Here is a 53,864-nt window from a genome sequence, read left to right as displayed (position 1 = left end):
GAGGTCGACGGGTCCATCGCCGAAGCCGCGGCGCAGGCGGGGCTCGAACGTCGCCCCGGCGTCGCCGTTCCGGTCGCAGACCTCGCGGACGGCCTGGCCCACTCGACGCTGTTCGTCGCGCCCTTCTCGGGCGAGGCGGACGCCGCGCGGGCCGCCCTGGCCGACCTCGACGTCGACCCGGGCGACTACCCGACGGCCGACGACCGCCGACGCCCCGCGTCGCTGGTCGCGCTCGCCGTCACCGAGGACGCACCGCCGCGGGCCGCTGACGCGGTCGAGCGCGCGCTCCGTCCCGCGGTCGGCGGCCCCTTCGAGACGGTCGGCGGCTACGCCGACGTACTCGACGCGGCCGCGCGCGAACGGCCCGGAACCGCCGTCGCCCTCGCGCTCGGCCACGACGCCGTCCGCGAGGACGCGCTCGACGCCTGGCGGACGCACGCCCGGCGCGCCCACGGGGCGGTCACAGACGCGACGACGGGCCGGTACGACGGCCTGTTCGTCGCCCGCGGCGACGCGATGCCGACCGGGACCGTCGCTCGACTGTTCGCCGACTTCCGCGCGCCGGAACCGGTGACGCTCGTCGTCACCGACGGCGAGGCCGCAGTCCGCGCCACCGACGGCCGGGACGTGGCCGCGCCGACGCGAGCGGCCGCCGAGTCCGTCGGCGGCGACGCCGTCGGGACCGACGATCGGGCGCGCGCCCGGTTCGACGTGTCGACGGCGGACTTCATCGAAGCGTTCCGGGAGGCACTATGAGACGGGCCGAGATCCGCACCACGCACGACTCGCCCGAGCGCGTCGCGAACGCGCTCCGCCCGGACAACACCGACGAGATGACCACCCGCGTCGAAGACGACGCGGTGGTCACGACCGTCGAGCGCGACACGACCGGCGGCCTCCAGGCGACCGTCGACGACTACGTCGTCAACCTCAGAGTCGCAGCACAGCTAGCCAACAACGACACACGATCCAACCATGAGTGAACGAAGCGTATCCAAACGCGCACAGCAGAAGCGGTGGTACACCGTGCAGGCTCCCGAACAGTTCGACCGGGAGGCGCTCGGCAAGACACCCGCAGACGAACCGGACAAGGTGCTCGGACGCACCATCGAAACCACGCTCGGCGAACTGACCGACGACGCCAGCGAGAACAACACCAAGCTGACCTTCAAGATCAACGAGGTCGCCTCGGACTCCGCGTACACGGAGTTCGTCCGCCACGAGCTGACGCGGGACTACCTGCGCTCGCTCGTCCGCCGCGGCTCCTCGAAGGTCGAGGCCTTCGTCACCGTGCTGACCACGGACGACTACCGCGTCCAGGTCCAGCCCGTCGCCGTCACGACGAAGAAGGCCGACGCCTCCCAGGAGAAGGCCATCCGCCGGACGATGATCGACCTCGTCGAGGAGACGGCCGAAGACCGCACCTTCGAGGAACTCGTCGACAGCGTCGTCGAGGGCCGACTCTCCTCGGCCATCTACGGCGAGGCGAAGGACATCTACCCCCTGCGCCGCGTCGAGATCCAGAAGACGACCCTCGAGGCCCGCCCCGAGGAAGTCGCCGCCGAAGAGGAGACCGCCGTCGACGTGGACGAAGAAGACGTCGACGTCGAGAGCTAACGCCGTCGACGGTCGCTTCGCCGTCGGACCGTTCGATTCGCATTTTTCCGTCGTCGCGAACCAGCCCCGCGTAGCCACGCCGTCGGCCACGACGTGACGGGGAGCCTCCTCGAGTGACAACAGCCGGGCGGCTCCGACCGATACTGACGGAGTTGCGTCGCTGAGCCCCCCGACGACGTACCGGGGCCGCTCACTCGCTCGCGGTCGGCGTCGCCGCGTCTTCGGTCACGACGACGGTCCCGACCATCCCGCCCCGCTCGTGGGGAATACAGAAGTAGGGGTACGTCCCGAGCACCTCGAACGTGTGGGTGTACTCCTGGCCCTCGAACAGCGTGCCCTCCGTGGCGTTACCCCAGGCGTCGCGGGCCGCCTGCTCGCTGTCGAAATCGCCGCTCGCGAAGAACTCGGCCTCGTCGGGGATCTGCTCGCCGTAGGCGGTGACCGTGTGACCCTGCTTGCTGGTGTTGAGCCACCTGACGGTCGTTCCCGGTCGGACCTCGATACGGGTGGGGCGAAACGCCTTGGCCGACATCCCCACGTCGTAGTCGCCGCCCGCTGTCCCGTTTCCGATACAGCCCGCCAGCCCGATGCCGGCGGCCGGTCCGACGGCGCGGAGGAAGTCCCGTCGCTCCATAGTCGGACTCGGAACCGGACGGGCAAAGGCCGCTCGGTTCTCGACGGCGGCCCGTCGCCGGCCTCACTCGAAGGTCAGCCCGTCGCGGAGGTCTCGCGCGTCCGCGAGCAGGGCGTCCGGGTCGTCGCCGGTCAGCGTCACGTGGCCCATCTTCCGGAGGTCGTACACCTCGCGCTTGCCGTACCAGTGGAGGTGCGCGCGCGGCGTTTCCAGGATTCCCTCCTCGCCGCTGAGTGCCGCGGGCTGGCGCTCGGCCACGTCGCCGAGGATGTTCGTCGAGACGGTTGGGAACCGCTGGTCGGTCGTGCCGAGCGGGAGGCCGGCGACGGCGCGGAGGTGCTGTTCGAACTGGGAGGTGTGACAGCCCTCGATGGTCCAGTGCCCGGAGTTGTGCGGCCGCGGAGCGATCTCGTTGAGCAGGATCTCGCCGTCGGTCGTCTCGAACAGTTCGATGCCGAAGACGCCGCGGCCGTCCATCGCGTCGAGCACGTCGTGGGCCACGTCTCTGGCGCGCTCGCGCACGTCGTCCGACGCGCGGGCGGGCGCGACCGACTCTCGGAGGATCTCGGCCTCGTGGATCGTCTCCGTGACCGGGAAGGCGTCGCGCTCTCCGTCGCCGCGACAGCCCATCACGGCGAGCTCGCGTTCGAAGTCGACCATCTCCTCGACCATGGCCGGGCCGGCGATGTCGTCGACAGCGTCCTCGACGGCGTCGGGCCCCTCGACGGGGACGTTCCCGCGGCCGTCGTAGCCGCCGGTCCGGGCCTTGAGCATCGCCGGGTAGCCGAGGTCCTCGCAGGCCTCGCGGAGGTCCGCGGCGCTGTCGACGGCGCGGAACTCGGGGACCGGGACGCCGGCGTCGGCGAGGCGGCGCTTCTGGACGAGCTTGTCCTGAATCGTCCGGAGCGTCTCGGGCGCGGGGTGGACCGGCGTGCCGGTCTCCTCGGCGACGCGTTCGAGCACGTCCGGGTCGGCCAGTTCGATCTCGAAGGTGAGGTAGTCAGAGCGCTCGGCGAGGTCGCGGAACGTCTCTTCGTCCTCGAAGCCGCCGACGAGCTGGTCGCGGACGACCGGCGCGGCCGGGCAGTCCGGCGTCGGGTCGGCGACGAGCAGTTCGAGGCCGAGCGGCGCGGCCGCTTCGCCGAGCATCCGTCCGAGCTGGCCGCCGCCGACGACGCCGACGGTGGGGCCGGGCGAAGTGAGCGTCATACCGCGCGCTTTCACAGCGTCGGGGTTAAGCGTTCGTTTCTCGGGCGTGGGACTCGTGGACCCAAACGGTGATCTCGTTGGAGTCGTACTTCGTGCGCATCAGGTGCGTCCGCGGCTCGTAGCCGGCGGCGCGGAGCCGCTCGGCGGGGACCGTCCCGTCGATTGGCTGGGTGATGACCATCGGCGGCGTCGTGCCCTCGGCGCGCTCGGCGAGTGCGCGCTCGCTGTTCTCGCAGGCGACGCTCACGTCGTCGGCCGCGAAGTACCACGGCAGCGGCAGCGTGTTGTACCAGTTCAGGCAGGTCGGCCTGGTGACCCACCACGACTCGTTCCAGTTGTCGCGGTTCTCCTTGACGTAGGCGTCGTCGCCGTCGTACGCGTCACCGGACTCGCCGTAGTAGACGACCAGGTCGGGCCCGCCGTCGTGGGCCGTCGCGATGCGGTCCATCGCGTTGAGGTCCTCGCGCAGCGACTCCTGTGGCTGGGCGAACTGCACGAGGGAGTTGCCTTCGAGGTGCTCGTTCGAGTACACCCGCGTCGCGGCGGTGTTGACGACGAGCGCGGAGACCAGCAGCAGGATGACGGCCGCGATGGCGACGCCGGTCACGTCGTCGGCCGACAGCGCCTCGCCGCCCCAGCGGAAGACGGCGGCCAGCCCCACGGCGGCCGGGATCGACAGCGGGACGACGACGTGGACGGCCAGCCACGGCGCGCCGATGTCCGTGCCGATCGGGTAGCCGAGGATGGAGACGAAGCCGCCGTAGGCGACGAACGGGACGAGGTGGCGCGCCTCGACGGCCCCGAGGCGGTCGAGGGCGTAGCCGAAGACGGAGAACGCGAGCAGCGGCATCGACGTGAACGCGAGGGCCTTCAGCAGCACCTCGTAGTGGCCGTCGACGCTCTCGTAGAATCCTTCGAGGGACTCGATGAGGCCGGTCTCCGTCGTCGTCGCCTTCTCGGAAGCCGGCGAGAACCACTCGCTGAACTGGTCGACGACGCGCTCCCAGGTCACCTGAACGAGTTCGGGGAACAGCGTCGGGTTCGTCACGCCCGACCAGAAGTTCACGTCGCCCGCCGTCGCCGGTGTCGGCGGGTGCTCGATGCCTGCGACGCCCGCGCCGCGGGGCGCGTAGAAGAACAGCGAGACGAAGGCGAACACTACCACCGCGAGGACGACGTGGCCGGCGTAGGCGGCGAGGACCGTCCCGGCGCTGTCGTGGCGGTCGCGAAACGATCCGACGACGCCCTTCAGCATGGCGACATCGCCGCGAACGCGGCCGGTGACACGACTCCAGACCGCGCCGGCGCTCGGGACGGTTCGGAGGAACCCGAGCGCGTCGCGGTAGCCGTTGGGGAGGACGAACAGCTTGGCCAGCAGCAGGCCGCTTGCCCCGAGCCACGTCAGTATGTAGACGATAGCGTTCTCCTTCGCCGCGAATCCGAAAGCCACGAAGGTCGCCACGGCGTAGAGGTAGCGCGCCTTCCGGGTGTCGCGGAACCGGACGAGAAAGCCGAACGCCGTGAACATGAACGCCGCGACCAGCACGTCGCTGCGCATGAACCGCGAGAAGTACAGCAAGGCGGGATTGACCGCCAGGAAGACCGCGGTGAGAACCGTCTCCTCGTCCCGGAGGTGCTCGCGAAACAGCAGGGCCGTCAGCGGAAGGAGCCCGCCGATGACCGCGACGGGGAACCGCATCCAGAAGTCGGTGGGCGCGACGACCGCGAACAGCCACGAGTCGACGTGCTGGATGAACGGGCCGTGGATGATGTACCGGTAGGCGAACGAGCCGGAGTCGCGGAGATTGAGCGCCCAGTAGGCGACCCGTCCCTCGTCGAAGTGGGCCACGCGGTGGCCGAGCGCGACGAGTCGGCACAGGAGGCCAAGCAGCGTCACGCCGACGACGAGCTTCGTCGCGGCGTGCGGGTCGTCGTCGACCCAGGACCGAGTTCGGTCGCGGAGACGGCGGAGGGCGGAGAGCGAAGACGACGCAGCCATGTCTGTGGGAAGCACAGGGGGCATTAGAATCCTTCTGGTTTACAGAAGTGTCGCGAGCGCGGGGCGCGTCGACGCTGTCGGCCGCGAGTGCCGGGGTAGGGCGCTGAGGACGGAACGGTAGTACTTTATTGACCCCTGCCTCGGTGTGACGTATGGTGCAGCTCGGGCTGGTCATCGCCCAGTACGACAAACACGGGGAGGTCATCGGCGAGATGGAGCGCGGGGCGCGCGAGGCGGCCGCGGACCGCGAGGCGGACATCGTGGACACGGTGTCCGTCCCGGGCTCGTACGACACGCCGCTCGCGGCCGACCGCCTCGCGCGCCGGTCGGACGTCGACGCCGTCGCGGTCCTCGGAGCCATCGTCAGCGGCGACACCGACCACGACGCGGTCATCGGTCACGCCGCCGCCCAGGGGCTGACCGACGTGTCCCTCGACCGCGACACCCCCGTCACGCTGGGCATCATCGGCCCGGGCATGAGCCAGGACGAGGCCGAGGCCCGGACCGACAAGGGTGCTTCGGCCGTCACGAGCGCCATCGAACTCGCCACGGAACTCGAACAATGACTATGGACTTCGCATCCCGCGTCGAACGTGTAGAACCGAGCGCCACGCTCGCGATCAGCAACAAGGCCGCAGAGCTCGAAGCCGAGGGCAAGGACGTCGTCGACCTGAGCGTCGGCGAGCCCGACTTCGACACGCCTGAGAACATCAAGGACGCCGCCAAGGCCGCGCTCGACGCCGGCCACACCGGCTACACCCCCTCGAACGGCATCCCCGAACTCAAGGACGCGCTCGTCGACAAGCTCCACGACGACGGCCTCACTCAGTACGGCGCGGACAACCTCATCGTCACGCCGGGCGGCAAGCAGGCCCTCTACGAGATCTTCCAGACGATCATCGACGGCGATGACGAGGTCGCCCTGCTGGACCCCGCGTGGGTCTCCTACGAGGCGATGGCGAAGCTCGCCGGCGGGACGCTGACCCGCGTCGACACGGCGGCCCACGACTTCCAGCTGGAGGGCGCGCTCGACGACCTCGCCGAGGCCGTCTCCGACGACACCGCGCTCCTCGTCGTCAACTCGCCGGGCAACCCCCACGGCGCGGTGTACTCCCGAGAGGCGATGGAGGGCGTCCGCGACCTCGCCGTCGAGCACGACATCACGGTCATCTCCGACGAGATTTACAAGGAAATTACCTACGACGGCGCGGAGGCCGTCTCGCTCGGCACGCTCGACGGCATGACCGACCGGACGGTCACGCTCAACGGCTTCTCGAAGGCCTACGCGATGACCGGCTGGCGACTCGGCTACTTCGCCGGCCCCGAGGATCTCGTCTCGCAGGCGGGGAAGGTCCACTCCCACTCCGTCTCCTGTGCGGTGAACTTCGTCCAGCACGCCGGCGTCGAGGCGCTCACGAACACCGACGACGCCGTCGAGGAGATGCGCCAGGCCTTCGCCGAGCGCCGCGAGTTCCTCATCGACCTGCTGGAGGAGCGCGGCGTCCGCGTCCCCGAACCGCAGGGCGCGTTCTACATGATGCCGGAAGTCGCCCCCGACGTCGACGACACCGAGTGGTGCGACAGGGCGATCTCCGACGCGCAGGTCGCGACCGTCCCCGGCAGCGCGTTCGGGACGCCGGGCTACGCCCGCTTCTCCTACGCCAACAGCAAGGACCGCCTCGAGGAGGCCGTCGACCGCCTCGCCGCGGAAGACCTGCTCTGAGCCGGCCGTTCCACGAACTGTTTTCACCCCGCCGCCGGAACCGCCGGTATGGTTACTCGGCGTACACTTCTCGCGCTCGCCGCCGGAACCACGCTGGTCGCCGGCTGTCGCTCGCCCGGCGGGGGTTCCGGCGGTTCGCTCTCCGTCGAAACGTCGGGTGCGACCGTCGTGCCGGGCGAGACGGCGACCATCGACGTACAGGCGTCCCTCGTCGGCGTCCTCACCTGGCGGCTGGGCGACGTGCCCGAGAGCTGGCAGATCACCTACGAGAACTTCGAGCCACAGCCGACCGCCGTCCGAGAGTCGTATCCGCCGCAACTGGTCTGGGATCCGGCGGTCGACTCGGTGCGCGGCCAGTTATCGGTCGCCGTCCCGCCGACGGCAGCGCCCGGAACGTACGCGCTCCCCGTCGAAGCGGGCTCCGAAACCACAGACGAGCGGGTCGTCTCGGAGGCGATCATCACCGTCGAGAGCGCGGGAACGCCGACGACGGACCCGTCGGGCTGAGGAGTCGACCCCTCAGTCTCGCTCGTCGAGCACCTTGTCGATGATCCGTCCGGTCGACAGCAGCCGCTCTGCCGCCTCGGCTTCGAGCGGGCTCGCGCGACGAATCTCGCAGTCGAGGCCGCGGGCGGCGAGCGCCGCTTTCAGTTGCTCGTCGTCGTGGTGCTGGTCGTAGCCGAGCGCGATGACGTCCGGTTGAATGCGTTCGATGGGCACGAAGATGTCCTCCGGATGGCCCAGGTGCGCCTCGTCGACGGGCTTGAGCGCGGCGACCATCTCGCGGCGCTGCTCGTCGGGGACCACTGGCTGAGCCTTGTGCGTGACGTTGACCGAGCGGGCGACGATGACGTGGAGTTCGTCGCCCATGTCGGCGGCGTCACGCAGGTAGTGGACGTGGCCCGGGTGGAGAATGTCGAACGTGCCCTGCGCGACGACGCGGGTCACCGGTCGAACTCCTCCTCGCGGAGTTCGGCGTCGATGTCGGACTGGTCGAAGTCGAAGAACGCCTCCTCGGGCGGGTCCACGTCGAGTACCGGCAGTTCGACCTCGTTGCCGTCGTTGTCGAAGGCCTGCCAGTCGTCGCGGCCGTACGGATAGCCCACGATGATGTGCACGTCGCCGCGCCCGAACGTTGCGAGGTCGGCGTCGCTCGGCTTGAGGACGCCGTTCGGGTGCGAGTGGATCGACCCCGCGGCTCGCATGTCGTTCGGCACCATGCTCGTCTTGACGGTCGCGCTCACCGGGTTCGACTGCGTCCCCGGGATGACGAGCACGTCGGTCAGGACCGTCCCGTCCTCGTCGAGCCCGAGCTTGCTGGCGTCATCGCCCCGGAGGAGCCCCATGTACTCGTTGGGATGGGACTCCTCGGAGGCCGCGAGCGCGAACTCGAGGGCCGACTCCGCGATCCCGAGAATCCCGCCCGTTCGGAACAACCCCATACTCACAGTCGGGTCGGCCGCTTTTTACGCGTTGTGTTCGGACCTCCCTCGATTCCGAAGAGTACAAACCGGGGAGCACCGAAGAAACGGCAAATGTCTTCGCCAACTGGCACCGACGACGGTGCCGCGGTCCCCGACGGCGGGACCGTCGTCTACGATCTCGCGGATGAATGTACGGTAGATGATCTCGAAGAGGGCGCACTGTACCACGCAACCGTCAACGGCGTCGTCGAGTACGGCGTGTTCGTCGACCTCTCGGACGCCGTCTCCGGGCTCGTCCACGACTCGAACCTGATCGGCCCCTACGACGTGGGCGACGAGCTCATCGTCGAACTGGGCGAGATCCGCCCCGACGGCGATCTCAGCTTCGAAGAGGTCCGCGTCGACGGCTACGAGGAACAGCACGTCGTCCACGGCGACGCGACGACCGTCGACGACCTCGACGGCGCGACCGGTTCGACCGTCGTCCTCGAAGGCCAGGTCGTCCAGATCAAACAGACCGGCGGCCCGACGGTGTTCCAGGTCCGCGACGAGACCGGCATCGTCCCCTGTGCCGCCTTCGAGGAGGCGGGCGTCCGCGCGTACCCAGACGTAGAGATCGACGACATCGTCCGCGTCTCGGGCCGGGCCGAGGAGCGCGACGACGGCCTCCAGATCGAGGCCGACTCGCTTTCCGTCCTCTCCGGCGACGCGGCCGCCGACGTGGCGGCCGACCTCGACGCGGCGCTCGAAGCGGCCGCCGAGCCGGCCGACGTGGAACCGCTCGTCGAGTGGCCCGCCTTCGAGAAGCTGTGGGACGACCTCCGAGAGGTCGCGACCGAACTCCGCAAGACGGTGCTCTCGGGCCGCCCGATCCGGATGCGTCACCACGCCGACGGCGACGGTCTCTGTGCGAGCGTCCCGCTGCAGGTCGCCCTGGAGTCGTTCATTGCCTCGCAGTACGAGGACGACAGCGCGCCCCAGCACCTCCTCAAGCGCCTCCCGAGCAAGGCCCCCTACTACGAGATGGAGGACGTGACGCGGGACCTCAACTTCGCGCTGGAGGACCGCACTCGCCACGGCCAGAAGCTCCCCATGCTGCTGATGCTCGACAACGGCTCGACCGAGGAGGACACGCCCGCCTACCGGAACCTCCGGCACTACGACATCCCGGTCGTCGTCGTCGACCACCACCACCCGGACCCCGAGGCCGTCGAGCCGCTCATCGAGCAGCACGTCAACCCCTACCTCCACGACGAGGACTACCGCATCACCACGGGCATGCTCTGTGTCGAACTCGCCCGGATGATCGACCCCGACCTCACGGACGACCTCACGCACGTCCCCGCCGTCGCCGGCCTCTCGGACCGCTCCGAGGCCGAGGCGATGCGGGACTACGTCGACCTGGCGAGCGAGCAGGGCTACGACGAGAGCGACCTGCGCGACATCGGCGAGGCGCTCGACTACGCCACCCACTGGCTGCGCTACAGCTCCGGCGAACAGCTCATCACCGACGTGCTGAACGTCGACTGCGACGACCGGGAGCGCCACGAGGAAGTCGTCGACTTCCTCGCCGAGCGCGCCGAGCGCGACGTGGGCGACCAGCTCGACGCCGCGATGAGCCACGTGGACCACGAGCGACTCGACAACGGCGCGCACCTCTACACCATCGACGTGGAGAATCACGCCCACCGCTTTACCTACCCCGCGCCCGGCAAGACCACCGGTGAGATCCACGACCGGAAGGTCGCCGAGACGGGCGACCCCGTCATCACCATCGGCTACGGCCCCGACTTCGCCGTCCTGCGCTCGGACGGCGTCCGGCTCGACATCCCGCGGATGGTCACCGAACTCACCGAGGAGGTCGACGGCGGCGGCGTCTCCGGCGGCGGTCACCTCGTCGTCGGCTCCATCAAGTTCGTGAAGGGCATGCGCGAGACGGTCATCGACGCGCTCGTCGAGAAGATGGCGGAGGCCGAAATCGACGAGGAGCTCGGCAGTTCGACGGCGCTCCCCGAGGAAGTGTAGGCCTGCAGCCGTCCGTTCTCATGGTTCGAACCGCACCCGCCGAGCGGCGAGCCCGGCGACGACGAGCACGCCGGCGACGGCGGCGGCGAGACCGATCGGGAAGCCGACGCCGCCCCCGCCGGCCCAGTCGGCGTCGAACACCTCGTCGAAGTACGCGGCCGCATCCGGGCCGTGGAGGACGAGGAGGACCTCGCGGTTCGTCGTCGCCGCTTGCTCGTTCCAGTTGAGGCTCCCGACGACGACGCGCTCGCCGTCGACGACGGCCCCCTTCGCGTGGACCTTCTCGTACCGTCCCTCCGGGTCGGCCAGTTTGGCAGAGAGCGGCGCGTCCCGACGGTCCGCCCAGTCCCGAAACCGCTCGACGGTGCGGCGGTTTTCCTCGCGGACGTACCACGCGTCGCTCAGGAGCAGGCGGACCTCCACGCCGCGCGAGGCCGCCCGCCGGAGCGCGCGGAGCAGGGGACTGTCCCAGTCGCCGACGGTGGGCTGGATCACGTCGACGGAGTCGTTCGCCCGGTCCAGGGTCGCGACGAGTTCGCCCTGCGCGTTGTCCGGCGTGACCAGCAGGTCCGTCCGGCGGACGGACACCGACTCAGCGCTGAATTCGGTCGGATACGAACCGGTGGCCTGCTCGCCGCGTTCGAACCGCCGACCCCGCCGATAGCGCTCCCACGCCACGCTATCGCGCCACTCCGCGTCCGCGCGGAAGGTCGCCGCGAGGCCCTCGACGATTCGCGGCTGTTCGGTGACGACGCCCCAGCCGCGACTGCTGTTGCCGCCGGTCCCCGCGGGCTTCCAGTTCTCGGTCAGGACCACCGCCCGGCCGTCCGCGACGGCGTACTTCGCGTGGTGGTAGCTGTACCGGGCCCGCGGTCCCGAAACGAGACGGACCGGGACGCCCGCGTCGGTCAGTCGGTCGAGCGCCCGGGCCTCCGCGGCGGTTCGCGTGCCGACGGGTTCGCCTTCGAGCAGGACGCGGACGGTCGCTCCGCGCTGCTTCGCGTCGATCAGCGCGTCCGCCACGCGCGCGGAGGAGAGCGTGTAGCCAGCCAGCAGGACGCGCTCGTCGGCGTTCCGTATCGGCTCGAGCGGCGCGCCTGTTGCATCGGGAAGCACGAAGGTTCGGACCTCGCCACCGGGCGCGCTCACGACGGGCCGGTCCGTCGCGCCGAGCGGCCGCCAGCGGACGGCCGAGCCGTTCACGACGCCGAGTTCGCCCTCGCTGGCGTCCGAGTACCGAACGGCGTCGACGGTTCGCTCACCGCGCAGCAGTCGAATCCGCTCGCCGCCGTTTGCCAGCGCGAGGTGCCCGTCCACGCCGACGACCCGGCTGTCCGTGAGCCGTCGCGTGTGGTTCGGCGCGGTCGAGACGACGACGCGGCCGGTGGCGGTCGCGTTCGGGAGCGACACCGTTCCGTCGCCGTCGGAGAGCCGATATTCGTCAAGCGCCGTGTCGGACGGGATCGAGAGGACGACGAACTCGCCGCGGTCGCCGCCGGCGACCGGATCGGGATACACTGCGGCTATCGCGGGCGCTTCGGGTACGGCAGTCGCGGCCGGAGCGTCAGCCGCCGGGAGCGGCGTCGACGCAGTCGCGGCGACCGGGGAGCACGCGACGAGTGCGAGCAGACAGCAGACGAGCGGGGCGGGCGGTCGCATCGGGGCGTCTGGCCGCCCGCCGGTACAAAAAGGTTCGCGCGATCAGACGCCGGAGGCCTTCTCGGCCTCGGCCTGGACGAGGTAGGCGCGGTCGTCGGCGTACCTGGCGGCCTCGTCGAGGGCGTCCTCGGTGCCGATCTGGCGGAGCGCCCACGCCGCGGAGGCCCGGACGGAGTCGCTGTCGTCGGCTTCGAGCACGTCCGCGAGCGGCTCGACGGCGCGGGTGTCGCCGAGCAGACCGAGCGAGCGAGCCGCAGAGGACCGGATCTCGGCCTCGTCGGCGTCGAGGCGATTCGCGACCGGCTGGACGGACTCCTCGCTCCCGATGGCCCCGAGCGCGCGCAGGGTGACCTTCTGGAGCGCCGGGTCGCCGTCGCCGTCGATGTAGTCGTGGAGCGTCTCGGCCGCGCGCTCGTCGCCGATCTTGCCGAGCACCGAAATAGGCCCCTTCTCCCGTTTCTGGGCGCGCTGGTGCATGGCGTCGAAGGCCGCCTCCGCGTCGCTCCCGAGGTGGTACAGCAGGTCGACCATGTACTCCTCGAAGAACTCCGAGCCCATGTTCTCGTAGGCGTAGAGGACCTCTTCGAGGTCGCCCTCCTCGGCGTGGAGCTTCGCGGCGTTCCACTCCGGCGGGAAGTCCTTGCGGTTCTCGTTGTTCAGCACGTCGTAGAATCCCCGGGAGTCCAGTTTCTCCTGGACGGTGAGGTCGTCCCAGACCTCGGCCTCCTCGAGGCCCGTCTCCAGCGCCTCGGCGGCCTCCAGCAGGCCTTCGATGGTCTCCGTGTCCTCGTCGGGGTCGAGGTCCGCGGCCTCGACGGCGTCGGCGACCGTTCCGAGCGCGTCGGCGGCGGCGACGAAGTCACCGCCCGTGTCGGCGTCGTGGTCGACGTACTCCGCGGACGCGTCGAGGAAGTCCTCGACGGCGTCCTGGGCTTCCTGCTCGCCGTCCTCGGTCCACTCGCTTTCGGTGACGGTGGTCTGGGCCTCGGTGACGATGTCGACGACGTCCTCGGCGTAGGGGCCGCGCTGGGATTCGAGGTCGTCGCGGAGATCCGAGAGCCGCGACTCCAGTTCCTCGCGGGGGTCCTCGGCGTCCTCGTCGTCCTCGTCGGGTTCGGGCAGGTCGGCGGCCTCGAGGTCGCTCTCGACCTCGTCGAGCGTCGCTTCGACCTCGTCGAGGTCCGCTTCCGTCTCGGCGGCGTCCAGGGCCTCGCTGGCCTCGTCGAGCCGCGATTCGAGTGCCTCGCTACTGACGTCCTCGCCGGCGTCCTCGGCAGGGGCGTCCTCGTCGGTCTCGTCGTCCCCGTTGCTCATGTACGCAGATGTGTCGGTCCGGGCTAAGAGCGTTTTCCTTTCCGTATGACGGTCCGAACGCGTGAGGGGCGGCCGATCCAACTGGCAAGAGATTTCAGGGGGCACTGCCACGGTCCCTGTAGTTGGCATATGGGTTCCGACAGCGCGGACGATTTCGAGGAGGTTGAGAAGGGCTTCACGCCGGAGGGGCCGGACGCCGCGGGCGAGGCGTCGGCCGCCGGGTTCGTGGAGTACGGCATCGAGGACAGACCGCCGAGGGGCGAGTCGATACTGCTCGGCGTCCAGCACTACCTGACGATGATCGGCGCGTCGGTCGCGATTCCCCTCGGTCTCGCGGGCGCGATGGGGATGTTCGAGGCCGCACCGGGCCAGGTCGGTCGTCTCATCGGCACGTTCTTCGTCGTCTCGGGCATCGCGACGCTTGCCCAGACGACCATCGGGAACCGCTATCCCATCGTCCAGGGCGGGACGTTCTCGATGCTCGCACCGGGACTGGCTATCATCGGCGTGCTGGCCCAGCAGGGCGCGGACTGGCAGACCATGCTCGTCGAACTGCAGGGCGCGGTCATCGTCGCCGGCGTCGTCGAGATGCTCATCGGCTACTCCGGCCTGATGGGGAAACTGAAGCGCTACATGGGGCCGGTCGTCATCGCGCCCGTCATCGCGCTCATCGGCCTCGCGCTGTTCAACGTCCCGCAGATAGCGAACCCGAACTTCGGCGCGCCCGGGACCGGCCAGAACTGGTGGCTCCTCGGTCTCACGATGCTCGCCATCGTCGTCTTCTCGCAGTACCTCGACAGGCGCCACCGGGCGTTCAAACTGTTCCCCGTGCTCCTCGGCATCGCCGTCGCGTGGGGCGTCGCCGCCGTCCTCTCGGTGACCGGCGTGTTCGCCGAGGGATCGGTGAGCTACGTCGCGCTCGGGAGCGTCACCAGCGCACCCCTGCTCCAGCCCGTCTACCCCTTCCAGTGGGGCCTGCCGCAGTTCACCCCGGGCTTCGTCGTCGGCATGATGGCGGGGATGCTGGCCTCCGTCGTCGAGAGCTTCGGCGACTACCACTCCGTCGCTCGCATCGCCGGCAAGGGCGCACCGAGCGCGAAGCGCATCGACCACGGCATCGGGATGGAGGGCGTCGGCAACGTCTTCGCCGGCGTCATGGGCACCGGGAACGGGTGCACGTCTTACACCGAGAACGTCGGGGCCATCGCCATCACCGGCGTCGCCTCCCGCTACGTCGTCCAGATCGGCGCGGCGGTGATGATTCTCGTCGGCTACTTCGGCCCGATGGGCGAACTGTTCGCGACGATCCCCGCCCCCATCATCGGCGGTCTCTACATGGTGATGTTCGGACAGATCGCCGCGGTCGGGCTCTCGCAGTTGAAGTACGTCGACCTCGACGCGAACCGCAACGTCTTCATCGTCGGGTTCGCCCTCTTCGCCGGCCTCGCCGTCCCCGAGTACATGAGCCAGGTCGGACAGGGCCTCGACGCGTCGGGCGCGACGGCGCTCCAGCAGGGCCTCGCCGGCGTGCCGGTCCTCGGCGCGGTGCTCGGGACCGACGTTGTCGCGACGACGCTGTTCGTCGTCGGCGGCACCGGCATGGTCGTCGGCGGCGTCGTCGCGTTCGTCCTCGACAACACCATTCCCGGCACCCGCGAGGAGCGCGGCCTCAGCGCGTGGGCGGAACTCACCGAGGACGACGAAGCGTTCGTGTCGGCGGTCGACCGACTGCGCGGCCGCGGCGGCGACCGCCCCCGCGTCCCGGGTGACGACTGAGACGAGATGCCCGAGGAGAGCGAGGCGGTGTACGTCGGTTCCCTCCGGCGCGGCGGCCGCATCACCGTCACGACCGACCGCGTACTGGTCGACAGGCCCGCGGCGGAATCCGTCACCGTCCCCCTGACGGGCGTCGTCGACGTGACGCTACAGGACGTCGACTGGTTCCTCGCGGTGATGAGCCTCGGTCTCGTCGGGTTCGGCCTCGCCTCTGTCGGGCGAAATCTCCTCCTGGCAGGACTGTTCGTGGTCGCCGGCCTCGTCAGCACGGCCCTCACCTACCGCAAGCGCGGGTCCCTCAGAATCAGCGTCTCGGGCGAGACGCGCCCGCTCAGGCTGTTTCCCGCCGATCCGGAGGCGTGTTACGACGCGCTCGAATCGGTCCTGGCCGAGGACTGACGAGCGGAAATCGCCTACACTTACGCCCCCGCCGGTCTGACGCCCTCGTATGACGCCCGACAGCGTCCAGTCGCTCATCGACCAGTTGCGCGAGGAAGCCGAGATGGATCGCCCGAACGACCTGACGCCGGACGTGGGCATCGTCATGGGGTCGGACTCGGACCTGGCGACGATGGCCGGCGGGAAGGGCAAGCGGCCGGGGGCCTACGCCGCGCTCGCCGACGAACTCGGCTTCGAGGAACAGACCGACTACGCCGACGCGCCGGACGCCCGGTTCACCTTCGAAACGTTCGTCTGCTCGGCCCACCGGACGCCCGAACTGATGTACGCCTACGCCGAGACCGCCGCCGACCGGGGCGTCGACGTGATCATCGCCGGCGCGGGTGGGAAGTCAGCCGACCTGCCGAACATGACCGCGAGCATCGCCTATCCGCTGCCGGTCATCGGCGTCCCCGTCCAGGAGAAGTCCGTGGACTCGGTCATCGGGATGCCACAGGGCGCGCCCATCACCGCCGTCGACGCAGGCAAGTCGTTCAACGCCGCGCTCTCGGCCGCCCAGATCCTCGCCCGCCAGCACGACGAACTGCGCGACCGGCTGGTCTCGTACCACGAGGCGCTCCAGACCGAGGTCGGCGAGGTGTCGCGCGACCTCCACGAACTCGGGACGCCCGGTTTCAAGGACGCGTACTGGGAGCGAGAAGAGTAGCCCGCTGGCCGGGCTGGACTGCGTGGCGGCGGCTCGCTCAGTACTCGGGGTTCTCCTCGCGGACGCCCTCGCGCTTGTTGACGAGGCGGGCCAGTGTGAACAGCGCGTCCGAGAGCCGATTGAGGTAGACGATGGCCGCCTCGTTGACGCCGGCCTCCTCGGCCGCGAAGGAGACGCAGCGGCGCTCTGCGCGGCGACAGACGGCCCGCGCGTGGTGGAGCTTCGCCCCGGGCTCGGAGCCCGACGGGAGGATGAACGACTCCAGGGGGTCCAGTTCGGCGTCGGCGTCGTCGATGAACGCCTCCAGCGAATCGACGTGGGACTCGTCGATCTGCGGGTCGTCCTCCTCCGGGCTCGGGTTGGCGAAGTCGGCCTGGACGATGTGGAGGTGGTTCTGTATCTCGCGCAGTTTCTCGTCGATGTCGTCGTACCCGGTCGGTCTGACGACGCCCACCAGCGCGTTCACCTCGTCGACGGTCCCGTAGGCTTCGATGCGGCGGCTGTCTTTCGACACCCGCTCCATGGTCCGGAGGTCGGTCTGGCCCTGGTCGCCGCGACCGGTGTAGATTGTCATAGACGGAAGTGGCACTGCCAGCGTCTTATAGGCGTGGGCGAATGATTGGGGGGCGCGTGATGCAGCGGCCAGCGCTCCCGAGACAGGGCCGGGCCGCGCGGGCAACCGGCCGCAGTCTCGCCGGTCCGTCCCGCGGCGTGAACCAGACTTATCTCGCTCCCGGACGGCTGTCGAAGGGAATGGCCCTCCGACGGTGGCGACTGGTGGCTTCGGCCCTGCTGGCGTGCGCGCTCCTGGCGGGGTTTCTCTGGCTGGTCGACCTGCCTCGGCTCGGGGCGGCTCTCCGCGGAACCGACCTCTCGGTGTTCGCCCTCGGCGTCGTCGTGACGGCGTTCGGAGCGGTGGCGTGGAGCGAGTCCCAGCGGCACCTCCTCGCGGCGTCCGGCGCGACCCTGTCGCCGTGGCGGAACTTCGTCGTGTTCTCCCTGGGGCTGCTCACGAAGCAGATCCTGCCGATGGGACACGCCCTCGGGACCGCCGTCGTCGCCTACGGCGTGGGGACGGAACTGGACCGCCCCTACGTCGAGAACCTCGCGCCGGTGACGGTCACCGAACTGCAGTCGCTGCTCGCCTCGCTCTGTCTGGCCGGAGTCGGGTTCGGCTACGTCGTCGTCACCCTTCCCTGGACGCCGGGGCTCCGGTCGCTCGGGTCCGTCCTCGCCGTCGTCGGCGGCGGGACGCTGCTACTGGCCGTCACCCTCTGGTACCGCCGACGTGTCGTCGGGCGGACGCTGCTGGCGGTCGCCGCGCTCGTCCAGGCGACCGTTGGGCGGGTGTCCCCGACGGTGTACCGGGCGGCCCGACCCGAGGCGCTCGCCGCCGAGGTCGAGAAGTTCTACGCGACGGTCGGTGCGGTGGCTGGCGACCGCCAGCGGGTCCTGCTCGGGTTCGCGTGGGCGCTCGTCGGCTGGGTCGCGTTCAGCGTTCCTCTGGTGACGAGCGCGGCGGCGCTCGGGACGACCGTCCCCGTCGCCGTCGCGCTCTTCGTCGTTCCGATGGCCGGCTTCGCGTCGCTCGCACCTGTCCCGGGCGGACTCGGTGGCGTCGAACTCGTCATGACGGGACTGGTGATCGCCGTGAGCGGCCTCGATCCGACGCTCGCGGCGGGCGTCACGCTCCTCTATCGGCTCTGTACCTACTGGCTCGTCGTGCTCTGCTGTGGCGGTATCGTCGCCGCGTTCGGCACGACCCCGCGAGCGGCGCTGCGGGCGGTCGCCCGACGCGGCTGAGGTCCACCACTCGCCGGTCGGTTCACCGCCCGTCGCCACTCAGAGCCGCCGCCGAACTTCGGACAGGGCGGCCGGCGTGAGGTCCAGCGCGGCGAAGACCGCGTCGCGCTGGTCGGAATCTCCGTGGCCCGCGAGGAAGCCGTTGAGCCGCGCGGCGACCGTCGAATCCACGAACGCGTCGCCGTAGACGCCTTCGAGCTCGTCTGCGACGACCGGCGTCGACCGGAGCTCGTACTTCTGGTGGTAGTCCTCGGCCAGGTAGAAGCGGTCCAGCGACTCGACGGCCGTCTCGACCGCTTTCCCCGTCCTCGATTCGAGGGCCTCACGCGAGTCTTCGGCGACCTCGCGCTGGGGCTCGTCGTGGGTCAGGACGACGCCGCGGTACTGGCGTTTGTGCGGGGCAGAAAAGGGGGCGTGGTTCGCCCAGAACACGTCCAGCAGGTCCGAATACGAGAGTCTGTCGGGGTCGTACTCGATCTGGACGACCTCGGTATGGTCGCCCAGCGAGTAGTAACTGGGATCGGCGTCGGTCCCGCCGGCGTAGCCGACGCGCGTCCGGACGACGCCGTCCATCGCCCCGAATCGGGCGTCCGGCCCCCAGAAACAGCCCATCCCGAACGTCGCCGTCTCGGTGCGCTCGGGCGGCGGGGCGTCGGCGTCCAGGGCGAAGGCCGTCGGATTGCCGGGTTCGTACGCTGGCGCGGTCATAGCCCGGCTTCGGGCCGGAGCCGTTTGCCTGCTTCGGCGGCGCGAGCGGAACCGGGAAATTCAATTGCCCCCGAGCGAAACGTCAGGGCATGAGCCTGGAACTCGAACACTACTGCCCCGAATGCGAAGAGTACCGCGACTTCTGGAAGGTCGCCAGCACGACGATGCACTTGGGCACGAAGGTCAAGTGGCACTGCCCGGAGTGCGACTACGGGTTCGTCCGCATCGACGGTGAGGTCGACACCGGACAGACGGCGTAGCTCTCCGTACCGATATAGAGAGCTCTTAGCAGCTGTTTTACATGCGCCCGGTGTGGCTCCGGACACATCGATGAGCCTCGATCCGGACGCGGCCGACGCGACAGATTCGGCACCCGACCACCCGGAAACGCCCCCGACGCTGTCGATGACCGTCGTCGAGTATTCCGGCGAACCAGACCGGTGTACCGTCTCGCCGGAGGGGCTGTCGGGGCTCGCCCGGCTCTCGACGTGGATCACCGTCGACCGGTCGGTCGTCGTCGACCTGTCCTCGATGCGCTGACCGAGAGTTTTTACCGCGGTGTCTCGCACCTAGTTGTAATGAGCATCGAGGTGTTACTGGTGGACGAAGACGCGGACGTGCTGGAGATCGTCGGCACATTTCTCGGGCAGGAAGACGGGTTCGAGGTCACGAGCGAGACGGACCCGGAGGCGGCGCTCGAACGGGTCTTCGAGGAGGAGTTCGACGCCGTCGTGAGCGACTACAAGATGCCGCGCCTGGACGGTGTCGAGCTCTGTAGCGCCATTCGAGAGCGCGGACAGTCGATCCCGTTTCTGCTGTTTACCGCTCGCGAGCGCGAGGACGTGGCGGACGTGGCCGCCGAGAACGGTGTCACGGCCGTCGTCCAGAAGGGGACCGGCACGGAGCAGTACAGCGTCCTCGCCGACCGCATCCGCGACGAAGTCTAGACGTCCGTCCGTGGCACTTCGAGCGTGACGACCGTGCCGTCGTCGTCGCCGCCGTCGAACGACACGGTGCCGCCGTACGTCTCCGTTACCCAGATGACGAGCCACAGCCCAAGCCCGCTGCCGTGACGGAGTTGCGTGATCGGTTCGTCGCCCGTCACTACGTCGAGCTCCTGTCGCGGAATCCCCGGCCCGTCGTCGGCGACGGTGATGCGAACGGTCCGGTCGGACGCCTCGACGCCGACGCGAACGGTCGGATCGGTCCCGCCGTGTTCGATGCTGTTTTCGACGAGTTCGGAAAGCACACGGTGCAGTCTCCCGTCCGCCGCCGGGACCGACGTCGACGGGAGCGCCGTCTCGATGCGCGCGCCGAACTCCTCGCGGCAGGCGTCGACGACCCGCCGCGCGGTCGTCGGCACGTCCACCGGGTCCGCCCCGAACCGGTCGCGGCGGACCGACCGCTCGATCTCGCGGGCGCGCTGGCTCAGCGCCGCCACCTCTTCGGCTTTCCCCTGCAAGCGGTCGAGAATCGCCAGCAGCTCGTCGTCATCGATGCGCTCGTCAAGCGCGTCTGCCATGCCGAGGACGACCGTGAGGTCGTTGCGAAGATTGTGCCGGAGCACGCGGTTGAGGACCTTCAGCCGGCGCTCGCGCTCGCGTTGCTCCGTGATGTCGGTGTAGATACCGAACCCGCGGACTCGGTCGTCGTCCCGGCTGTAGGGGACCCCCCTGAAGAGGAAGTCCCGGAAGCCCGTCTCGGTCATGAGCCGCACCTCGGCCTGGAGCGGGTCTCCGTCGGTCGAGCACTCGTCGAACCGCGGGAGATCGTCGCGCGAACCGGTGTCTGGCGGCCGGAGGAGATCCGAGAGCCGCCGGTCGACGGCCGCGTCGGGATCGTGGCCGAACACGTCCGCGAACGCCGGATTGACCGACCTGACGAACTGCGCGTCGCCGACGGTCTCGGTCTCGACGACCGCGTCGGGGAGCGTGTCGAACAGGTACGAGAACCGGTCGCGCTCGTCCGCCAGTTCCGCGCGGGCCCGCTTGAGGTCCGTCAGATCTCGAACGACGCCGACGGTCCCCTGGAACTGCCCGTCGTCGAGCAGTGACACTTCGATCTCCGCGGGCCGCTCGGATCCGTCGGCCGTCTCCAGCGTCGTCTCGAGTTCGATGAGGCCCGGGTCGTCGCTGCCGCGGAGCTCCCGGATCTGGCGCTCGAACGCGTCGACGGCCGACTCGTCCAGGACCTCACGCGGATGGGCGCCGACGAGCGACGCTCGCTCGAAGCCCAGGTACTCCGCGAGGGGTTCGGTGACCAGCTGGAAGCGGCCGTCGGCGTCGAGGACGTACACCATGTCGCGGACGTTCTCGACGACGGACTCGTACCGGAGCAGACGCGTCTCGCGCTCGACACGGTCGAACGCGGCCGCGGCGTTCGACGCCAAGATCTCCGCGACGGACACGTCGGCGTCGTCGAACGTCCCGTCGGTCGACCCCACGCTCAGAACGCCGTGGTCACCGAGCGGGACGTACATGGCCGCCGAGATGTCGTCATCGTCGAACGTCTCCACCCGGTCGAAGTCGTCGACGATGGTCGACTCGCCGCGCTGGAACGTCTCGCCGGGAAAGCCCTCGTCGGCGCCGTACACCGGCCGCGTCGGCAGCCCGTCGGACCCGGCGACCGGCCGGAGCGTGTCGGTGCCCTCGTCGTAGAGCCTGACCAGACAGAGGTCGAACCCGAGGTCCGACTGGGCCGCCTCCCTGACCGTCTCCGCGACCGCCTCGGGCGTTCGGGCCTGCATCAGCGAACGCGTCGTATCGAGCAGGGCCGACAGCGCCTCGTCGCGTTCCTTCCGGGCCGTGATGTCGCGGATGACTCCCGCCGTCCCGGCGAACCGCTCCTCGTCGCCGTACAGGAGCGTCATGTGGTCCTCGGCGGGGAGCGACTCGCCGGAGGCCGCCTGCACTTCGAGTTCGAATGTCGCCTCGTCGTCGCGATCCTCGAAAATCATCTCGCGGACGATTCGCTCCGCCCGCTCGACGACCGCGTCGTTCTTGATGAAGCTCGTGTGCGAGCCGAGCAGTTCCGCTTCGGCGTAGCCCGTGAGGTCGGTCATGGCCTGATTGACGAACTCGAAGTACCCCTCGGAGTCGAGCGCGTAGACGCCGTCGTCGACCGCCTCGATGATGTCCTCGTAGCGTTCGAGTTCGCGCTCGCGCTGTCGCCGCTCTAGCTCGCGGCTCACCCACTCGACGAGCAGTTCGAGAAACGCCTCTTCGGTGTCGGAAAACGGTTCCTGGTTCGGAGTCTCCTCGGCGAAACAGAGCGTCCCGTACGGCTCCCCGTCGACCGTGATACGGCCGCCGAGGTAACAGGCGATGCCGCTCTGGCGATACGTGTCTTCCCACCCCTCCGCGACGGCGTCGACGATGGCGTAGCTGTCGCCGGTCTCCATCACCGCCCGGCAGTAGGTCGCTTCGAGCGGCGTTTCAAGGCCCTGTTTCAGGCCCGGCCGATCACCGACCGCCGTCACGATCTCGTGTGTCCCGTCCTCGATTCGGCTCAGGTAGCCGAACGAGAGGTCGAACCGACGGAGGCCGATTTCGAGGGCCCGTTCGACGGTCTCACGCTCGCTGACGCCCGCCTCGGTCGCCAGCAGTGTCAGGTCCTGGAGGACCTCGTTGTTGGCTCGAAGCGTCCGCTCCCGAGCGGTTCGGTCGGCGGCGATTCCCCCGACGACCTCCACGAGCCGGTCGAACGGGTCGGCCTCGCTCCGGGGGACGTACTCGGTCACGTCGTGTCGGGTGGCCCGGGCGGCGACGACGCCGTCCGGCTCCGCCGTACAGAGCACGACCGGAAGGTCCGGTCGCCGCTCGCGTATCGACGCCAGCGCATCGATCCCCGTCTCGGTCCCCGGTCTGTGCTCACACACGACGCCGTCGTAAGTCTCCGAGGTCAGCTCCGACAGCGCGTCCGCGGCCGTGGTGACCGACGTAACCGAGGCCGAATCGTGCTCGGGCCCGCGACCCGCATCACCGGGGTCGGGACCCACGTACAGCAGCCGAAGCGTATCGGTCATGAAATCCGGATACCTCTCCCTACTCGGTGGCCTGATATATACACTCGGGCGAGAGTATCAGATGTCGAAATCGGCCGACTACGCGTCGTCGAGGGCCTGCCAGGAGAGCCGAGGGTTCCTGGCGGCGCTGACCTGGTCGATGCGCCTGGCCGCGGGCCGAGACGGCGCCGCGGCGAGCGTCTCGTCGTCCTCGGCGGCCACGGCGTCGAACGCGGCCGCGAGCTGGTCGAGCGACCGCTTCGTCTCGCCCTCGGTCGGCTCGGTCATCAGCGCCTCGTCGACGATTTCGGGCCACTTCGTCGTCGGCGGGTGGACGCCGTAGTCGAGCATCCGCTTCGCTGCGTCGGCCGCGTCCTGCTCGCCCGCGCTCGCGACGAACTCGTGGTGGAACGGGCCGAAGGGCACGTCGTAGTCGATCTGCTCGGCGAGGTAGTTCGCGTTCAGCACGGCCTTGGCGCTGGCGTCTCGCAGGCCGGCGTCGCCGAGTCGGGCGATGTAGGCGAACGCCTTGACCAGCACCGGCCAGTTGCCGTAGAAGCCGTGGACCTTGCCGATCGACGCCTCTGGCTCGTAGTACTCGTAGTTCCCATCGCGCTCCCTGACGTGGGGATTCGGCAGGAACCGCGCCAGCCCCTCGCGGACGCCGACCGGCCCGGCTCCTGGCCCACCCCCGCCGTGGGGCGTGGCGAACGTCTTGTGGACGTTGTAGTGCATCACGTCGAAGCCCATGTCGCCGGGACGAGCGCGCCCCAGCAGCGCGTTGAGGTTCGCGCCGTCGTAGTACAGCAGTCCGCCCGCGTCGTGGACGAGGTCCGCGATCTCCTCGATGTCGCGTTCGAACAGCCCGAGCGTGTTGGGGTTCGTGAGCATCAGCGCGGCGGTGTCGTCGCCGACCGCGGCGGCGAGCGCCTCGGTGTCGACGCGGCCGTCGTCGTCGCTCGGCAGCTCGACCACCTCGTAGCCGGCCATCGCCGCCGTCGCGAAGTTCGTCCCGTGGGCGGAGTCCGGAATGACGACCTCCCGGCGCTCCTCGTCGTTGGCCTCGTGGTAGGCCTTCGCGATTTCGATGCCGGTGAACTCGCCGGCCGCGCCCGCCGGCGGCTGGAGGGTGACGGCGTCCATTCCGCCGATGCGACCGAGGTAGTCCTGCAGGCGGTGACACAGCGCTAGCGTCCCCTGGACCGTCGCGTCTGGGCGGTCCGGGTGGATCGCGGCGTCGGGTCGAGCGGCCACGTCCTCCGTGAACGAGGGGTTGTACTTCATCGTACAGGAGCCGAGCGGGAACGGCCCGCTCTCGACGCCGTAGTTCATCTGCGAGAGGCGCGTGTAGTGACGCGCCAGTTCCGGCTCGGCCGGGTCCGGGAGCGTGAGCGAATCCCGCGTCAAGTCGTCGGGTAACGCCGCGTCCTCGATCTCGACCGTCTCGTTCGCCTTCTCCGAGAGCAGCGGCTCATAGCGGTCGTCGCCGTCGTCGGTCCAGCGGGCCTGGTCGTATTTCACGCGAGACACCTCCGTGTCGAGCGTGAAGCTCGTGGGACGCGGTTTGTCCCACGGTGGTTCGCCGAACGCAGTGAGGCGGGCGTCACTTCGCCACCTCCGACAGCGCCGCGACGAGGCCGTCCTCGGCCTCGGCGGTAGTCTCCGTGGCGCAGACCTGGATCAGGTGCTCGCCGACCTCGCTGACGGCGTACCCCTCGTCGAGGAGGTCGCCCGCGACGGCGCTCGCCGGCTGGTCGGTGCGGGCGACGAACTCCCGGAAGTGGTGGCGGTCGTGGACCGGGGCCTGCAGGCCGACGACCTCGTCGAGGCGGGCGGCGAGGTCGCGGGGCCGCGTCACGCACTCGTTCGCGAGGTCGACCAGCCCGTCGGGGCCGAGCCACGCGGCGTGCATCGCGGTCCGGAGCGCGACCCACGCCTGGTTCGTGCAGATGTTCGAGGTGGCCCGTTCCTTGCGGATGTGCTGTTCGCGGGTCTGGAGCGTCAGCGTGTACGCGCGGCGGTCTGCGGCGTCCTCGCTGGCTCCGACGAGCCGGCCGGGGACCTGGCGTAGGTACTCCTCGCGCGTGACGAACATCCCGAGACCGAACCCGTAGGCCGTGCCGGTGCCGAGCGAGCCGGCGTCGCCGACGACCACGTCCGCGCCCACGTCGACCGGTCGCTCCAGCAGGGACAGCGCCACCGGGTCGGAGCCGAGACAGAACAGCGCGTCGTGGTCGTCGGCGAGGTCGCCGATCGCCCCGAGGTTCTCCTCGACGACGCCCCGGACCGTCGGCGTCTCGGCGTAGACCATCGCCGTCTCGCTGTCGATGGCGTCCGCGAGTGCGTCGACGTCGACGGCCCCGTCGTCCATCGGATAGGACTCGACCGACAGTCCCGGACCGTCAGCGTAGTTCGCGAGCACGGCGCGCTTCCCCTCGCGGAGGTGGCCGGGCACCAGAATCCGGTCGCCTGAGACCGAACGCACGCGCTGAGAGAGCGTCGCGGCCTCGCCGAGCGCCGTCGCGTCGTCGTACATCGAGCAGTTGGCGACGCCGAGTCCCGTGAGTTCGACCAGCATCGACTGGTACTCGAACAGCGCCTGCAGGAAGCCCTGTGCGACCTCCGGCTGGTACTGCGTGTACGAGGTCAGGAACTCCGAGCGGCCGGCGAGGTCGTCGACCACGCTCGGAACGTAGTGGTCGTAGTGGCCTCGACCGAGGAACTCGGTGAGGTCCGCGTTCCGTCGGAGCAGGCGCGCCACCTCGCGCTTCGTCTCTCGCTCGCTCCGGGCGTCGATGCCGAACTCGCCGTCGAAGGCGACGCTCTCGGGCACGTCGAACAGCGATTCGAGGTCGGCAGCGCCCACCGCGTCGAGCATCGCCGTCGTCTCCGCGGCCGTCTGCGGCGCGTACGGACTGCCGCGCTCTGTCTCACGCTCGCTCATGGGAAGTCCACTCACCAGGGCCAAAAGACATGCTACCCGCTCGTAGCGGCCGTGCCTACATTAGGCTACTCCTTCCTCCTATGCAACACGAGGCGACCTCACTCGATCTGGTCGCGGTAGTCAGCCGGCGAGAGCAGGTCGTCGAGTTCGCTCTCGTCCGTGAGGTCGATTTCGAGCATCCAGCCGTCGCCGTAGGGGTCCTCGTTCAGCAGTTCCGGTTCGTCCCGGAGCCGGTCGTTGACCGCCGTGACCGTCCCGGAGACGGGGGCGTACACGTCCGAGACGGCCTTGATCGATTCGACGACGCCGAAGTCCTCGCCGGCGGTCAGCTCGGCCCCCTCGTCGGGCAGTTCGACGAACACCACGTCGCCGAGTTCGTCCTGCGCGAAGTCCGAGATGCCGATTTCGGCGGTCGCGTCCGTCGCGCGGACCCACTCGTGGGTGTCCAGGTATCGCAGGTCGTCGGGAACGTCGAAGCTCATCTGTCGAGGAATGGCGTGCTCCTGGTACGTGCTTTCTTCGGTTCCCCGCGAACCACGACGCGGACGGCCGTGTCCGGTTCGGCGTGGGCCACCGAGACGTAGCCGAGCGCGATCGGCTCCCCCAGCGTCGGGCTCATCGTCCCGCTGGTGACGCGACCGATCGGCTCGCCGTCCGGCGTCGTCACCTCGTAGCCGTGTCGCGGGACGCCCCGGTCGATCAGTTCGATGCCGACGAGCTTCTCGTCCGGCCCCTCCGCTTCGACGGCCTCCAGCGCGTCGCGGCCGACGAACTCCGTGTCGAGCTTGACGGTCCAGCCGATGCCTGCCTCGTAGGGCGTCCGGGGGTCCTCGGTCGGGTGGAAGTCCTGCCCGGAGAGCAGGAAGCCCATCTCCAAGCGGAGGGTGTCGCGCGCGCCGAGGCCGCAGGACTGGCACTCGAGCGCGCCCCAGACCGTCTCGGCCGAGGACCACGGACAGAGCACCTCGAAGCCGCGCTCTCCGGTGTATCCGGTCCGCGCGACGAGCGACTCGATGCCGGCGACCGTCCCCGAAACCACCTCGAACCGGGTGAGGTCGCCGAGGGCCACGTCCGTCTCGGCCGCCAGCAGATCGGGAGCCTCGGGACCCTGTACGGCGATCATGGCGTACTCCTCGGTCCGGTTCGTCACCGCGGCGTCGAGGCCGCGGTCGTCGCGCTCGGTGAGCCACCGCTCCGTCATCTCCCCGTCGTGGCCCGCGTTGGGGACGAACAGGTAGTCGTCGTCAACGCCGTCGGGGAGCCGGTAGACGACGGTGTCGTCGAGCATGACCCCGTCCGCGTCGGTGATCGCCGCGTACTGCGCCTCGCCGGGGTCGAGCGCGGACACATCGTTCGTCGTCAGCCGCTGTGTCAGCGCCGCGGCATCCGGGCCGGAGACCGTGACCTGGCCCATGTGCGAGACGTCGAACTTCCCGACCGCCTCGCGGACGGCCTCGTGTTCGGCCCTGATCGAGTCGAACTCGACGGGCATCTCCCACCCACCGAAATCGGTGAGCGAGGCGTCCGTTCGCGCGTGCGACCCCGAGAGCGGCGAAGACCGCAGTGTCATACCGAATAGCACACGCCGAGCGGTCTTACCGTTTGGCCTCGATGGAATCCATAAACCATATGCGGCGATAGCAAATCGCCCTGCGCAGAGAGTGGCCCGTTTCGATCAACGCCGCCCAGAAGCGCCAGAGACGGCTTATCGGGTCGCGTCCGGCCCGATTTCGCCGCGGAACCGCTCGAAGAAGTCCACCACGTACTCCCAGCGCGACGCGCCGAGCCGCTGCGCGGGCTCGGTGTGGAGCGCGGTCAGCCGCTCGCTCGCCCACTCCCGGAGGAGCGACGCGTCCCGCTGGTCTGCGGTCGCCTTCCGGACAGCCGTCGCGTCGTCGATGACGGCGTATCTCCCGCCCGATCGCTCTGACCGTTCACCGACGATGGCGGCGAGACGGACGATACCGACCGCTCCGATGGCGTCCAGTTTGTCGGCGTCGAAGAGCAGTTTCGCCTCGATGCGTTCGGGGTCGGGCGAACTCGACCGAATGCTGTGCGTTCGGAGGCAGTGCTGGACTGCGGTGAGTCGCTCCGTCGTGACGTTTTCCGTTCCGAGCAGTTCCCCGACCTCCCGGGCCGCCCACCGACCGTGGTCGTCGATCTCGCCGGTCCGTTCGAGCGGCCGGCCGATGTCGTGGAGCCACGCCGCGGCGGCGAGGAGCTCCTCGTCGATCGGGCTATCCACGTCGGCGGCCAGTCGGAGCGCCAGGTCGCGGACCCGGTTCGCGTGGAACTCGTCGTGGGCGGGAAGGGCGTCCTCGTAGTAGGGCAGTGCGAGCGCTCGCGCGCGGGAACTGAATTCAGGGGACACAAATTGGTCTGCGTCCAGTGGTTCCAAATTGGTTGTGGGGCGTGGAATAGCTCTCCGACGCACTCTCCTGGGCCGGTCGCGCGCCGACATCCGAGCGCTTTGATATAGCTGTTATCAGTTTATTCTCCGAAACGGCACGCATAAACACCTCAGCGGGAAACAGCGTCTATGAAGCTGCTTCGACGGATTTCCGGCGCGGACGAGTCGCGGACGCGGGTGGGGCTATTCGTGGACGGACCGAACGTGCTTCGGGGGGAGTTCGACGTGGACCTGGACGAGGTTCGCGAACTGGCCGAGACGTACGGCCCGCTGGCGCTGACTCGCCTCTACGTCGACCAGAACGCGTCGCCGGGGCTCATCCAGGCCGCCGAAGCGCGGGGGTTCGAGGTCGTCATCACCAGCGGCGACGTGGACGTGCGCCTCGCCGTCGACGCGACGGAAGCCGTCGTCGACGGACAGATCGACGTGCTGGTCGTCGCCTCGCGGGATACGGACTTCAAGCCCGCGCTGGAGGTGGCCGGCAGAGAGGGCGTCCGGACCGTCGCCGTCGCGCCGGGCGAGTACGGTCGGTCGGACGCGCTCGGGAACGCCGCCGACGAGGCGGTGACGCTCGGCGAGTGAGCGGCGGTCGGTCGTCGTTGCGGACGGCCGAGTCGGCAAGTGTTTTCTCCGGGCGCGTCCGTGTGCCGCGTATGGACATCGACGACACGCCGGTGCTGGACAATCACCTCCACCTCGACCCGGTCAACGGCCGGAACGTCGAGGCGGCCGCGGAGTTCGCCGACCACGGCGGGACGCACCTGCTGGTTCTCAACAAGCCCTCCTGGCACCTCGTCGAGAAGGCCACCGATGAAGCGACGTTCCGGGAGGTGTTCGACCTGACCGTCGAGGCGGCCGCCGACGCGTCGGACGTACTCGACGGGCGGGCGTGGCCGGTACTGGGCGTCCACCCGGCGCTCGTCTCGAAACTGGTCGGCGACGGCCACACGCCCGAGGAGGCCCGCGACGTCATGCAGGCCGGCCTCGACGTGGCGGCGGAGTACGTCGCCGAGGGACGTGCGCTCGCGATGAAGTCCGGGCGGCCCCACTACGAGGTGGACGACGCGGTCTGGGCGGCCTCGAACGAGGTTATGCGTCACGGCTTCGAGCGGGCCGCCGAGGCGGGCTGTGCGATACAGCTCCACACCGAAGGCGGTGAGGACTTCGAGGAGGTCGCGCAGTGGGCCGAAGAACGCGGCCTCGACCGCACGCAGGTCGTCAAGCACTACTCGGGCGGTCGGCTCACCGGCCCGGTCAAGTCGGTGCTGGCCGACAAGGACGAAGTGGAGATCGCGGTCGCCGAGGACGAGCCGTTCCTGATGGAGACGGACTACATCGACGACCCGGACCGGCCCGGCGCGGTGCTCGGCCCGAAGACCGTGCCACGGCGCGTCCGCTGGCTGCTGGAGAACGGCCACGACGACGCGGTGCGGACGGCCCACGTCGAGACGCCCAAATCGGTGTACGGCATCGACACCGAGGCGACGCTGGAGCGGTGAGCGGCACGGAGGCGTAGACGGATACAGGGCCGCGAAAACCGGCTATCCGAATTTGCCGGTGATGTAGTCCTCGACGCGCTGGCTCTCGGGGTTCTCGAAGATCTTGTCGGTGTCGTCGAACTCCACGAGTTCGCCGCCGGTGAGGAAGACGGCCGTCTTATCGGAGATGCGGGCCGCCTGCTGCATGTTGTGCGTGACGATGACGACCGTGTACTCCGTGGCCAGTTCCTCGATGAGGTCCTCGATTTGCGAGGTGGCGATGGGGTCGAGCGCCGAGGCCGGCTCGTCCATCAGGATGACTTCGGGGTCGACGGCGATGGCGCGCGCGATGCAGAGGCGCTGTTGCTGGCCGCCCGAGAGGTCCAGCGCGGAGTCGTCGAGGCGGTCGCTCACCTCGTCCCACAGCGCGGCCTTCTTCAGCGAGCGCTCGACGACCTCGTCCATGTTCTCCGTCTTGTCCTGGATGCGCAGGCCGTAGGCGACGTTGTCGTAGATGCTCTTTGGGAAGGGGTTGGGGTGCTGGAACACCATCCCGATCCGGCGGCGGAGCGCCACCGGGTCCACGTCGGTGTCGTAGACGTTCTTCCCCTTGAAGGTGAGCGACCCCTCGACGCGGGCGATGTCGATGAGGTCGTTCATGCGGTTGATACACCGGAGGAACGTCGACTTGCCACAGCCCGACGGGCCGATCATGGCCGTCACCTGGTTCTCCGGGATGGCCAGGTCGATGTTCTGGAGCGCCTGGGTCTCGCCGTAGAACACGTCGAGGTCCCGCGACTCGATGACGGTCCCGGCGCCCGTCTGGGCCACCGAGCCCCGGTCGTCGTTCTCGTCGAGCCCGCCTTTCCCGGGGTCGGTCGTCACGAGAGAGTCGTCGTCGGTCTCAGCCTCGGTCTCACTGGCCATGTCCTGTGAAGTCATTAGTTCGCCTCCTGTTGATATTTGTTGCGTACGAGTATCGCGACGGAGTTCATCGTCAGCATGACGATGAGTAGCGTCACCACGCCGGCCGCGACGACGCCGTACCGGAAGTCCTCGCCGGGCAGGAACGCCCACGCGTAGATCTGCATCGGCATCGCCGTGAGCTTGCTGAACAGGCCCGCTGGCGGCGAGAACTTCGTCGTCGCCGCTCCGATCATGATGAGCGGGGCCGTCTCGCCGATGGCCCGACCGAGCGCCAGGATCGTCCCGGTGAGGATGCCCGGCAGCGACCGCGGCAGGACGACGTTCCGAATCGTCTGCCAACGGGTCGCACCCATCCCGTAGGACGCCTGGCGCAGGGAACTGGGCACGGATCGGATCGCCTCCTGCGCGGAGATGATGACGATCGGAAGGATGAGCAAGGAGAGCGTCAGCGCTGCGGTGAACACCGTCCCGACGCCGAATCCGCCGTAGGTGAGCGGGCCCAGTTGCGCCTCGATGTTCACGAAGATGCCGAGGCCAAGCAGCCCGTAGACGACCGAGGGGACGCCGGCGAGGTTCGAGATGTTGACGTTGATGATCCGGGTGGCCGTGCCGAGGACGCCGTTGTCCGGCGCGTACTCCTCGAGGTAGATGGCCGCGCCGACGCCGAACACGAAGGTGAAGACGCTCACCAGGACGATGAGGAATATCGACCCGATGATCGCGGGGTACAGCCCCGCTTCCGCTGCGTTCGAGATCGACGGACTGCTGGTGAGGTACTGCCAGTCGAGCCACGGCGAGGGCTTCGTCGCACCGATGGCGTCGACGATAGCGCCCCCGGCCAGGAAACCGGCGACCGCGATGACCGGCAACGCGAACGCCGACCGACGTTCGCGCGTGCGGGCCGTGTTGGCGACCGCGTAGCCGACCGGGAGGCCGAGCATGACGAGCGCGATGAGCCACACGGACCGAGAGATCGCGGGGACGGTGTCGACGAGCGGGACGGCGACGACCGCCAGGGCCGGGAGGGCGACGCCGATACCGAGGCTCAGACGGCGCGACGCGTCGAATCGTTCGGCGGCCAGGAACGCCGCCAGCGCCGCACCAGGGATCACGAGCGAGAGGAAGTACACCCCGGGCGACCCGAGCAGGGAACCGAGTGTCGTCAGAATGCCCAGTCCGAGCGTGCCGACGACGGGGCCGGCGACGAGCGTGAGGAGCATCGCCAGCCCGACCCAGGTCGCCTCGCGTTCGTACTGGCCGTAGACGAACAGCGCCAGCAGCGGTCCGACGACGGTCAGGAAGTACGCGAACCACACCGCGGGGCTCGCGATGATGGAGAGGATGATCACCGATGCGACGGTCAGCATGACGCCGGCGAGCGTCAGGCTGAACAGTTCGAACGCCCCGGCGACCACTTCTGGTCTCGTCCGCGCGTACGCGAAGAACGCCAACAGCGGGACCAGGAGCGTCCCCGTGTAAGCCAGATACCAGCCGGTTCCGGCGCTCTCTAAGCCGAGCGCGTCCCAGAACACGTACGCCAGCAACACGCCCAGCGCGAGGATGCCGACGATCGACGCGACGAACGAGACGTACTTGAAGACGATTCCCTTGATCCTGCTGACCTCGCCGAACTCCGTCTGTGTGGGTGCTTTCGTGGCCATTTACTCGTATTCCTCCCGGTAGCGCCTCGCCACGAGGTCGCTGACGACGTTCATCGCGAGCGTGATGACGAACAGCGTCAGTCCGATGGCGAACAGCGACTTGTAGGCGGTCGACCCGCCCGAGATGTCGCCGCTGGCGATATCGATCATCGCCACGGTCATCGTCGCGGAGCTCTCGGTGAACAGCGAGAGGATGTCCGTGGGTGCGACGTAGGGGACGCCGAAGGCCTGCTGGACCGGCGGGATGTCCGGCGGCTGGGACCCGGCGGCCAGCACGACGGCCATCGTCTCGCCGATGGCCCGCGAGATGGCCAGAATGAACGACGAGGCGATGCCGGAGACGGCCGCCGGAACGACGATGGTCACGGAGACGTTGAACTTCGTCGCGCCGAGCCCGTAGCCCGCCTGACGAAGCGAGTCGGGGACCGAGTTCATCGCGTCCTCGCTGATAGAGGAGACCATCGGGATGATCATGATGCCGACGACGACCGACGCCGAGAGGCCGTTGAACAGTCCGAGCCGCGAGATTTCGGTTCCGAGTGCGCCGTTGAGAACGCCGATAGCAGCGTTCAGCGCCGGAGTGATGTAGACGATCGCGAAGTAGCCATAGACGACGGTCGGCACGCCGGCGAGGACTTCGAGCATCGGTTTGAGGACCGACCGCGTCCGCTTGCTCGCGTACTCGCTGAGGTAGATTGCCGTCAGCACGCCGATCGGGAGCGCGATGAGGGCCGCGCCGAACGTGATGAGGAGCGTCCCGAGAATAAGGGGCAGCACGCCGAAGGAAACGGGTTCGAGATTGGGACTGAACTCCGTACCGGTCAGGAACTCGAGGATCGGGTACTCGGCGAAGAACTGCGAAGCGTCGAGCACCAGCACCGCGATGATACTGACCGTCGTCAGGACAGACAGAACGGCACAGCCCGCCAGCGCGTACTTGTATGCCGACTCACGGACCGACCTGAATCCCCGGTCCCCCGACAGGTCCGGAGTCTGTCCCTCGCTACTCATCGTGTTGTAGGCTCATTTCTGCGTATCTCGGGAAAAAGCACTCGGAATGTATCCGTATCTCTCTATCGTCTATATAGCGGTCTCGTTACTGGACCTCGGAGATGACCTGGTTCAGCGCTTCGAGTTCGGACTGCATCGTCTCCTCGGTCTTCGGCACGAACCCGATCTGTTCGGAGACCAGGTCGGCGTTGGCGCTCTGCTCGACGTAGAAGCGAGCGAACTCGGCGATGTGCTCCTCCGCGAGCGCCTCCTTTCGCGGGTAGGTAAAGAGCGGGCGCGAGAGGGGCTTGTACTCGCCGGCCTTGGCCGATTCGATGGACGGCTTCACGCAGCCGTTGCCGTTGTCGATGCCGAGCGCCTTCACCGCGCTCTGGTTGCCCTGGTAGTACGCGAAGCCGAAGTAACCGATGCCGTACTGGTCCTGCTGGACGCCCTGGAGGATGAGGTTGTCCTTCTCGGTGGCCTCGTAGTTACCGGTGTGGTTCGCCTCCTCACCGAGGATGGCCTCGTTGAAGTAGTCGAAGGTCCCCGAGGTGTCCGCCGCGCCGAAGCGCTTGATCGGCTCGTCGGGCCAGTCTGCGTTCACGTCCGCCCACGTCGAGGCCCCGTCGGCCCGCCAGATCTGGCGGAGCTGGTCCGGCGTCATGCAGTCCACCCAGTCGTTCTCGGTGTTGACGATGACGGTCAGCGCGTCCGTCGCCACGTTGATCTCGTGGTACTCGACGCCGTTCTCCGAACAGAGATCCTGTTCGGACTGCGTGATCGGCCGCGAGGCGTTGTTGAAATCGGAGTTGCCGACGCAGAAGTGATTGCTGAACCCACCGCCGGAGCCGGTCGGCGAGAGGCTGATGTCGACCTGGTCGTGTTCCTTCTGGAACTCGTTTCCGATAGCCGTCGCGAGCGGGTAGACGGTGCTACTCCCGGTAAGCGTGATCTCGCCCGAGAGCTGCCCCCCCGCGCTGTCGGTGCTGCCGCCCGCACTGGTGCCGGTTCCAGAGCCGGAACCCGATCCCGACCCCGAGGACTGCTCCGTACAGCCGGCCAACGCCAGCGCTCCCAGCGCACCGGAGCTTGTCAGAAAGCGACGACGCGAGAGTCCACCGCTCGGTGAGTCTGTCATCACCCGTACGGAGATGAAGGATGGGTAAGTACCCTACTATTAGCGCTATATCCGGGTACAAGGACTATATACTACTATATATCTCACTCTTAAGCAAATGTGAGTAGTGACCATGAAACAGACCACCATGGTAAACGGGGAGCGGTCGAGCACTCCGTTCGAGGCCGCTCGAATCTGGACGACAGTTCCGGTATATAGTTACAGACCCTTTTATGCACCCAGAGTGAATATCAGTAGCAATATGGAGACACGGAAGGTCCAACTGACGGGCGGGTCCACGTACACCGTCTCGCTCCCCAAGGAGTGGGCGACCGAGAACGACGTAAGCGCCGGCAGTGTCGTGGAGTTCTACGCCGAGGACGACCTGCTGCTGGCCTCGCCACAGCGCGAGAACGACCACGTCGAGGGGTCGCTCGACATCACCGGCATCGAGAACCGTCACGAACTCACGCGCGCGGTGATGACGATGTACGTCAGCGGCTTCGACATCATCCGTCTGGAGGCCGCTCGCATCACGGCCGAACAGCGCCGCGTCATCCGCGACGCCACTCAGGGCCTCGTCGGCCTCGAAATGATCGAGGAGACCTCGGATCGGGTCGTCCTGCAGGACCTGCTCGACTCCTCGGAACTCTCCGTTCTCAACGCCATCACGCGAATGCGTCTGGTCTCGCTGACCATGCTTTCCGACGCCGTCGAGGCCCTCATCGAGGACGACGACGACCTCGCCCAAGACGTGATGCAGCGCGACGACGACGTCGACCGCCTCTGGTACATGGTCTCGCGCGTCTTCCGCACCGTCCTCCGGAATCCAACCGCCGCCAACGAAATCGGCTTCCCCCGCGAGACCGTCTTCGACTACCAGTCGAGCGCCCGCCAGCTCGAACGCATCGCCGACCACGCCACCAAGATCGCCGGCCTCGCACAGGAGACCGGCGAGATCACCGGCGAGACCGCCGACCTGCTCGACGAACTCGCGGACGAGGCCACGTCGGTCTCGGAGCAGGCGATGGACGCGCTGTTGACCGACGATTCGGACGAGGCGGTCGAACTCGCCAACGACGCCCGCGCCCGGATCCCCGCCGTCGACGAGACCGCCCGCGAGGTCGACAGTCGAGTCAGGGAGCAGGACCCCCAGAGCGCACAGCTGCTGGGTCGCGTCGTCGACTCGCTGTCGCGGACCGCCGACTACGGCGGCAACATCGCAGAGAGCGCCCTGCAAAAGGCCGCGCCGCGGCCGTGAGTGGGCGACAGCGACCGCTGTAGTCCTGACGAGGCGTAGCCGTCGCTGTTCACGGTGCGAAGCGGCAGAAGTCAGCGGTTCGGATTACTCGACGAGGACGGCGTTGACCTGACCGTCCTGCCCGGGTCGGGAGGTCACGCGTGCCTGCCCTTCCGAGGTGTCGACGATGGCGCCCTTCGTGATGATGTTCCGGCGGGCGTAGTTGGGGTTCGAGGGGTTCTCGACGACGTTCTCGATGGTCGCCTCGGTCGTGTCGGCCCCGTCAGCGACGCTCGCCACGTCGGTGGAGACGGCGCGAATTTTCTGCGTGTTGCCGCGGGCGTCGACGACTTTCAGGCGCTGCTCGCCGACCTGCGTCTCGGTGGTCTCGTTGCCGAGTTCGTGCTTCTTCTTCTTGTGGTTCGGTCGTCGGCGACCGCCTGTACGCTTGCGAGGGGAGCGTCCCTGGTCTTTCATACGGGAGGGAAGACCCAGTAGCTACTTGAACCGTTCGATGCGGACTCGCGGGCGGCATCGTAATCGTTACCCTCGCGCCGCCCGGTCACCCTGACGATGAGTCTGAAGACGGCCGTCGCCGCCCCGTTTCGCCAGCGTGGGACCGACCGGATGGCCGAGAGCGAGTTCGTCGTCGCGCTGTCGCTCGACCGGAACTGGTTCTCGCCGGACCAGGCCAAGACGCTGGTCGACGTGGCGGCCAGCGAGGGTCTCGTCGACCGCGAGGGCGACGACCTCGTCGTCGGGTTCGACGCCAGCGGGACGGAGATTCCCGACGGGTTCGCCCCCGGCGAGGAGATCCTGCAGTCCCGCTCGACGTTCGAGCGGGTGCTCGACGCCGTCGTCGAGGCCGGCATCGAGAAGCAGACCGCCGTCGCGGGCATCAACGCCCTCCAGTCGGAGGTCGGCGTGACGCTCGAAGCCGCCGCCGTCGTCTACGCCCGCAGTGAGGGAGTCGAAGTGGCCGACATCGCCGCCGAGGCGCGGGAGGACCTCTGATGGTCGAGGACCGCATCACAGACGGGCGGCGAATCGCGCAGTTGCTGGCCTCGGAACTCACCGGCCTCGAACGCGGGGCGCTCGCCGACGTGGCCATCGTCGACGCGGACACCGACGTCGAACCCACGCCCGAGGGTGCGGTCGCTTACCGCGTGACGCACGGCGAATCGGAGGTGGCCGTCGTCCGCGTGACGCCGGCGACGGCCCGACTGACGGTGCGGGCCGACATCCGCGGCGTCCCGGACCGCGACGACGTGACCGTCGAGGGGGACACGCTCGTGGCACACAGCGGCGCGGCGGTAAAAGGGCTGGTGGACGCACTGGTCGAGACGCTCGACGCCTATAGTGGCCATTGAAAGTCAATGCACACCCGATCGCACGACGGCAGTGCGATCGGTATGTCAATCGTTTCAATTGTTACTATGGCTGGTCGGCTCGGCGAGCGTCGCGGCCGTCCACGCGACGAATCCGGTGAGGATGAGGACGGTCCCGAACACCGCCGACGTGGCCGCGACGACCAGGACCAGCGCCGGGAGACCGAGCGGGGTCCCGATCGCGAGGACGATGGGCGTGAGCGTGACACAGAGCGAACCGGCCGCGACGGCGCGGCGCTGGGTCTCCGTCAGGTCGATACCGAGGTGAAACAGTGACCCGGGGTCGGGGTCCGGGGCGGCCAGGCCGAGACAGAGCAGCGGGACGCCGATGAACACGAGCGTCGCGGCGACGGCGTTCGACCAGAACGCCCACGCTCCGGTCGTCGGCGCGAGCGACAGCAGCGCACCCACGCCGACCAGCGAGACGCCGCCCGTGAGCCCGAATCGCCGCAGCCGCGGATCCGCGAGCGCCGCGGTCAGATCGGGCAGGGTCTCAGCCACGTGACCGACATCCACGAAACGGTCCATGAGCGGCTTTGGAGACGACCCCGCAAATAGACAGGGGGAATCAGTATCATATCTGATTTTTCCGCCCACGTGGGACGTCGAGAAGGAAACGCTTGTGTCGCTGCCGGTCCGCGCGGTACCTATGCGCTTCTTCGACCGCCTCGCGGACCGCATCGAGACCGCCGATAGCGTGGTCTCCGTCGGGCTGGACCCCGACCCCGACCGACTACCCGACGCCGTCCGCGACGCCGACCTCCCGCGCTGGCAGTTCAACCGCCGGATCATCGACGCGACCCACGAGCACGCCGCCTGCTACAAGCCGAACGCCGCGTTCTACGAGGACCCGGACGGCTGGCGGGCGCTCCGAGAGACCATCGCCTACGCCCACGGGAAGGACGTGCCGGTGCTGCTCGACGCCAAGCGCGGCGACATCGGGAACACCGCGCGCCAGTACGCTCGTGCACTGGACGACAACCACGGGCCGGCCGCCGACGCCATCACCGTCAATCCCTTCCTCGGGCGCGATTCGCTCGAACCGTTCCTCCAGCGCGCCGAGAAGGGCGTGTTCGTCCTCGGGCGCACCTCGAACCCCGGCGGCGAGGACTTACAGGACCTCGAACTGGCCTCCGGGGAGACGCTGTACGAGCGCGTCGTCCACCTCGCTGACCTCTGGAACCGCAACGGCAACGTCGGCCTCGTCGTCGGCGCGACCAACCCCGACGAACTCGAATCAATCCGCGAACTGGTCCCCGACATCCCGTTCCTCGTCCCCGGCGTCGGCGCGCAGGGCGGCGACGCGGAGGCGGCGGTCGAACACGGACTCGCCGACGGCGTCGGCCTCGTCAACTCCTCGCGGGGCATCATCTTCGCCGGCGAGGACGCGGCTACCCGAGGCGGTCGCGGCGACGCCGGCGACGCGTTCTTCGACGCCGCAGGCCAGTCGGCCAAACAGTTGAAACAGCGGCTGAACCAGTTCCGGTAGCTCAGAAGCGGTACGTGTCGACGCCGTCCGGCGCGTCCTCCGGTACTCGTCGGTCGTCCGGTCGACCGGCTTCGGCCGCGCACTCGACGCACAGGCCGGTGTCTTCGTTCCAGTGGTCGTCGCACACGAGCTGTCCGCACCGATCACAGCCGTGATCCACGTCGGGGCGTCCGCAGAGCTCGCACAGTCCCGCTACGCTCATGCTAATAGATAGCACGGGTTCCGGCTTGAGTCTTCGGCTTGCGAACGCGGGCAGCGCGTGGCAAACAGGTTCAAACCGATAGAACACCAACAGGAGGTAATGGCGACCGAGTCCGCGCCGCCGGAGCTCCCCGATCCGGAGACGCTCGCCGACACCTTCCGCGTGTACGAGGTCGACATGTCGGCCGACGACGGCGTGCGGTACTACGGTGAACCGGTGGCCGAGTCCGAACAGGTCCTCCACAGCGTCGCACCGACGTTCCGGCGACGGGGCTACCGCGTCGCGCTCAAAGAGGAGACGGGCGAGCACGTTCTCGTCGCGCGGGAGCGCTCGCTCGGCGTCGACGGCGTTCCCTGGACGAACGTCGCGTTCGCCGTCCTCACGCTGCTCTCGACGCTGTACGCCGGGACCCGCTGGTACGGGCTGTCCGTGACAGAGGATCCGACGGCGCTGCTCGCGGCGTGGCCGTTCGCCGCGGCGGCGCTCGGCATCCTCGCGGTCCACGAGTTCGGCCACTACGTCATGAGCCGCCACCACCAGGTGGAGGCGAGCCTGCCGTACTTCCTGCCGTTCCCGAACCTGCTCGGGACGCTCGGCGCGGTCATCCGCATGAACGACACCATCCCGGACCGGAAGGCGCTGTTCGACATCGGCGTCGCCGGGCCGCTGGCCGGCCTCGCCGCGACGGTCGTCGTGACGGCCGTCGGCGTGACGCTCCCGCCGGTCGAGCTGTCGGGCGGCCTCGTCACGCACGTCGAACTCGGCTACCCACTCCTGTTGCAGGGCGTCGCTGCGGCGATGGGCGAGCCGCTGACGTACGCGAACCCGCTCCTGTCGCCGAACCCGGTCGTCATCGGCGGCTGGGTCGGGGCGTTCGTGACGTTTCTGAACCTCCTGCCCGTCGGGCAACTGGACGGGGCGCACGTCGCCCGGTCGCTGTTCGGCGACCGCCTCTCCGCGGTCCAGATCGCCGTCCCGCTCGCCATGTTCGGCCTCGCTGGCTACCTCGTCGCCTTCGAGGGCGGTCGCGCGGCCGGCGTGTGGGCGTTCTGGGGGCTGCTGGCGCTCGTCTTCGGCCGGCTGGGATCGGCGCGACCGGTCGACGAGACCGGACTCGGACCCGGCCGCTGGGCGGTCGGGCTGCTGACGTTCGTCCTCGGGATGCTGTGTTTCGTTCCCGTTCCGGTCGTCATCACGCTGTAGCGCCGGACCGGTCCGTCGCGAAACTGACGGCGCTCAGATACCGTACGGGTCGTACGCGGGCCGCGTGTCCCCCGCGTCGGGCAGGTCGTAGCGGTCCTTGAAATCCGCGAGTCGCTCGTCGGCGTCGGCCGTGAACAGCGCGGCGACGCCGTAGGGAAGCGAGTACGCGTCGGCGTCCGGCGGATCGGGGTCGACGAAGACGGCGTCGGTCGGCGGCGCGCCCGCACTGGGCAGTTCGGTCAGGAGGTCCTCCATCGGGACGAGTCCGGTGAGCACGCTCGGGACGAAGGCGCCGCCGGGGAGCGGCCCGCGCGGCTGGACGAAGCACTCGCCGACCGGTTCGCCGCCTTCAGTGAGCACGACGCTCGCGGGGCGGTCGAGACCCTGTTCCCAGCATTCGGTCGCCTCTGGCGGCGGCTCGGCGTCGACTGCGAAGTCCATGGCGACGCGGTCGACGCGCTCGACGGCCAGCAGTGACCACGCCTCCTCGGCGTCTGCGGGGTCACCGCCCAGCGTCGCCTCGACCAAGTCGCCGGTCCGGAGGGCGTCGACGGTCGACTGGCGCTCGCCGTAGCCAGACTGGTACACCGTGTAGAGCCGCGTCGCCTCGGTGTCGAACAGATTGATGTGCGGAACCGCCTCGACGACGCGGTAGACCCGGAACCGACCCGTGCGCTCGTCCATATCCGACCGATGGGCTCGACGGTCAAGACTCGTTGGGCTATCGTAGCCGTTGGAAGTCAGTGTACGCCCGATCGCACGATTGCAGTCCGATCGGTGTGTCAATCGTTTCAATTGAGACTATCGACGACGGACGCTGTCGGTCGAATCGGGAACGGACCGCGTCGGCGTCTCACTCTCCCCGGTGGGTGTGACCGACGTAGAGCGCCACCGCGTTACAGGCGACGAGCGCGACGAAGGCCGCTCGGGTCGATCCGGTGTTCAGGCCGGAGACGAGGAGCGGGACGTAGAGGAAGGGGAGGGCGATCGCCGTCCAGAAGGCGACACCGCGGACGGCGGAGACGACTGACGCGTCGAGACGCGGCAGGGCCGCGTCGAGCAGGGCGAGCAATTCGTGGGCTGACGAACTTGACATGCGAGGGCTGTGTCCGACGTTTCTACTGGAGATATCTTATAAGTACCAGAGCCTTCCAGCCGTTTCGAGACGTTTCACGGGCAATTACTGACTAACTGCACATTTCACGACGAGCAGAGAAGTGAGGAGACGTTTTATCGACGGCTCCTGGCCGGTCTCGCGGGGCAACGGCCGTCGAACGCACAGCGTTCTCATCTCGGTCGGGATCGCCGACACGGAATCGCGGTCAGGGACCGAGGAGCGAGACCGTCACCTCGTGGCCGACTGCCGGCGGCGTGACGCTGTCGACGACGTGGGACGGGAGCGACTCGCGCCACGCCTCGACGCGCTGCTCGTGGTACGCGCGGTGCCGCTCGACCGAGTAGGTCTCGGCGTCGTCGTCGCGGAGTTCGTCGGCGGTGTCGTCGGGCGTGGGATAGGCGGGCGCGTCGTCGACCAGCAGCGTCGACGGTGCGAGGTGAATCGTGTCGTCGTCCGCGTCGCCCGACTGGACGAGGTGCAACCGGGCACGCATGCGTCCGCTGAACGGCGGCGTCACGCGCAACACCGCGTCGGAGCCGTCGGCAGTCGCTTCGGCAGCCGCGACGAGGTCCTGTGCGCTGATGGCGAGCGATCTGAGCTTCGTTGGGTCTGAGTCCATGGTTGAGTTGTCCGTCTCACGTCGCTCGGACGCCCACTGGTCACATCCGGTCGCTGTAGTCCCAGGTGTGGAGGCGGTCGGGGGCGATCGCGAGTCGCACCTCCTGCCGGTCGGGCGAGAGGAGGCGGTCAGCGATTGGCGCGTCGGTCCCGCCAAGGTACCGCTGTAGGAGGTCCCTAAGGAGTTCTTTGTCCTCGTCGGCAGTTATGGAAACCGTTCCGTTCCCCCGGACGCCGCGGTAGGGCGGTTCGTTGGTGGACACCTCGAACGACACCGTGGGGTCGTACTCGAGGTAGTCGACGACCGCCGCGTCCGCGCCAGTGGCACACTCGAAGACGCCGTCGGCGAACCGATACCACAGCGAGAGCATCCACGGTCGGTCCGCCGGCGTTCGACAGCCGAGGCGGATGGGGACGGTCGCCTCGTCGAGAAACCGCTCCGTCTCCGCCAACGACCACGGCCCGGAGGGTGTCACCATTGCGAGTCTCTTGGGTCGCCCCGATGTTAACCTCTCGGCCGGCGACGCGGCAGCCCAGAGCGCCAGTCGTGGCGCCGTAGAAAATCACATCTGATAATTTACCGCATGGATTTATATCGACGTGTTACCCAGAAGTCAAGAGAGCCATCACGGCGATTGAGAGGGAGGGACAACAGTGCACGAGAGTGACGGTACGAAGGGCGCAACGGTCCTCGTCGTCGACGACGAGCACGACATCGCGGAGTTGTACTCGGCGTGGCTGGTGTCGGACCACGAGGTCCGGACGGCCACCAGCGGAGCGGACGCGCTCGATCGGCTCGACGACGAAGTCGACGTCGTCTTCCTCGACCGCCAGATGCCGGGTATGACCGGCGACGAGGTCCTCGACACCATCGAGCGCCGCGCCGTCGAGTGCTCGGTCGTCATGGTGACGGCGGTCGATCCGGACTTCGACATCGTCGAGATGCCGTTCGACGAGTACCTGACGAAGCCCGTCTCGCGGAGCGAACTGCTCGAGACCGTCACGGAGATGCTCGCGCGGACGACCTACGACGAACGGATTCAGCAGTACTTCGCGATGGCCTCGAAGAAGGCGACGCTGGAAACGGAGAAGAGCACCGTCGAACTCGAGGCGAGCGACGAGTACCGTACCGTGAGCAGACGTGTCGACGAACTCCGCGAGGAGACCGACGCCGTGGTCGAGGAGATCAACGACTTCGAGTCGGTGTTTCAGGAGTTCCCTGGCAGCGGCATCCCTTGAGCGGACAACTTTGTGACCGACCGTTGGTATACGGACTCCCCCGGAGAGGGGACGGACATGGTAACCGACCGAGTGACGAGAACGTGCCTCGCAGACGCCGAACGCACGTCGGCGGCCGACCGGGCCCTCCAAAGCCGATCGCGACTGCGTGTGTGTGTGTGTGTGTCGAGCCGAACAGCGACCGATTTGCGGGCGACAGCGGGGTGATACGCCACCCGCCGCCGGGTCTAGTGGCGTCGACAGTCAGGCGATGGACGGGACAGAGACGCGACTCGGCGTCGGCTTCGCCGGGACCGCCCCGCAGACGTCCGGTGCGATCAGCGCCGTCTTCGCGGTCACGGCGCCAGCCACCTACTACGTCGTCCGCTGCGTCACGGACCCCGACATCCCGCCGAGCCACGGCCGGTACCGACCGGTAAGCGTCGAGTACCCGAAAAGACCCATCGTCAATCCCGAGTCACCCACCGCGGTCAACGGCGGCTCCCCGGGGACGATGGACAACGTCACCTTCGGTCACCGAAGAGATATCGCCACGAGAGATCTAACTGTCTTCTAGATCGGTTGTTGAGCATCCACAGATCGATAGCCATTTGTCACTTACTGGTTTCGGAGTCAGGTATTGAGCCAATTTACATGGCAGATGTCCCGGTACAATCCAATTTACAACATATTGGAGACCAACTATTCTAGTGCCGCTCTTTCCCATTATCGCCACAGAAGTGATAGACATGACCGACACCTAATATTATTAAAATACCAATAGGAGTACGTTTTTGAAAGAGTCTGTTTATCTAACAATTCGAACGATGAGATCTCTATCACTGGGGGGGCGCGATGGACACCAATGACTCAGTGGGGATCGTCATCCCCGCGTACGACCCGGACATCCTCACGTTAGAGCGGTACATCCAGTCGATCCGTGACGAACTTGTGCCGCAAACGATCCGTGTCGAACTAGATACGCCTCGCCAGACGCATATCAACCAACTCAAACAGACTGCCGACGTGGTCAACGTCGCTACCACCCGCCGCGGAAAAGGCGGGGCAATAATGGCCGGCTTTGATGCCGTCGATACCGACATTCTTGCCTTCGCGGACGCGGATGGATCTGTGCCGCCTGACTCACTTCGCGACGTGATCCGCCAGTGTCAAGCAGGGACAGCCGACGTCAGTATCGCTTCTCGGCGGCATCCGTCGTCTCACATCGTCGCCCATCAGACAGTCATCAGGAAGTTACTCGGAGACGCCTTCGCGTTCGCAGCACGAACAGTGCTCCCGACAAACTGTCGTGATTATCAATGCGGTGCGAAGGCCGTCCTGGCAGACGCGTGGAGTTCAATCGGACACCACTGCTACGAACCCGGCTTCGCGTGGGATCTCGAGTTCGTTAGTGTCGCGGGCTCGCTCGGATACGAGATCGCCGAAGTCCCAGTCGACTGGGAAGACCACCCCGATTCGACAGTTGATCCGATTGCGACATCGCTTGAATTGGCGACCGCACTCGTGGATGTAAAACGCCGTACCGACGCAATTGCAACGAGTCCGAGACACCGGAACGCGACGCCTACCGATCACTCGAAACTCATGAAGATCGGGAACGATGGCGATTAGCTTCCGGCTCGATTCCCTCCTCCATCGGGCACGGATTGGTCGGTTCGCTTCCGTCGGCGTTATCGGGGCAACGCTGGAGACCGCTGTCGTGGCAGTACTCGCCGGTGCATTTGGAATCAGTCCCCTTCTGGCGAAGGCGGCCGGCGCGGAACTGTCTATCTCGACGATGTTCGTGATCAACGACCGCTGGACGTTTGCCAATGAGGGTCGTTCCGATGCGGGGTCAAGCATCAGACGGTGGCAGAAATCTCACTGTGTCCGGATCGTCGGGCTCACCGTGGCTTTCGCGACGTTGTACGTCTTGACAAGCGTCGTAGCTATCACACTCGTATTCAAGGGGTTCGATGTCTGGCCGGTCGTCGCAAACACGATTGGGATCGGTGTCGGGATGACGATAAATTACGTCGCGGAGTGCCTGTTCACGTGGAACGTACTCGAAGGAGCCAGCGATGTCTAATCCCAAAATAGAGCAAATCGTACAACGAACTGGTCTAACACGTGAGTCGGGTGAGACGGGACGGCAATACCTCCGTCGTATTGGAGACGAACACGACATCGAAGACGAACGTGTCGAGGAAGCGATATCGCGAGTGGCGAAAGAATTCGATCCCCAGGCCGAGTGGACTTCGGCCGACGAGGAGGCCGTGACACAGTTTATCGACGCTATCGAAACGGAGCGAGCGGCAGATACTCCCAACTCGAAGTCACGTGAGACCCAAAGTCCGACGAAGAGAGCAAAGACAGGAAAGACCGCAACCGATGACTTCCTCGCACAAAGGTCTGCTTCGATCACCGAGGGAGGTAATCGAACCCAGTGGTTCAACAAGGAACGTCTCCCGTGGCCAGATACCACCATATTCCGTGAGCAAGAGCGTATAGAAACTGTCGATTACGGGATCATTGCCGCACTCGTCGCTCTCGGCCTGTACGTGTTTGTTTACAATATTGGAGTGGAACCACTCACGCGATGGGACGAGAGTATTTACGCGAACGTTGCCCGGAACATGGTCGTGAACGGTGATTGGCTCGTTCCACACCTGTACATCCATCCACAGAAACCAGGTGTCCGGTATCAACCATTTCTCGAAAAGCCACCGTTAGTGTTCTGGCTTCAAGGCATTTCGATGTCGGTGTTCGGTGTCACGAGGTTCGCAGCTCGGTTGCCGGTCGGTCTCTTCGGAGTCCTCTCGGGTGTGGTGGTGTATCGGTTCGGTGCCGTGCTGAGAGATCGGTTGGCGGGGGTCGTCGCCACGTCAGTTCTGCTCACGACGCCGATTATCGTCCTGAGAGATCACGGTGGACGGACTGCGAGTACGGACGTTCCGCTGCTGTTTTTCGGAACGCTGTTTCTATACCTCACATGGCGAGCACTCACCGAGGATCGTCCCTCACTACTCCCATTCGTTGGAGTGGTTGCTGGTCTCGCCCTGTTGACCAAAAGTTTCAACGCGGGAATCTTTGTAATCGCCAGTGCGCCGCTCGCCCTGTCTCGTGTCAAGATGTTTCTCTCTCGAGACAGCGCAAAGATGGTCGGATTAACCGTTGCGGTCGTACTGCCGTGGCCGGTGTACGCGTGGTCCCAGTACGGAGATGAGTTCCTCTACCAGATTTTTTTGCAACAGGTCCTCCAGCGGGCCACTGGAGAGTCGTTCGCCACCTCGTCGGGGACGTTGTTCGAGTTCATGCGATATCCGTATTTCGCGGAGTTTCCGGAGTTCTTTGGCCCGTGGACGTACCTGCTGTTACCTGCGGCCGCTGGGACAGTTCTCTCCGGCAAGCGGTCCGGCAGAACTGCCGGGCCGCTCTTACTCATCTGGTGGGCGACGACAACGCTCGGGTTCTTTGCAGTCACCGGAAACCATAGCTGGTATATCATGTCGATGTTCGTCCCCTGCGCGCTCCTCATCGGACTGGCCGTTAGCGACGCGGCCAGCGGTTCGGTCCTCGCGGGGGCCGGTCTCGGCATCGGGCTGATAACTCTTCTCGCAATGACCGGTGTGTCGGTGGCGGGACTCATCCTCAGTATCGGCCTCGCCACGGTCGTCTGTTTTCCATACTACGTCGATCTGGCGGAACCTGAGCGAACCACTGGCGACTGGCAAGTCGAGCGCGTCACGGTCGCCTTGTTGGTCTCTGTGCTTCTGATTGCCACCGTGGTCGGCACTCCGCCGGCCGGAAATAGCCAACCACAGTTCACCGATACGGAGGAGCTCGGCCGGACGGCGAACGAGGTGACCCCTCCCGGCGCGACGATAGCCATCGTCCCTAGATTCGGGAAGATCTGGACGTTCACATTCTTTGCAGACCGAAATTACGAGGGCGTAACGCCAGCTGAATTAGCGACTGAACCCGGCGGTACTTACGCTCTGGTGGCGAACGAAACCCTCGAGCGGTCCGGACGAGAATACACGATCCTCCACGCTGGGACCGAGATGCGACTAGTCCGACTCGACACACCGTCGAAGCAACAACGTACTGCAAGACCGTCACGAGTCACTGGCTATCGAACGTTGACCGGCTAAACCGTACGCCGGCAAAGACTATGCTTTCAGCGTCGCTACCCGAAAATATCGTTGGTATAGGTATGCCCGGGGAGGGCTCCGAACCCTCGATCTCCGCATGGCCCAGGTCCGGGGCGTGACGAGCGCCCCTGGGTCATGACGGTGGAAGTGCCGCATGAGTCGAGAGACCCTATGAGTGCGGCGCTATGTCCAGCTAAGCCACCCGGGCGCGGGTGCATTCAGGCGTTGGCCGCTAGCCGTCTTGAAGGTTCTCATCTCCGCCGGGACTGGGTCGCCGTCTCACGGTGTGTGGCCCGTTCGGCCGTGATAGCCGCTGATAATCGACCCGCGGATTTAAGCCACCACGCAGGTATGCAGGCAGTATGGAGATACCAGACCTCGTCCGGCGGGAACTCGGGGACGAGGAGGTCCGATCCGGCGTCAACCTCGGCGACGAGGACGCGGCCTGTTTCACGCCGACGCGGACGCTCGTCTACCGCGGCGAGGGGTTGCTCAGCGACGAGAAGGTCGAGAGCTACCCCCACGACTTCGAACGGCTCACGGTCTCCGAGGGCCGACGAAAGACGAAGTTCACGCTCGTCTACACCAGCGAGAAGCGCGAGCTATCGGTCCCCGGCAGCCGCGGCGACGCCGTCCTCAAGCGCCTGCTCGAAGGGAAGCTCACCGCCTCGGGCGGCATCGACGCCGACGAGACGCTGGCCGGCGTCTTCCGGTTCAGCGAGCTGACGCTGGTCGTCACCGACCGCCAGTTGCTCAAGCACATCGGGAACGTCACCTGGGACGCCGACTACGAGGCGTTCTCCTTCGACGACGTGACCGGGCTGACGTTCGAGGAGGGGAGCGTCGCCACCGCGATCGTCCTCTCGTTCAACGACCGCCCCGAGCGGATCAAGGCCCCCTCCGAAGAGGCACCGGTCCTCCGCAAGACCCTCGAAGGGGCCCTGTTTTCCTACTACGAGGTCGACTCGCTCACCGAACTCAACGCCGAAGTCGCCGCGGACGAAGCCGACGGCGAGAGCGGGAACGGGGCCGGCGATGGGCTGAGCCTCAACACCGGCATCGACCCGCTCGTGAGCGACGACCCCGGCGAATCCGGCGACGGTACCGACCGGCAGGCCGCGACGGCACAGGCGGACCAGGACGGGAGCGCCGGCGCGACCGCAGAGACCGGCGGCCAGGGGTCCGACTCGCTCGGTGTCGCGACCGACGCAGAACCCGAGACGGTCGAATCGTCGTCGAACGGCGACGTCGCCGCCCTCGAATCCCAGGTCGCGGAGCTGACCGCCGCCGTCGAGCGACAGAACGAACAGCTCCAGAAACAGGAGCAGACCATCAAACAGCTCATCAAAGAGCTTCGACAGGGCCGCTGACGGACAGAGAGTGGATTGTTCTCGCTGTGTCGATAGTCGCTCGACAATCGAGAGTGGCTACGCGTTCCGCGGCCCGCCTGCGCTCGCGGGTCGTTCCTCCCCGCTCGCTACACCGAGAGCCCCCACTCCGTTCGGGCTCTCGCTACGACTCTCTCCCCAACACCTTCCGAATACACGTCGACCCGAACGGTCCGAGCTCGCCGCCCTCGAACTGGACGAAGTGGCCGGTCCCGATGGCGGACCCGCAACGCTGGCAAGTGAAATCGCCCTCGCGGACCACCACGTCGCTCTCGAACTCCACGTAGGTCCCCTGCGAGCGCGGGCGGACCATGCCGTCCTCGCGCTCGACGATGCCGCGCATCACCGCGGTGTCAAGGATCTCGCGCTGGACCTGGGGGTTCGTGGTCACCGTCTCGATGCGGTCGAGGGCGTCGGCGACGGATAGCTCCCCGTGTTCGAGGTGGGCGAGCAGTTCGACGCCGAGTTCGACCGGGTCGCGTTCGCTCCCGGACACGAACGCCGGTTCGGCCTCGCGAACATAAAAGATACCACAAAGCGTTTGTCGCTCGCTACCGCTCCGTAGCATAGATGGACCGCCTCGCGAAGCGACAGCTGGTGAGTACGACCGCGCTGGTGGTCGTCGTCGCCGCCGCGACGACGCTGCTGACCCCCGAGCGAGTCGTGGCGGAGACCACGCACCTGGCGGACCACCCCGTCTACCTCGCCGGCGTCATCGTGGGGCTGTACCTGATCCGTCCCTTCTTCGCGTGGCCGACGATGCCGCTGTCGGCGTTCGTCGGCTTCGTGCTCGGCGTCGGCTACGGTTTCCCGGTGGCGCTGATGGGCGCGCTCGTCACCTGTCTCATCCCCTATCGGTTCGCGCTGCGGGCCGGCGAGCAGGGCGGGATGTTCGGCTGGCTGGGCGACTCCGGCCGACGGATCATCGAGGTGACCGGCGAGACGCGGGGCGTCCTCGCGGCGCGGCTCTCGCCAGTCCCCGCCGATCCGGTCTCCTACGGGGCCGGGTTCGCACGCGTCTCGCCGCGGTCGTTCGCCGTCGGGACCTTCCTCGGCGAGATTCCGTGGGTCGCCGTCGAGGTGGCCGCCGGCGCGTCGCTACGGTCGCTGACGCTCACGGGTCTCAGCCTCGAGGCGCTTCCGCACGTCCTGTTGCTGTCGGCGGCGCTGGCCGTCCTGGTGCTCGCCGGCCCGGCCTACCGACACGTCACCGATCGCCCCGGGCCGTCGTGAACTCGAAGCGCGCGCCGCCGACCTCGCTCTCGGTCAAGTCGACCGACCAGCCGTGGGCCTCGGCGATGTCCCGGACGATAGCGAGACCGAATCCGGTCCCAAGCTCGCTGGTCGTGTAGCCGCGTTCGAACACCCGGTCGCGCTCCGACGGCGGAATACCGACGCCGTCGTCGGCCACGTAGAAGCCGTCGTCCGTCCGGCCGACGGTGACGGTGAGCGGGGCGGGGGCGTCGACGGGCGTCGAATCGTGGTCGACGGCGTCGTCAGAACGCGTTGCGTCCTGACTGCACGTGGAGCCGTGCTCCACAGCGTCCTCGGGAGTCTGCGAACGAGGGTTCGTCGAACCGTGTTCGACGGCATTTCGAAAGAGGTTCTCGAACAGTTCCCGGAGACGGGCCGGGTCAGCCTCGACGGTGACCGATCCCGACTGGCTTAGCGTCGCTTCGCCCGTGTCAACGTCGGCCCATGCCTGGGCGGCGGAAGCGGCGACGTCGACGGCGCTCGTCTCGCCGACCGTCGCGCCCTGTCTGGCGAGCGACAGCAGGTCGTCGATGAGTTCGCCCATCCGGTCGGTCGCGGAGGCCGCCGCGTCGAGATGCGAAAGGTCACCGGTCTCGCGAGCCAGCGAGATCCGGCCGTCGACGACGTTGAGCGGGTTCCGGAGGTCGTGGCTGACCACGGACGCGAACTCGGCGAGTTGTCGCTCCCGGGCCTTCCGTTCGCTGATGTCCCGGATGACGCCGGCCGTGCCGGCGAACTCTCCCGCGGGTGCGGGCAGGAGCGCCATGTGAATCTCGACCGGTGTGGGGTCGCCGTCGTCGTCGACGAGTTCCGTCTCGAAGGTCACGTTCTGCCGGTCAGCGTCGGACAGCATCTCACGGATGAGCTCGTTGCCGCGGTCGATGTCCTCGTCGCTCATCACGGTCGAGATGTGCGCGCCGACGAGGGCGTCGGGCTCGTGGCCCGTCATGTCCTCGACGGCCTCGTTGACGTAGGTGAACACGCCCTCGTCGTCGAGCGTGTACACCGGATCGCCGACGGCCTCGATGATCGTCTCGTAGCGTTCGAGTTCGCGCTCGCGCTCCCTGCGCTCGGTCGTCTCGCGTAACACGCCGACCGACCCGACGAACGCTCCGTCGTCGCCGAACAGCGGGGCGACCTTGTCCTCGTTGATCCTGATCGTCCCGTCGGCGTCGACGGTCCGCATCTCGAACGAGCCCCAGGTGCGCTCGTCGTCGCGGACGAGGTCGCGAATGAGGTCGGTCCCCCGCTGTACGTCTTCGTCTGGCATGAATCGGTTGGGGGCCGAGCCGACGATTTCGTCGCGGTCGTAGCCGAGGTGGTCGGCCATCGCCTCGTTGGCCATGCGGATCGTGCCGTCGGGGTTGAGGACGTACATCGGGTCGCCGACGTTCTCGACCAGCGTCTCGTACTGCTTTCGCTTCTGTTCGCGGCGTTTCCGTTCCGTGATGTCGCGGCCGATTCCGGCCACCCCGAGCGTCTCGCCGTTCCGGTCGTCGATCGCCGAGCCCCGGAACTCGTACAGCAACTCCTCGCCGTCGGCCGTCACCAGCGGCGCTTCCGCGCTCCCGTGACTCACCGCCATCGTCCGCTCGATCGCGCGACCGATCTCGTCGTGGTGCGACTCGGCGATGAGGTCCCACACGTCGAGCGAGGCCAGCTCCTCGTCGGTGTAGCCGGTCACCTCGTTGACGACGCCGTTCCATCGGATCAGCGAGCCGTCGGTCCCGATGAGGTAGAACGCGTCGTCGATCGCGTTGATGAGGTTCTCGGAGAACTCCCGCTCGGCCGCCAGCTCCCGTTCGCGTTCCTTCCGGGCGGTCACGTCGGTGATGAACCCCTCGAGGATCTCGACGCCGTCGTCGGTCTCGTCGACGACCCGCCCGCGCTCCCACATCCAGCGCGTCTCGCCGTCGGCCGTCTCGACCCGATAGGTGACCTCGAACGGTTCGCCGGCCTCGATGCACGTCTGGACGGTCTGCCAGAGCCGCTCGGCGTCGGACTCGTCGATGAAATCGCCCCAGGAGACCTCGCCGCGCTCGATGGCCTCGGAGCGGTACCCGACCAGCTCCGCCGCACCGTCGCTGACGAACGCCATCGGCCAGGCGGCCTCGTTGCGCGCCCGGTACACCATCCCCGGGAGGTTCGAGATGAGCGTCGACAGCATCCGCTCTGACTCTTCGAGCGCCGACTTCGCTCGCCGCTCGCCGACGGCGCGCTCGATGCGGTTCGCCAGCACCGCGTACTGGTCCGTCCCGACCCCCTTCTGGAGGTACTCGGTGACGCCGGCGGAGATGGCGTCGCTCGCGATCTCCTCGTTGCCCTTCCCGGTGAAGAGGATGAACGGGAGGTCGCCGTGGTCCTCTCGGACGGCCCGAAGGAACTCCAGCCCGCCCATCCCCGGCATGTCGTGGTCGCTGACGACGCAGTCGAACGACTCGGTCGACAGCCGTTCGAGCCCGTCGGCCGCCCGCCGCTCGGTACAGACGGTGAGGTCCTCGTGGACTCGCTCGAGGTGGAGCGCGACGAGATCGCCGAGGTCGGGGTCGTCGTCGACGTGCAGGACGCGAATCTCCCCACCGTGGCTGCTCATTACCACTCACGTCGTTGTTCCAGCGTAATAAACCCGCCAGCGGCGCACTGCTGTCCCACGACTCACCAGGCCGGCGGCGGCAATCAGTAGAACGTGTCGGCGCAGTCGTAGACGACGCCGTGCTCCGGGCAGACGTACTTGCAGTGGCGGTGGTACATCGCCCGCTCGCACAGCGGGCACGGGCGACCGCCGGCGTCCTCGGTCATGGGAGACGCGACGGCGTCGCGGGGCTTCGCTCTTCCGGTGTCTCGGAACGGAGTCGGGCCGAATTTGGAACAACGCCTTTTGGCTGGTAGCGCCTCGATACGGCCATGACGGACGACCTCTTGGACACGCGCGGCGGCCGACTACTGGTGAGCGTCGCCGCGGCGGTCGCCGGACTGGCCGGGTCGTACGCCCTGAGCGGCTACACCCCGACGTTCGTCGTGTCGCCGGTCGAGCGCGCGCTCACGCGGGCGATGCCGGGCATCGTCGTCTCGACCGCCATCTCGACGCTGGGGAGCCTCGGACAGCAGCTCAATCTCCTGCTCGCGGTCTGTCTCACCGGCCTGCTCGTCGCCCTGGCCGCGCGGGCCGCAATCCTCACCGGCCAGGCGGCGAACAACCGTCTCGTACCTGCGGTCGGGACCGCCGCCCTGACGTGGGGCGTCGCGGTCGTCCTCACGGGCGAGAGCGTCCTCGCCGCCGGGCCGGCCGTCGCCGCGGCCGCCGTCGTCGCCCTCGCACAGACCCTCGACAGTTTCGGCGGACCGGTCGCCCCGATCTCCTCGAAGCGACGGCGGGCGCTCTCGACGACCGGCGTCGCGCTCGGCGCGGCCCTGCTCGGCTACGCGGCCGGCGAGCGCCGGTCGCCGCGGACGGCCGACGACGACGCGCCGTCGCTCCCGACTGCAAGCGCGGACGTGGCCGACATCCAGCGAAAGCTCGCCATCGCGGAGGACGCGTCGCTGGACCTCGGCGACATCGACCCGCTGGTCAGCGAGCGCTTCTACGAGGTCGACATCAACTCCATCGACCCCGACCTCGACGCCGGGACCTGGTCGCTGTCGATCACCGGGGCCGTCGAGGAGGAGATCACCGTCGACTACGAGGAGATCCAGTCGATGGCGGCCGAGAACCGATTCGAGACGCTGCGCTGCGTCGGGGAACAGCTCAACGGGTACAAGATGGACACGGCGCTGTGGACCGGGGTCCCCATCGAACCGCTCCTCGACGAGGCCGGCGTCCAGAGCGGCTGTGACTGCGTCATGCTCCGTGCCGACGACGACTACTTCGAGGAGTTCCCCATCGAGGCGCTCCGGCGCGGGATGCTGGCCTACGGCATGAACGGCAAGGTCCTCCCCCGCGGCCACGGCTACCCCGTCCGGGCGCTCGTCCCGGGCCACTGGGGCGAGATCAACGTCAAGTGGCTCACCGAGATCGAGGTGCTCGAACGGGAGGCCGACGGCTACTGGGAGCGGCGGGGCTGGCA

General features: G+C 67.8%; 58 protein-coding genes and 1 tRNA gene (2 of these 59 running past the window's edge). 29 read left to right on the top strand and 30 right to left on the bottom strand.

Annotated features, from left to right (window positions below):
• The 3 genes in view from GM656_RS07225 to GM656_RS07215 are tightly spaced (each overlapping or abutting the next) and all read left to right on the top strand, a layout consistent with a single transcriptional unit that may run on beyond the window.
• Positions 1–756, top strand: the 3' portion of a protein-coding gene (locus GM656_RS07225; RefSeq protein WP_162412993.1) for a hypothetical protein. Its footprint begins 354 nt before the window's first position; only the last 756 of its 1,110 coding nucleotides appear in the window; its start codon lies off the left edge, out of view; the stop codon is at positions 754–756.
• Positions 753–983 (top strand): KEOPS complex subunit Pcc1, encoded by a 231-nt coding sequence (locus tag GM656_RS07220; RefSeq protein ID WP_162412992.1) that lies wholly within the window; start codon positions 753–755, stop codon positions 981–983. Before GM656_RS07225 ends, GM656_RS07220 begins: the two co-directional genes overlap by 4 nt.
• Positions 976–1,617: a 30S ribosomal protein S3ae gene (locus GM656_RS07215; protein ID WP_162412991.1), complete on the top strand. Its 642-nt coding sequence runs from the start codon at positions 976–978 to the stop codon at positions 1,615–1,617. The genes GM656_RS07220 and GM656_RS07215 overlap by 8 nt, the downstream gene beginning before the upstream one ends.
• Positions 1,618–1,807: 190 nt before the next feature.
• Here the strand turns inward: GM656_RS07215 and GM656_RS07210 are convergent, their stop codons facing one another.
• The 3 genes from GM656_RS07210 to GM656_RS07200 all read right to left on the bottom strand — a co-directional run bounded on the left by GM656_RS07210 (position 1,808) and on the right by GM656_RS07200 (position 5,459).
• On the bottom strand, positions 1,808–2,251 hold the full coding sequence (locus tag GM656_RS07210) for a plastocyanin/azurin family copper-binding protein (RefSeq protein WP_162412990.1): 444 nt from the start codon (positions 2,249–2,251) through the stop codon (positions 1,808–1,810).
• 63 nt (positions 2,252–2,314) lie between these two features.
• Positions 2,315–3,460 carry a 5-(carboxyamino)imidazole ribonucleotide synthase gene (locus GM656_RS07205; RefSeq protein ID WP_162412989.1) on the bottom strand — a complete coding sequence of 382 codons (1,146 nt, stop codon included), beginning with the start codon at positions 3,458–3,460 and terminating at the stop codon, positions 2,315–2,317.
• A 25-nt stretch (positions 3,461–3,485) separates the two neighbouring features.
• The gene (locus GM656_RS07200) at positions 3,486–5,459 is read right to left on the bottom strand and encodes a flippase activity-associated protein Agl23 (RefSeq protein ID WP_162412988.1); all 1,974 of its coding nucleotides are present in this window, start codon (positions 5,457–5,459) and stop codon (positions 3,486–3,488) included.
• A gap of 152 nt (positions 5,460–5,611) precedes the next feature.
• Here GM656_RS07200 and ribH point away from each other — a divergent pair, with 152 nt between their 5' ends.
• Genes ribH through GM656_RS07185 form a run of 3 tightly spaced genes read left to right on the top strand, consistent with a single transcriptional unit; the run spans position 5,612 to position 7,689 of the window.
• On the top strand, positions 5,612–6,025 hold the full coding sequence (gene ribH, locus GM656_RS07195) for a 6,7-dimethyl-8-ribityllumazine synthase (RefSeq protein ID WP_162412987.1): 414 nt from the start codon (positions 5,612–5,614) through the stop codon (positions 6,023–6,025).
• A complete protein-coding gene (locus tag GM656_RS07190; RefSeq protein WP_162412986.1) occupies positions 6,022–7,182 on the top strand; it encodes a pyridoxal phosphate-dependent aminotransferase in 1,161 nt (386 codons plus the stop codon). The genes ribH and GM656_RS07190 overlap by 4 nt, the downstream gene beginning before the upstream one ends.
• A 48-nt stretch (positions 7,183–7,230) precedes the next feature.
• Complete coding sequence (locus GM656_RS07185) at positions 7,231–7,689, top strand: hypothetical protein (RefSeq protein ID WP_162412985.1); 459 nt, start codon at positions 7,231–7,233, stop codon at positions 7,687–7,689.
• Between the two features lie 12 nt (positions 7,690–7,701).
• On the opposite strand, the gene GM656_RS07180 is transcribed toward GM656_RS07185, so the two are convergent.
• Both GM656_RS07180 and GM656_RS07175 read right to left on the bottom strand, forming a co-directional pair.
• The gene (locus GM656_RS07180; RefSeq protein WP_162412984.1) at positions 7,702–8,130 is read right to left on the bottom strand and encodes an adenylyltransferase/cytidyltransferase family protein; all 429 of its coding nucleotides are present in this window, start codon (positions 8,128–8,130) and stop codon (positions 7,702–7,704) included.
• Complete coding sequence (locus GM656_RS07175; protein ID WP_162412983.1) at positions 8,127–8,624, bottom strand: Mov34/MPN/PAD-1 family protein; 498 nt, start codon at positions 8,622–8,624, stop codon at positions 8,127–8,129. Before GM656_RS07175 ends, GM656_RS07180 begins: the two co-directional genes overlap by 4 nt.
• Before the next feature lie 93 nt (positions 8,625–8,717).
• Here GM656_RS07175 and GM656_RS07170 point away from each other — a divergent pair, with 93 nt between their 5' ends.
• Positions 8,718–10,631: a DHH family phosphoesterase gene (locus GM656_RS07170; protein WP_162412982.1), complete on the top strand. Its 1,914-nt coding sequence runs from the start codon at positions 8,718–8,720 to the stop codon at positions 10,629–10,631.
• An 18-nt stretch (positions 10,632–10,649) separates the two neighbouring features.
• Here GM656_RS07170 and GM656_RS07165 read toward each other — a convergent pair whose 3' ends face one another.
• Together GM656_RS07165 and GM656_RS07160 are read right to left on the bottom strand one after the other, a co-directional pair.
• The gene (locus tag GM656_RS07165) at positions 10,650–12,290 is read right to left on the bottom strand and encodes a phospholipase D-like domain-containing protein (protein ID WP_162412981.1); all 1,641 of its coding nucleotides are present in this window, start codon (positions 12,288–12,290) and stop codon (positions 10,650–10,652) included.
• A 42-nt stretch (positions 12,291–12,332) separates the two neighbouring features.
• On the bottom strand, positions 12,333–13,604 hold the full coding sequence (locus GM656_RS07160) for a HEAT repeat domain-containing protein (protein ID WP_162412980.1): 1,272 nt from the start codon (positions 13,602–13,604) through the stop codon (positions 12,333–12,335).
• Between the two features lie 129 nt (positions 13,605–13,733).
• On the opposite strand from GM656_RS07160, the gene GM656_RS07155 reads away from it, so the two are divergent.
• Genes GM656_RS07155 through GM656_RS07145 form a run of 3 tightly spaced genes read left to right on the top strand, consistent with a single transcriptional unit; the run spans position 13,734 to position 16,485 of the window.
• The gene (locus GM656_RS07155; protein ID WP_162412979.1) at positions 13,734–15,380 is read left to right on the top strand and encodes a uracil-xanthine permease family protein; all 1,647 of its coding nucleotides are present in this window, start codon (positions 13,734–13,736) and stop codon (positions 15,378–15,380) included.
• A 6-nt stretch (positions 15,381–15,386) separates the two neighbouring features.
• Positions 15,387–15,779 (top strand): hypothetical protein, encoded by a 393-nt coding sequence (locus tag GM656_RS07150; protein WP_162412978.1) that lies wholly within the window; start codon positions 15,387–15,389, stop codon positions 15,777–15,779.
• 49 nt (positions 15,780–15,828) lie between these two features.
• Entirely contained in the window at positions 15,829–16,485 is a 657-nt protein-coding gene (locus tag GM656_RS07145; protein ID WP_162412977.1) for an AIR carboxylase family protein, read from the top strand.
• 37 nt (positions 16,486–16,522) lie between these two features.
• Here the strand turns inward: GM656_RS07145 and GM656_RS07140 are convergent, their stop codons facing one another.
• Positions 16,523–17,059, bottom strand: a complete 537-nt coding sequence (locus GM656_RS07140; protein ID WP_162412976.1) for a cob(I)yrinic acid a,c-diamide adenosyltransferase — start codon at positions 17,057–17,059, stop codon at positions 16,523–16,525.
• 179 nt (positions 17,060–17,238) lie between these two features.
• On the opposite strand from GM656_RS07140, the gene GM656_RS07135 reads away from it, so the two are divergent.
• Entirely contained in the window at positions 17,239–18,288 is a 1,050-nt protein-coding gene (locus tag GM656_RS07135; protein ID WP_162412975.1) for a lysylphosphatidylglycerol synthase transmembrane domain-containing protein, read from the top strand.
• Positions 18,289–18,327: 39 nt separating this feature from the next.
• On the opposite strand, the gene msrA is transcribed toward GM656_RS07135, so the two are convergent.
• A complete protein-coding gene (msrA, locus tag GM656_RS07130) occupies positions 18,328–18,996 on the bottom strand; it encodes a peptide-methionine (S)-S-oxide reductase MsrA (RefSeq protein ID WP_162412974.1) in 669 nt (222 codons plus the stop codon).
• Positions 18,997–19,085: 89 nt separating this feature from the next.
• Here msrA and GM656_RS19040 point away from each other — a divergent pair, with 89 nt between their 5' ends.
• The 3 genes from GM656_RS19040 (at position 19,086) to GM656_RS07120 (ending at position 19,943) form a co-directional block, all read left to right on the top strand.
• Positions 19,086–19,256, top strand: a complete 171-nt coding sequence (locus GM656_RS19040) for a DUF7838 family putative zinc beta-ribbon protein (RefSeq protein WP_174242945.1) — start codon at positions 19,086–19,088, stop codon at positions 19,254–19,256.
• Positions 19,257–19,326: 70 nt separating this feature from the next.
• Positions 19,327–19,536, top strand: a complete 210-nt coding sequence (locus tag GM656_RS07125) for a DUF7511 domain-containing protein (RefSeq protein ID WP_162412973.1) — start codon at positions 19,327–19,329, stop codon at positions 19,534–19,536.
• A 38-nt stretch (positions 19,537–19,574) separates the two neighbouring features.
• Complete coding sequence (locus tag GM656_RS07120; protein WP_162412972.1) at positions 19,575–19,943, top strand: response regulator; 369 nt, start codon at positions 19,575–19,577, stop codon at positions 19,941–19,943.
• On the opposite strand, the gene GM656_RS07115 is transcribed toward GM656_RS07120, so the two are convergent.
• From GM656_RS07115 to GM656_RS07090, 6 genes are all read right to left on the bottom strand, one after another.
• Positions 19,940–23,020, bottom strand: a complete 3,081-nt coding sequence (locus GM656_RS07115) for a PAS domain S-box protein (protein ID WP_162412971.1) — start codon at positions 23,018–23,020, stop codon at positions 19,940–19,942. The genes GM656_RS07120 and GM656_RS07115 overlap by 4 nt on opposite strands.
• A gap of 78 nt (positions 23,021–23,098) precedes the next feature.
• Entirely contained in the window at positions 23,099–24,520 is a 1,422-nt protein-coding gene (gcvPB, locus tag GM656_RS07110) for an aminomethyl-transferring glycine dehydrogenase subunit GcvPB (protein ID WP_162412970.1), read from the bottom strand.
• 82 nt (positions 24,521–24,602) lie between these two features.
• Positions 24,603–25,943: an aminomethyl-transferring glycine dehydrogenase subunit GcvPA gene (gene gcvPA, locus GM656_RS07105; protein ID WP_162412969.1), complete on the bottom strand. Its 1,341-nt coding sequence runs from the start codon at positions 25,941–25,943 to the stop codon at positions 24,603–24,605.
• A gap of 98 nt (positions 25,944–26,041) precedes the next feature.
• Positions 26,042–26,425 carry a glycine cleavage system protein GcvH gene (gcvH, locus tag GM656_RS07100; RefSeq protein WP_162412968.1) on the bottom strand — a complete coding sequence of 128 codons (384 nt, stop codon included), beginning with the start codon at positions 26,423–26,425 and terminating at the stop codon, positions 26,042–26,044.
• Positions 26,422–27,513: a glycine cleavage system aminomethyltransferase GcvT gene (gcvT, locus tag GM656_RS07095; RefSeq protein ID WP_162412967.1), complete on the bottom strand. Its 1,092-nt coding sequence runs from the start codon at positions 27,511–27,513 to the stop codon at positions 26,422–26,424. Before gcvT ends, gcvH begins: the two co-directional genes overlap by 4 nt.
• Positions 27,514–27,648: 135 nt before the next feature.
• Positions 27,649–28,314 carry an HD domain-containing protein gene (locus tag GM656_RS07090; RefSeq protein ID WP_241692716.1) on the bottom strand — a complete coding sequence of 222 codons (666 nt, stop codon included), beginning with the start codon at positions 28,312–28,314 and terminating at the stop codon, positions 27,649–27,651.
• 168 nt (positions 28,315–28,482) lie between these two features.
• Between GM656_RS07090 and GM656_RS07085 the strand changes: the two genes are divergently transcribed.
• Together GM656_RS07085 and GM656_RS07080 are read left to right on the top strand one after the other, a co-directional pair.
• Entirely contained in the window at positions 28,483–28,935 is a 453-nt protein-coding gene (locus GM656_RS07085) for an NYN domain-containing protein (protein ID WP_162412965.1), read from the top strand.
• Positions 28,936–29,006: 71 nt separating this feature from the next.
• Positions 29,007–29,852, top strand: a complete 846-nt coding sequence (locus tag GM656_RS07080) for a TatD family hydrolase (protein WP_162412964.1) — start codon at positions 29,007–29,009, stop codon at positions 29,850–29,852.
• A 42-nt stretch (positions 29,853–29,894) separates the two neighbouring features.
• Here GM656_RS07080 and pstB read toward each other — a convergent pair whose 3' ends face one another.
• From pstB to GM656_RS07060, 4 genes are all read right to left on the bottom strand, one after another.
• Positions 29,895–30,773, bottom strand: a complete 879-nt coding sequence (gene pstB / locus GM656_RS07075; RefSeq protein ID WP_162412963.1) for a phosphate ABC transporter ATP-binding protein PstB — start codon at positions 30,771–30,773, stop codon at positions 29,895–29,897.
• On the bottom strand, positions 30,773–31,513 hold the full coding sequence (gene pstA / locus GM656_RS19595; RefSeq protein ID WP_394352095.1) for a phosphate ABC transporter permease PstA: 741 nt from the start codon (positions 31,511–31,513) through the stop codon (positions 30,773–30,775). The genes pstB and pstA overlap by 1 nt, the downstream gene beginning before the upstream one ends.
• 906 nt (positions 31,514–32,419) lie before the next feature.
• Positions 32,420–33,430, bottom strand: coding sequence for a phosphate ABC transporter permease subunit PstC (gene pstC, locus GM656_RS07065; protein ID WP_162412961.1), 1,011 nt, complete (start codon positions 33,428–33,430; stop codon positions 32,420–32,422).
• A gap of 85 nt (positions 33,431–33,515) precedes the next feature.
• Complete coding sequence (locus tag GM656_RS07060; RefSeq protein ID WP_162412960.1) at positions 33,516–34,550, bottom strand: PstS family phosphate ABC transporter substrate-binding protein; 1,035 nt, start codon at positions 34,548–34,550, stop codon at positions 33,516–33,518.
• A 241-nt stretch (positions 34,551–34,791) separates the two neighbouring features.
• On the opposite strand from GM656_RS07060, the gene GM656_RS07055 reads away from it, so the two are divergent.
• Positions 34,792–35,790: a phosphate uptake regulator PhoU gene (locus tag GM656_RS07055; RefSeq protein WP_162412959.1), complete on the top strand. Its 999-nt coding sequence runs from the start codon at positions 34,792–34,794 to the stop codon at positions 35,788–35,790.
• 84 nt (positions 35,791–35,874) lie between these two features.
• Here the strand turns inward: GM656_RS07055 and GM656_RS07050 are convergent, their stop codons facing one another.
• Complete coding sequence (locus GM656_RS07050) at positions 35,875–36,246, bottom strand: 30S ribosomal protein S8e (RefSeq protein ID WP_162412958.1); 372 nt, start codon at positions 36,244–36,246, stop codon at positions 35,875–35,877.
• 96 nt (positions 36,247–36,342) lie between these two features.
• Here GM656_RS07050 and GM656_RS07045 point away from each other — a divergent pair, with 96 nt between their 5' ends.
• Together GM656_RS07045 and GM656_RS07040 are read left to right on the top strand one after the other, a co-directional pair.
• A complete protein-coding gene (locus GM656_RS07045) occupies positions 36,343–36,783 on the top strand; it encodes a DUF2240 family protein (protein WP_162412957.1) in 441 nt (146 codons plus the stop codon).
• Complete coding sequence (locus GM656_RS07040) at positions 36,783–37,139, top strand: hypothetical protein (RefSeq protein WP_162412956.1); 357 nt, start codon at positions 36,783–36,785, stop codon at positions 37,137–37,139. Before GM656_RS07045 ends, GM656_RS07040 begins: the two co-directional genes overlap by 1 nt.
• A 54-nt stretch (positions 37,140–37,193) precedes the next feature.
• On the opposite strand, the gene GM656_RS07035 is transcribed toward GM656_RS07040, so the two are convergent.
• Entirely contained in the window at positions 37,194–37,685 is a 492-nt protein-coding gene (locus GM656_RS07035) for a hypothetical protein (protein ID WP_162412955.1), read from the bottom strand.
• A gap of 121 nt (positions 37,686–37,806) precedes the next feature.
• Between GM656_RS07035 and pyrF the strand changes: the two genes are divergently transcribed.
• Positions 37,807–38,646 (top strand): orotidine-5'-phosphate decarboxylase, encoded by an 840-nt coding sequence (gene pyrF, locus GM656_RS07030; protein WP_162412954.1) that lies wholly within the window; start codon positions 37,807–37,809, stop codon positions 38,644–38,646.
• Between the two features lies 1 nt (position 38,647).
• Here pyrF and GM656_RS07025 read toward each other — a convergent pair whose 3' ends face one another.
• Positions 38,648–38,848: a hypothetical protein gene (locus tag GM656_RS07025; RefSeq protein WP_162412953.1), complete on the bottom strand. Its 201-nt coding sequence runs from the start codon at positions 38,846–38,848 to the stop codon at positions 38,648–38,650.
• A gap of 99 nt (positions 38,849–38,947) precedes the next feature.
• Here GM656_RS07025 and GM656_RS07020 point away from each other — a divergent pair, with 99 nt between their 5' ends.
• Complete coding sequence (locus GM656_RS07020; protein WP_162412952.1) at positions 38,948–40,051, top strand: site-2 protease family protein; 1,104 nt, start codon at positions 38,948–38,950, stop codon at positions 40,049–40,051.
• Positions 40,052–40,084: 33 nt separating this feature from the next.
• Here the strand turns inward: GM656_RS07020 and GM656_RS07015 are convergent, their stop codons facing one another.
• The 4 genes from GM656_RS07015 to GM656_RS07000 all read right to left on the bottom strand — a co-directional run bounded on the left by GM656_RS07015 (position 40,085) and on the right by GM656_RS07000 (position 42,265).
• A complete protein-coding gene (locus GM656_RS07015) occupies positions 40,085–40,735 on the bottom strand; it encodes a hypothetical protein (protein WP_162412951.1) in 651 nt (216 codons plus the stop codon).
• Between the two features lie 169 nt (positions 40,736–40,904).
• Positions 40,905–41,147, bottom strand: a complete 243-nt coding sequence (locus GM656_RS07010; protein WP_162412950.1) for a hypothetical protein — start codon at positions 41,145–41,147, stop codon at positions 40,905–40,907.
• A 226-nt stretch (positions 41,148–41,373) separates the two neighbouring features.
• Positions 41,374–41,787: a hypothetical protein gene (locus GM656_RS07005; protein WP_162412949.1), complete on the bottom strand. Its 414-nt coding sequence runs from the start codon at positions 41,785–41,787 to the stop codon at positions 41,374–41,376.
• A gap of 40 nt (positions 41,788–41,827) precedes the next feature.
• Positions 41,828–42,265 carry a pyridoxamine 5'-phosphate oxidase family protein gene (locus GM656_RS07000; RefSeq protein ID WP_162412948.1) on the bottom strand — a complete coding sequence of 146 codons (438 nt, stop codon included), beginning with the start codon at positions 42,263–42,265 and terminating at the stop codon, positions 41,828–41,830.
• A 175-nt stretch (positions 42,266–42,440) separates the two neighbouring features.
• Between GM656_RS07000 and GM656_RS06995 the strand changes: the two genes are divergently transcribed.
• From GM656_RS06995 to GM656_RS06975, 5 genes are all read left to right on the top strand, one after another.
• Complete coding sequence (locus GM656_RS06995) at positions 42,441–43,025, top strand: response regulator transcription factor (RefSeq protein WP_162412947.1); 585 nt, start codon at positions 42,441–42,443, stop codon at positions 43,023–43,025.
• A gap of 250 nt (positions 43,026–43,275) precedes the next feature.
• Positions 43,276–43,581 (top strand): hydantoinase B/oxoprolinase family protein, encoded by a 306-nt coding sequence (locus GM656_RS06990; protein ID WP_162412946.1) that lies wholly within the window; start codon positions 43,276–43,278, stop codon positions 43,579–43,581.
• Positions 43,582–43,859: 278 nt separating this feature from the next.
• Complete coding sequence (locus tag GM656_RS06985; protein ID WP_162412945.1) at positions 43,860–44,636, top strand: glycosyltransferase family 2 protein; 777 nt, start codon at positions 43,860–43,862, stop codon at positions 44,634–44,636.
• A complete protein-coding gene (locus GM656_RS06980) occupies positions 44,626–45,093 on the top strand; it encodes a GtrA family protein (protein ID WP_162412944.1) in 468 nt (155 codons plus the stop codon). The genes GM656_RS06985 and GM656_RS06980 overlap by 11 nt, the downstream gene beginning before the upstream one ends.
• On the top strand, positions 45,086–47,158 hold the full coding sequence (locus GM656_RS06975; protein WP_162412943.1) for an ArnT family glycosyltransferase: 2,073 nt from the start codon (positions 45,086–45,088) through the stop codon (positions 47,156–47,158). Before GM656_RS06980 ends, GM656_RS06975 begins: the two co-directional genes overlap by 8 nt.
• A 63-nt stretch (positions 47,159–47,221) precedes the next feature.
• Here the strand turns inward: GM656_RS06975 and GM656_RS06970 are convergent.
• Positions 47,222–47,366: transfer RNA gene (locus GM656_RS06970), tRNA-Met, on the bottom strand.
• A gap of 154 nt (positions 47,367–47,520) precedes the next feature.
• On the opposite strand from GM656_RS06970, the gene GM656_RS06965 reads away from it, so the two are divergent.
• Positions 47,521–48,528 (top strand): DUF7115 domain-containing protein, encoded by a 1,008-nt coding sequence (locus GM656_RS06965; protein ID WP_162412942.1) that lies wholly within the window; start codon positions 47,521–47,523, stop codon positions 48,526–48,528.
• Between the two features lie 142 nt (positions 48,529–48,670).
• On the opposite strand, the gene GM656_RS06960 is transcribed toward GM656_RS06965, so the two are convergent.
• Entirely contained in the window at positions 48,671–49,042 is a 372-nt protein-coding gene (locus GM656_RS06960) for a DUF5830 family protein (protein ID WP_162412941.1), read from the bottom strand.
• 74 nt (positions 49,043–49,116) lie between these two features.
• Here GM656_RS06960 and GM656_RS06955 point away from each other — a divergent pair, with 74 nt between their 5' ends.
• Positions 49,117–49,779 (top strand): TVP38/TMEM64 family protein, encoded by a 663-nt coding sequence (locus tag GM656_RS06955; RefSeq protein WP_162412940.1) that lies wholly within the window; start codon positions 49,117–49,119, stop codon positions 49,777–49,779.
• On the opposite strand, the gene GM656_RS06950 is transcribed toward GM656_RS06955, so the two are convergent.
• Positions 49,754–52,393, bottom strand: coding sequence for a PAS domain S-box protein (locus GM656_RS06950; RefSeq protein WP_162412939.1), 2,640 nt, complete (start codon positions 52,391–52,393; stop codon positions 49,754–49,756). The two genes, GM656_RS06955 and GM656_RS06950, sit on opposite strands and share 26 nt — an antisense overlap.
• A gap of 83 nt (positions 52,394–52,476) precedes the next feature.
• Positions 52,477–52,599 (bottom strand): HVO_2523 family zinc finger protein, encoded by a 123-nt coding sequence (locus tag GM656_RS19475; protein WP_277815043.1) that lies wholly within the window; start codon positions 52,597–52,599, stop codon positions 52,477–52,479.
• A 105-nt stretch (positions 52,600–52,704) separates the two neighbouring features.
• On the opposite strand from GM656_RS19475, the gene GM656_RS06945 reads away from it, so the two are divergent.
• A protein-coding gene (locus GM656_RS06945; RefSeq protein ID WP_162412938.1) for a molybdopterin-dependent oxidoreductase crosses the window boundary here: on the top strand, positions 52,705–53,864 show its 5' portion. Its footprint extends 361 nt past the window's final position; the window shows 1,160 of its 1,521 coding nt (coding positions 1–1,160); its start codon is at positions 52,705–52,707; the stop codon falls past the right edge of the window.

Source organism: Haloarcula salina, assembly GCF_010119195.1.
Classification (GTDB): Archaea; Halobacteriota; Halobacteria; order Halobacteriales; family Haloarculaceae; genus Haloarcula; species Haloarcula salina.
The sequence above is the reverse complement of the archived record's forward strand: the minus strand, read 5'-3'. Positions and strand labels throughout refer to the sequence as shown.

Excerpts from the sequence above, each read along its gene's own strand:
- GM656_RS07220 (WP_162412992.1), top strand. The coding sequence starts at position 753 with ATGAGACGGGCCGAGATCCGCACCACGCACGACTCGCCCGAGCGCGTC.
- GM656_RS07215 (WP_162412991.1), top strand. The coding sequence starts at position 976 with ATGAGTGAACGAAGCGTATCCAAACGCGCACAGCAGAAGCGGTGGTAC.
- GM656_RS07210 (WP_162412990.1), bottom strand. The coding sequence starts at position 2,251 with ATGGAGCGACGGGACTTCCTCCGCGCCGTCGGACCGGCCGCCGGCATC.
- GM656_RS07205 (WP_162412989.1), bottom strand. The coding sequence starts at position 3,460 with ATGACGCTCACTTCGCCCGGCCCCACCGTCGGCGTCGTCGGCGGCGGC.
- GM656_RS07200 (WP_162412988.1), bottom strand. The coding sequence starts at position 5,459 with ATGGCTGCGTCGTCTTCGCTCTCCGCCCTCCGCCGTCTCCGCGACCGA.
- ribH (WP_162412987.1), top strand. The coding sequence starts at position 5,612 with ATGGTGCAGCTCGGGCTGGTCATCGCCCAGTACGACAAACACGGGGAG.
- GM656_RS07190 (WP_162412986.1), top strand. The coding sequence starts at position 6,022 with ATGACTATGGACTTCGCATCCCGCGTCGAACGTGTAGAACCGAGCGCC.
- GM656_RS07185 (WP_162412985.1), top strand. The coding sequence starts at position 7,231 with ATGGTTACTCGGCGTACACTTCTCGCGCTCGCCGCCGGAACCACGCTG.
- GM656_RS07175 (WP_162412983.1), bottom strand. The coding sequence starts at position 8,624 with ATGGGGTTGTTCCGAACGGGCGGGATTCTCGGGATCGCGGAGTCGGCC.
- GM656_RS07170 (WP_162412982.1), top strand. The coding sequence starts at position 8,718 with ATGTCTTCGCCAACTGGCACCGACGACGGTGCCGCGGTCCCCGACGGC.
- GM656_RS07165 (WP_162412981.1), bottom strand. The coding sequence starts at position 12,290 with ATGCGACCGCCCGCCCCGCTCGTCTGCTGTCTGCTCGCACTCGTCGCG.
- GM656_RS07160 (WP_162412980.1), bottom strand. The coding sequence starts at position 13,604 with ATGAGCAACGGGGACGACGAGACCGACGAGGACGCCCCTGCCGAGGAC.
- GM656_RS07155 (WP_162412979.1), top strand. The coding sequence starts at position 13,734 with ATGGGTTCCGACAGCGCGGACGATTTCGAGGAGGTTGAGAAGGGCTTC.
- GM656_RS07150 (WP_162412978.1), top strand. The coding sequence starts at position 15,387 with ATGCCCGAGGAGAGCGAGGCGGTGTACGTCGGTTCCCTCCGGCGCGGC.
- GM656_RS07145 (WP_162412977.1), top strand. The coding sequence starts at position 15,829 with ATGACGCCCGACAGCGTCCAGTCGCTCATCGACCAGTTGCGCGAGGAA.
- GM656_RS07140 (WP_162412976.1), bottom strand. The coding sequence starts at position 17,059 with ATGACAATCTACACCGGTCGCGGCGACCAGGGCCAGACCGACCTCCGG.
- GM656_RS07135 (WP_162412975.1), top strand. The coding sequence starts at position 17,239 with ATGGCCCTCCGACGGTGGCGACTGGTGGCTTCGGCCCTGCTGGCGTGC.
- msrA (WP_162412974.1), bottom strand. The coding sequence starts at position 18,996 with ATGACCGCGCCAGCGTACGAACCCGGCAATCCGACGGCCTTCGCCCTG.
- GM656_RS19040 (WP_174242945.1), top strand. The coding sequence starts at position 19,086 with ATGAGCCTGGAACTCGAACACTACTGCCCCGAATGCGAAGAGTACCGC.
- GM656_RS07125 (WP_162412973.1), top strand. The coding sequence starts at position 19,327 with ATGAGCCTCGATCCGGACGCGGCCGACGCGACAGATTCGGCACCCGAC.
- GM656_RS07120 (WP_162412972.1), top strand. The coding sequence starts at position 19,575 with ATGAGCATCGAGGTGTTACTGGTGGACGAAGACGCGGACGTGCTGGAG.
- GM656_RS07115 (WP_162412971.1), bottom strand. The coding sequence starts at position 23,020 with ATGACCGATACGCTTCGGCTGCTGTACGTGGGTCCCGACCCCGGTGAT.
- gcvPA (WP_162412969.1), bottom strand. The coding sequence starts at position 25,943 with ATGAGCGAGCGTGAGACAGAGCGCGGCAGTCCGTACGCGCCGCAGACG.
- gcvH (WP_162412968.1), bottom strand. The coding sequence starts at position 26,425 with ATGAGCTTCGACGTTCCCGACGACCTGCGATACCTGGACACCCACGAG.
- gcvT (WP_162412967.1), bottom strand. The coding sequence starts at position 27,513 with ATGACACTGCGGTCTTCGCCGCTCTCGGGGTCGCACGCGCGAACGGAC.
- GM656_RS07085 (WP_162412965.1), top strand. The coding sequence starts at position 28,483 with ATGAAGCTGCTTCGACGGATTTCCGGCGCGGACGAGTCGCGGACGCGG.
- GM656_RS07080 (WP_162412964.1), top strand. The coding sequence starts at position 29,007 with ATGGACATCGACGACACGCCGGTGCTGGACAATCACCTCCACCTCGAC.
- pstB (WP_162412963.1), bottom strand. The coding sequence starts at position 30,773 with ATGACTTCACAGGACATGGCCAGTGAGACCGAGGCTGAGACCGACGAC.
- pstC (WP_162412961.1), bottom strand. The coding sequence starts at position 33,430 with ATGAGTAGCGAGGGACAGACTCCGGACCTGTCGGGGGACCGGGGATTC.
- GM656_RS07060 (WP_162412960.1), bottom strand. The coding sequence starts at position 34,550 with ATGACAGACTCACCGAGCGGTGGACTCTCGCGTCGTCGCTTTCTGACA.
- GM656_RS07055 (WP_162412959.1), top strand. The coding sequence starts at position 34,792 with ATGGAGACACGGAAGGTCCAACTGACGGGCGGGTCCACGTACACCGTC.
- GM656_RS07050 (WP_162412958.1), bottom strand. The coding sequence starts at position 36,246 with ATGAAAGACCAGGGACGCTCCCCTCGCAAGCGTACAGGCGGTCGCCGA.
- GM656_RS07045 (WP_162412957.1), top strand. The coding sequence starts at position 36,343 with ATGAGTCTGAAGACGGCCGTCGCCGCCCCGTTTCGCCAGCGTGGGACC.
- GM656_RS07040 (WP_162412956.1), top strand. The coding sequence starts at position 36,783 with ATGGTCGAGGACCGCATCACAGACGGGCGGCGAATCGCGCAGTTGCTG.
- GM656_RS07035 (WP_162412955.1), bottom strand. The coding sequence starts at position 37,685 with ATGGACCGTTTCGTGGATGTCGGTCACGTGGCTGAGACCCTGCCCGAT.
- pyrF (WP_162412954.1), top strand. The coding sequence starts at position 37,807 with ATGCGCTTCTTCGACCGCCTCGCGGACCGCATCGAGACCGCCGATAGC.
- GM656_RS07025 (WP_162412953.1), bottom strand. The coding sequence starts at position 38,848 with ATGAGCGTAGCGGGACTGTGCGAGCTCTGCGGACGCCCCGACGTGGAT.
- GM656_RS07020 (WP_162412952.1), top strand. The coding sequence starts at position 38,948 with ATGGCGACCGAGTCCGCGCCGCCGGAGCTCCCCGATCCGGAGACGCTC.
- GM656_RS07015 (WP_162412951.1), bottom strand. The coding sequence starts at position 40,735 with ATGGACGAGCGCACGGGTCGGTTCCGGGTCTACCGCGTCGTCGAGGCG.
- GM656_RS07010 (WP_162412950.1), bottom strand. The coding sequence starts at position 41,147 with ATGTCAAGTTCGTCAGCCCACGAATTGCTCGCCCTGCTCGACGCGGCC.
- GM656_RS07005 (WP_162412949.1), bottom strand. The coding sequence starts at position 41,787 with ATGGACTCAGACCCAACGAAGCTCAGATCGCTCGCCATCAGCGCACAG.
- GM656_RS07000 (WP_162412948.1), bottom strand. The coding sequence starts at position 42,265 with ATGGTGACACCCTCCGGGCCGTGGTCGTTGGCGGAGACGGAGCGGTTT.
- GM656_RS06990 (WP_162412946.1), top strand. The coding sequence starts at position 43,276 with ATGGACGGGACAGAGACGCGACTCGGCGTCGGCTTCGCCGGGACCGCC.
- GM656_RS06985 (WP_162412945.1), top strand. The coding sequence starts at position 43,860 with ATGGACACCAATGACTCAGTGGGGATCGTCATCCCCGCGTACGACCCG.
- GM656_RS06980 (WP_162412944.1), top strand. The coding sequence starts at position 44,626 with ATGGCGATTAGCTTCCGGCTCGATTCCCTCCTCCATCGGGCACGGATT.
- GM656_RS06975 (WP_162412943.1), top strand. The coding sequence starts at position 45,086 with ATGTCTAATCCCAAAATAGAGCAAATCGTACAACGAACTGGTCTAACA.
- GM656_RS06965 (WP_162412942.1), top strand. The coding sequence starts at position 47,521 with ATGGAGATACCAGACCTCGTCCGGCGGGAACTCGGGGACGAGGAGGTC.
- GM656_RS06955 (WP_162412940.1), top strand. The coding sequence starts at position 49,117 with ATGGACCGCCTCGCGAAGCGACAGCTGGTGAGTACGACCGCGCTGGTG.
- GM656_RS06950 (WP_162412939.1), bottom strand. The coding sequence starts at position 52,393 with ATGAGCAGCCACGGTGGGGAGATTCGCGTCCTGCACGTCGACGACGAC.
- GM656_RS19475 (WP_277815043.1), bottom strand. The coding sequence starts at position 52,599 with ATGACCGAGGACGCCGGCGGTCGCCCGTGCCCGCTGTGCGAGCGGGCG.